At 72.0% G+C, this 56432-nt stretch carries 54 protein-coding genes (2 of these 54 only partly in view); 33 read left to right on the top strand and 21 right to left on the bottom strand.

Annotated elements, in window-relative coordinates:
- Both ACRYCC_RS36840 and ACRYCC_RS36835 read right to left on the bottom strand, forming a co-directional pair.
- Positions 1-1169: the 5' portion of a class I adenylate-forming enzyme family protein gene (locus ACRYCC_RS36840; protein WP_433818687.1), read on the bottom strand. It extends 403 nt beyond the left edge of the window; the window shows 1169 of its 1572 coding nt (coding positions 1-1169); it begins with the start codon at positions 1167-1169; the stop codon falls past the left edge of the window.
- Entirely contained in the window at positions 1166-2407 is a 1242-nt protein-coding gene (locus tag ACRYCC_RS36835; RefSeq protein ID WP_433818686.1) for an acetyl-CoA C-acetyltransferase, read from the bottom strand. The genes ACRYCC_RS36840 and ACRYCC_RS36835 overlap by 4 nt, the downstream gene beginning before the upstream one ends.
- A 232-nt stretch (positions 2408-2639) precedes the next feature.
- On the opposite strand from ACRYCC_RS36835, the gene ACRYCC_RS36830 reads away from it, so the two are divergent.
- The 4 genes from ACRYCC_RS36830 (at position 2640) to ACRYCC_RS36815 (ending at position 6833) form a co-directional block, all read left to right on the top strand.
- Positions 2640-4250: an AMP-binding protein gene (locus ACRYCC_RS36830; RefSeq protein ID WP_433818685.1), complete on the top strand. Its 1611-nt coding sequence runs from the start codon at positions 2640-2642 to the stop codon at positions 4248-4250.
- Between the two features lie 58 nt (positions 4251-4308).
- The gene (locus tag ACRYCC_RS36825) at positions 4309-5076 is read left to right on the top strand and encodes an SDR family NAD(P)-dependent oxidoreductase (RefSeq protein WP_433818684.1); all 768 of its coding nucleotides are present in this window, start codon (positions 4309-4311) and stop codon (positions 5074-5076) included.
- 72 nt (positions 5077-5148) lie between these two features.
- Positions 5149-6312: a thiolase family protein gene (locus tag ACRYCC_RS36820; RefSeq protein WP_433818683.1), complete on the top strand. Its 1164-nt coding sequence runs from the start codon at positions 5149-5151 to the stop codon at positions 6310-6312.
- Positions 6313-6368: 56 nt separating this feature from the next.
- Positions 6369-6833, top strand: a complete 465-nt coding sequence (locus tag ACRYCC_RS36815) for a nuclear transport factor 2 family protein (protein WP_433818682.1) — start codon at positions 6369-6371, stop codon at positions 6831-6833.
- Here the strand turns inward: ACRYCC_RS36815 and ACRYCC_RS36810 are convergent.
- Complete coding sequence (locus tag ACRYCC_RS36810) at positions 6824-7558, bottom strand: GntR family transcriptional regulator (RefSeq protein WP_433818681.1); 735 nt, start codon at positions 7556-7558, stop codon at positions 6824-6826. The two genes, ACRYCC_RS36815 and ACRYCC_RS36810, sit on opposite strands and share 10 nt — an antisense overlap.
- Before the next feature lie 72 nt (positions 7559-7630).
- Positions 7631-8503, bottom strand: coding sequence for an enoyl-CoA hydratase-related protein (locus ACRYCC_RS36805; protein ID WP_433818680.1), 873 nt, complete (start codon positions 8501-8503; stop codon positions 7631-7633).
- Between the two features lie 96 nt (positions 8504-8599).
- Between ACRYCC_RS36805 and ACRYCC_RS36800 the strand changes: the two genes are divergently transcribed.
- From ACRYCC_RS36800 to ACRYCC_RS36770, 7 genes are all read left to right on the top strand, one after another.
- Positions 8600-9808 carry a CaiB/BaiF CoA transferase family protein gene (locus ACRYCC_RS36800; protein WP_433818679.1) on the top strand — a complete coding sequence of 403 codons (1209 nt, stop codon included), beginning with the start codon at positions 8600-8602 and terminating at the stop codon, positions 9806-9808.
- Positions 9805-10365 (top strand): DoxX family protein, encoded by a 561-nt coding sequence (locus ACRYCC_RS36795; protein WP_433818678.1) that lies wholly within the window; start codon positions 9805-9807, stop codon positions 10363-10365. The genes ACRYCC_RS36800 and ACRYCC_RS36795 overlap by 4 nt, the downstream gene beginning before the upstream one ends.
- 58 nt (positions 10366-10423) lie before the next feature.
- Complete coding sequence (locus tag ACRYCC_RS36790; protein WP_433818677.1) at positions 10424-11254, top strand: FadR/GntR family transcriptional regulator; 831 nt, start codon at positions 10424-10426, stop codon at positions 11252-11254.
- A gap of 174 nt (positions 11255-11428) precedes the next feature.
- Positions 11429-12409 carry a Rieske 2Fe-2S domain-containing protein gene (locus ACRYCC_RS36785; RefSeq protein WP_433818676.1) on the top strand — a complete coding sequence of 327 codons (981 nt, stop codon included), beginning with the start codon at positions 11429-11431 and terminating at the stop codon, positions 12407-12409.
- Positions 12402-13097, top strand: a complete 696-nt coding sequence (locus ACRYCC_RS36780; protein WP_433818675.1) for a TetR/AcrR family transcriptional regulator — start codon at positions 12402-12404, stop codon at positions 13095-13097. The genes ACRYCC_RS36785 and ACRYCC_RS36780 overlap by 8 nt, the downstream gene beginning before the upstream one ends.
- 123 nt (positions 13098-13220) lie before the next feature.
- A complete protein-coding gene (locus ACRYCC_RS36775; RefSeq protein WP_433818674.1) occupies positions 13221-14459 on the top strand; it encodes an amidohydrolase family protein in 1239 nt (412 codons plus the stop codon).
- A 131-nt stretch (positions 14460-14590) separates the two neighbouring features.
- Entirely contained in the window at positions 14591-15337 is a 747-nt protein-coding gene (locus ACRYCC_RS36770) for a GntR family transcriptional regulator (protein WP_433818673.1), read from the top strand.
- A 110-nt stretch (positions 15338-15447) separates the two neighbouring features.
- On the opposite strand, the gene ACRYCC_RS36765 is transcribed toward ACRYCC_RS36770, so the two are convergent.
- Positions 15448-16728 carry an amidohydrolase family protein gene (locus tag ACRYCC_RS36765; protein ID WP_433818672.1) on the bottom strand — a complete coding sequence of 427 codons (1281 nt, stop codon included), beginning with the start codon at positions 16726-16728 and terminating at the stop codon, positions 15448-15450.
- Positions 16729-16973: 245 nt separating this feature from the next.
- On the opposite strand from ACRYCC_RS36765, the gene ACRYCC_RS36760 reads away from it, so the two are divergent.
- Positions 16974-18608, top strand: coding sequence for an AMP-binding protein (locus ACRYCC_RS36760; RefSeq protein ID WP_433818671.1), 1635 nt, complete (start codon positions 16974-16976; stop codon positions 18606-18608).
- Positions 18608-19423 (top strand): enoyl-CoA hydratase/isomerase family protein, encoded by an 816-nt coding sequence (locus ACRYCC_RS36755; protein WP_433818670.1) that lies wholly within the window; start codon positions 18608-18610, stop codon positions 19421-19423. Before ACRYCC_RS36760 ends, ACRYCC_RS36755 begins: the two co-directional genes overlap by 1 nt.
- Before the next feature lie 7 nt (positions 19424-19430).
- Here the strand turns inward: ACRYCC_RS36755 and ACRYCC_RS36750 are convergent, their stop codons facing one another.
- The gene (locus ACRYCC_RS36750) at positions 19431-20102 is read right to left on the bottom strand and encodes a TetR/AcrR family transcriptional regulator (RefSeq protein WP_433818669.1); all 672 of its coding nucleotides are present in this window, start codon (positions 20100-20102) and stop codon (positions 19431-19433) included.
- 151 nt (positions 20103-20253) lie between these two features.
- Between ACRYCC_RS36750 and ACRYCC_RS36745 the strand changes: the two genes are divergently transcribed.
- On the top strand, positions 20254-20979 hold the full coding sequence (locus tag ACRYCC_RS36745; protein ID WP_433818668.1) for a hotdog domain-containing protein: 726 nt from the start codon (positions 20254-20256) through the stop codon (positions 20977-20979).
- Between the two features lie 76 nt (positions 20980-21055).
- Here ACRYCC_RS36745 and ACRYCC_RS36740 read toward each other — a convergent pair whose 3' ends face one another.
- Entirely contained in the window at positions 21056-22336 is a 1281-nt protein-coding gene (locus ACRYCC_RS36740) for a CaiB/BaiF CoA transferase family protein (RefSeq protein ID WP_433818667.1), read from the bottom strand.
- A gap of 58 nt (positions 22337-22394) precedes the next feature.
- On the opposite strand from ACRYCC_RS36740, the gene ACRYCC_RS36735 reads away from it, so the two are divergent.
- Positions 22395-23831, top strand: a complete 1437-nt coding sequence (locus tag ACRYCC_RS36735; protein ID WP_433818666.1) for an OB-fold domain-containing protein — start codon at positions 22395-22397, stop codon at positions 23829-23831.
- A gap of 1 nt (position 23832) precedes the next feature.
- On the top strand, positions 23833-25023 hold the full coding sequence (locus tag ACRYCC_RS36730) for an acetyl-CoA acetyltransferase (RefSeq protein ID WP_433818665.1): 1191 nt from the start codon (positions 23833-23835) through the stop codon (positions 25021-25023).
- 21 nt (positions 25024-25044) lie between these two features.
- On the opposite strand, the gene ACRYCC_RS36725 is transcribed toward ACRYCC_RS36730, so the two are convergent.
- Entirely contained in the window at positions 25045-25812 is a 768-nt protein-coding gene (locus tag ACRYCC_RS36725; protein ID WP_433818664.1) for a hypothetical protein, read from the bottom strand.
- Between the two features lie 60 nt (positions 25813-25872).
- Here ACRYCC_RS36725 and ACRYCC_RS36720 point away from each other — a divergent pair, with 60 nt between their 5' ends.
- From ACRYCC_RS36720 to ACRYCC_RS36710, 3 genes are all read left to right on the top strand, one after another.
- Positions 25873-26733: an enoyl-CoA hydratase/isomerase family protein gene (locus tag ACRYCC_RS36720; protein ID WP_433818663.1), complete on the top strand. Its 861-nt coding sequence runs from the start codon at positions 25873-25875 to the stop codon at positions 26731-26733.
- An 88-nt stretch (positions 26734-26821) separates the two neighbouring features.
- Positions 26822-28048 (top strand): acyl-CoA dehydrogenase family protein, encoded by a 1227-nt coding sequence (locus tag ACRYCC_RS36715; RefSeq protein WP_433818662.1) that lies wholly within the window; start codon positions 26822-26824, stop codon positions 28046-28048.
- Positions 28033-29031, top strand: coding sequence for an acyl-CoA dehydrogenase family protein (locus ACRYCC_RS36710; protein WP_433818661.1), 999 nt, complete (start codon positions 28033-28035; stop codon positions 29029-29031). Before ACRYCC_RS36715 ends, ACRYCC_RS36710 begins: the two co-directional genes overlap by 16 nt.
- Positions 29032-29043: 12 nt before the next feature.
- Here the strand turns inward: ACRYCC_RS36710 and ACRYCC_RS36705 are convergent, their stop codons facing one another.
- A complete protein-coding gene (locus tag ACRYCC_RS36705; protein WP_433818660.1) occupies positions 29044-29478 on the bottom strand; it encodes an ATP-binding protein in 435 nt (144 codons plus the stop codon).
- A 166-nt stretch (positions 29479-29644) separates the two neighbouring features.
- Between ACRYCC_RS36705 and ACRYCC_RS36700 the strand changes: the two genes are divergently transcribed.
- Complete coding sequence (locus ACRYCC_RS36700; protein WP_433818659.1) at positions 29645-30442, top strand: helix-turn-helix domain-containing protein; 798 nt, start codon at positions 29645-29647, stop codon at positions 30440-30442.
- Entirely contained in the window at positions 30433-30618 is a 186-nt protein-coding gene (locus ACRYCC_RS36695; protein WP_433818658.1) for a DUF397 domain-containing protein, read from the top strand. Before ACRYCC_RS36700 ends, ACRYCC_RS36695 begins: the two co-directional genes overlap by 10 nt.
- A 2-nt stretch (positions 30619-30620) precedes the next feature.
- On the opposite strand, the gene trxA is transcribed toward ACRYCC_RS36695, so the two are convergent.
- Both trxA and ACRYCC_RS36685 read right to left on the bottom strand, forming a co-directional pair.
- Complete coding sequence (gene trxA, locus ACRYCC_RS36690) at positions 30621-30935, bottom strand: thioredoxin (RefSeq protein ID WP_433818657.1); 315 nt, start codon at positions 30933-30935, stop codon at positions 30621-30623.
- Positions 30817-31311, bottom strand: a complete 495-nt coding sequence (locus ACRYCC_RS36685; protein WP_433818656.1) for a MerR family transcriptional regulator — start codon at positions 31309-31311, stop codon at positions 30817-30819. Before ACRYCC_RS36685 ends, trxA begins: the two co-directional genes overlap by 119 nt.
- An 849-nt stretch (positions 31312-32160) precedes the next feature.
- Here ACRYCC_RS36685 and ACRYCC_RS36680 point away from each other — a divergent pair.
- Together ACRYCC_RS36680 and ACRYCC_RS36675 are read left to right on the top strand one after the other, a co-directional pair.
- Positions 32161-34080, top strand: a complete 1920-nt coding sequence (locus ACRYCC_RS36680; RefSeq protein ID WP_433818655.1) for an N-acyl-D-amino-acid deacylase family protein — start codon at positions 32161-32163, stop codon at positions 34078-34080.
- A gap of 28 nt (positions 34081-34108) precedes the next feature.
- Positions 34109-35299 carry an acyl-CoA dehydrogenase family protein gene (locus ACRYCC_RS36675; protein WP_433818654.1) on the top strand — a complete coding sequence of 397 codons (1191 nt, stop codon included), beginning with the start codon at positions 34109-34111 and terminating at the stop codon, positions 35297-35299.
- Here ACRYCC_RS36675 and ACRYCC_RS36670 read toward each other — a convergent pair.
- From ACRYCC_RS36670 to ACRYCC_RS36645, 6 genes are all read right to left on the bottom strand, one after another.
- Complete coding sequence (locus ACRYCC_RS36670) at positions 35262-36932, bottom strand: class I adenylate-forming enzyme family protein (protein ID WP_433818653.1); 1671 nt, start codon at positions 36930-36932, stop codon at positions 35262-35264. The genes ACRYCC_RS36675 and ACRYCC_RS36670 overlap by 38 nt on opposite strands.
- Before the next feature lie 2 nt (positions 36933-36934).
- Positions 36935-37711: a TetR family transcriptional regulator gene (locus ACRYCC_RS36665; protein ID WP_433818652.1), complete on the bottom strand. Its 777-nt coding sequence runs from the start codon at positions 37709-37711 to the stop codon at positions 36935-36937.
- 84 nt (positions 37712-37795) lie between these two features.
- Complete coding sequence (locus tag ACRYCC_RS36660) at positions 37796-38695, bottom strand: SDR family NAD(P)-dependent oxidoreductase (RefSeq protein ID WP_433818651.1); 900 nt, start codon at positions 38693-38695, stop codon at positions 37796-37798.
- Positions 38692-39915, bottom strand: a complete 1224-nt coding sequence (locus tag ACRYCC_RS36655) for an amidohydrolase family protein (RefSeq protein ID WP_433818650.1) — start codon at positions 39913-39915, stop codon at positions 38692-38694. Before ACRYCC_RS36655 ends, ACRYCC_RS36660 begins: the two co-directional genes overlap by 4 nt.
- A 60-nt stretch (positions 39916-39975) precedes the next feature.
- A complete protein-coding gene (locus tag ACRYCC_RS36650) occupies positions 39976-40725 on the bottom strand; it encodes an acetoacetate decarboxylase family protein (protein WP_433818649.1) in 750 nt (249 codons plus the stop codon).
- Positions 40722-41909, bottom strand: a complete 1188-nt coding sequence (locus ACRYCC_RS36645; protein WP_433818648.1) for a Rieske 2Fe-2S domain-containing protein — start codon at positions 41907-41909, stop codon at positions 40722-40724. The genes ACRYCC_RS36650 and ACRYCC_RS36645 overlap by 4 nt, the downstream gene beginning before the upstream one ends.
- A gap of 756 nt (positions 41910-42665) precedes the next feature.
- On the opposite strand from ACRYCC_RS36645, the gene ACRYCC_RS36640 reads away from it, so the two are divergent.
- From ACRYCC_RS36640 to ACRYCC_RS36620, 5 genes are all read left to right on the top strand, one after another.
- Positions 42666-43892, top strand: a complete 1227-nt coding sequence (locus tag ACRYCC_RS36640) for an ROK family transcriptional regulator (protein WP_433818647.1) — start codon at positions 42666-42668, stop codon at positions 43890-43892.
- 174 nt (positions 43893-44066) lie between these two features.
- The gene (locus ACRYCC_RS36635; protein WP_433818646.1) at positions 44067-45383 is read left to right on the top strand and encodes an ABC transporter substrate-binding protein; all 1317 of its coding nucleotides are present in this window, start codon (positions 44067-44069) and stop codon (positions 45381-45383) included.
- A 10-nt stretch (positions 45384-45393) separates the two neighbouring features.
- Positions 45394-46389 (top strand): carbohydrate ABC transporter permease, encoded by a 996-nt coding sequence (locus ACRYCC_RS36630; RefSeq protein WP_433818645.1) that lies wholly within the window; start codon positions 45394-45396, stop codon positions 46387-46389.
- Positions 46382-47245, top strand: a complete 864-nt coding sequence (locus ACRYCC_RS36625; protein ID WP_433818644.1) for a carbohydrate ABC transporter permease — start codon at positions 46382-46384, stop codon at positions 47243-47245. Before ACRYCC_RS36630 ends, ACRYCC_RS36625 begins: the two co-directional genes overlap by 8 nt.
- Before the next feature lie 101 nt (positions 47246-47346).
- On the top strand, positions 47347-48702 hold the full coding sequence (locus ACRYCC_RS36620; RefSeq protein ID WP_433818643.1) for a GH1 family beta-glucosidase: 1356 nt from the start codon (positions 47347-47349) through the stop codon (positions 48700-48702).
- 44 nt (positions 48703-48746) lie between these two features.
- On the opposite strand, the gene ACRYCC_RS36615 is transcribed toward ACRYCC_RS36620, so the two are convergent.
- Together ACRYCC_RS36615 and ACRYCC_RS36610 are read right to left on the bottom strand one after the other, a co-directional pair.
- Positions 48747-49235 carry a DUF3515 domain-containing protein gene (locus ACRYCC_RS36615; RefSeq protein WP_433818642.1) on the bottom strand — a complete coding sequence of 163 codons (489 nt, stop codon included), beginning with the start codon at positions 49233-49235 and terminating at the stop codon, positions 48747-48749.
- A gap of 7 nt (positions 49236-49242) precedes the next feature.
- On the bottom strand, positions 49243-49476 hold the full coding sequence (locus ACRYCC_RS36610; RefSeq protein ID WP_433818641.1) for an Lrp/AsnC family transcriptional regulator: 234 nt from the start codon (positions 49474-49476) through the stop codon (positions 49243-49245).
- A 142-nt stretch (positions 49477-49618) separates the two neighbouring features.
- On the opposite strand from ACRYCC_RS36610, the gene ACRYCC_RS36605 reads away from it, so the two are divergent.
- The 3 genes from ACRYCC_RS36605 to thiD all read left to right on the top strand — a co-directional run bounded on the left by ACRYCC_RS36605 (position 49619) and on the right by thiD (position 52159).
- Positions 49619-50518: a thiamine-phosphate kinase gene (locus ACRYCC_RS36605; protein ID WP_433818865.1), complete on the top strand. Its 900-nt coding sequence runs from the start codon at positions 49619-49621 to the stop codon at positions 50516-50518.
- A gap of 92 nt (positions 50519-50610) precedes the next feature.
- Complete coding sequence (locus ACRYCC_RS36600) at positions 50611-51207, top strand: cellulose binding domain-containing protein (RefSeq protein ID WP_433818640.1); 597 nt, start codon at positions 50611-50613, stop codon at positions 51205-51207.
- 67 nt (positions 51208-51274) lie between these two features.
- Positions 51275-52159 (top strand): bifunctional hydroxymethylpyrimidine kinase/phosphomethylpyrimidine kinase, encoded by an 885-nt coding sequence (gene thiD / locus ACRYCC_RS36595; RefSeq protein WP_433818639.1) that lies wholly within the window; start codon positions 51275-51277, stop codon positions 52157-52159.
- Between the two features lie 143 nt (positions 52160-52302).
- Here thiD and rpmB read toward each other — a convergent pair whose 3' ends face one another.
- The gene (rpmB, locus tag ACRYCC_RS36590; protein WP_433818638.1) at positions 52303-52497 is read right to left on the bottom strand and encodes a 50S ribosomal protein L28; all 195 of its coding nucleotides are present in this window, start codon (positions 52495-52497) and stop codon (positions 52303-52305) included.
- A gap of 203 nt (positions 52498-52700) precedes the next feature.
- On the opposite strand from rpmB, the gene ACRYCC_RS36585 reads away from it, so the two are divergent.
- The gene (locus ACRYCC_RS36585) at positions 52701-54299 is read left to right on the top strand and encodes a DAK2 domain-containing protein (protein WP_433818637.1); all 1599 of its coding nucleotides are present in this window, start codon (positions 52701-52703) and stop codon (positions 54297-54299) included.
- Between the two features lie 24 nt (positions 54300-54323).
- On the opposite strand, the gene ACRYCC_RS36580 is transcribed toward ACRYCC_RS36585, so the two are convergent.
- The gene (locus ACRYCC_RS36580; RefSeq protein ID WP_433818635.1) at positions 54324-54626 is read right to left on the bottom strand and encodes a hypothetical protein; all 303 of its coding nucleotides are present in this window, start codon (positions 54624-54626) and stop codon (positions 54324-54326) included.
- A gap of 169 nt (positions 54627-54795) precedes the next feature.
- On the opposite strand from ACRYCC_RS36580, the gene recG reads away from it, so the two are divergent.
- Positions 54796-56432: the 5' portion of an ATP-dependent DNA helicase RecG gene (gene recG, locus ACRYCC_RS36575; RefSeq protein ID WP_433818633.1), read on the top strand. The gene runs 565 nt beyond the window's last position; the window shows 1637 of its 2202 coding nt (coding positions 1-1637); its start codon is at positions 54796-54798; its stop codon lies off the right edge, out of view.

Raw genomic sequence — 56432 nt, 5'->3', positions numbered from 1 at the left:
GCGTCGAAGGCGTCCGCGTCGAGCGCCGCGTCGACGTACCCGCGCATCACCTGCGGACCCCTGGCCCGCAGTTCGCCCTCCTCGCCGGGGCCGAGCTCCCTCCCGCCGGGACCGACCACCCGCAGGTGGACGCCTTCGGTGGCCCTGCCCTCGGTACGGGCCAGCGCCTCGTCGGGATCGCCGGGCGCGCTCATCGTGAGGATCGGGGCCTCGGTCATCCCGTAGCCCGACAGCACCCCGACCCCGCCGAGCTCGCGTTTCACCTCGCCGTGCAGGGTCGCCGGCTTGGGCGCGGCGCCACTGGTCAGCGCGCGCACCCGGGGGAAGAGCCGCTCGTGCGGGCGGCGCCGCTGGGCCGCCAGGTAGATCTGGGTGAAGACGGTGCCCGAACCGGCCAGGGTGACCCCTTCGCGCCGTTGCAGCTCCGTCGTGCGGTCGGGATCGAAGACGGCGTCGAGGATCAGCGTGCAGCCGTACATCAGGCAGGCGCCCAGCCAGGTGCCGCAGCCGCCGATGTGCGCGACGGGGAAGACCATGCCGACCCGGTCGGCCGGCGTGCACGCCAGCCGCTCGCCCATCCCCCGGGAGGAGGCCAGCACGGAGCCGTCGGTGTGCCGGGCGCCCTTGGGCTCGGCCGTCGTGCCGGAGGTGTAGAAGATCCAGCGCACCGGATCGTCCGCGGGCCCGGACGCGGGCTCGGACCTGGGGGGTTCGGACGCGGGGGGTTCGGATGTGGGGGGCTCGGGCCGCGACTCCGGCAGGTCGCCGCCGGCCACCAGCAGGTCGAGCCCCGGCATGCCGGCCGCGAGCTCACGCGCGGGCGTGCCGAGATCGCGGCCGTTCCACTCGGGCGCGACCACGAGCAGCCGGGCGCCGGTCTGCCGGACGACGAAGGCCAGATCCCGGGCACCGTAGACCGGCATGACCGGGTTCTGCACCGCGCCCAGCCGGGCCAGCGCGGCCGTGAGCACCAGCGCCTCCACGGTGGTGGGCAGCTGCCAGGTGACCGGCGTGCCCGCTGCCACCCCGCGCCCGGCGAGGCCCGCCGCCACCCGCCCGGCGTGCTCGCGGAACTCCCGGAAGGTCACGCGGCGGCCGTGCTCGTCCACCAGCATCTCGGCGTCCGGGGTCCGCGCCGCCCGCCACTCGACCAGCGACCAGAGGCTCACGAGGCGAAGCGCTCGAAGACGGCGGTCAGCCCCTGGCCGCCGCCGATGCACATCGTCTCCAGGCCGTACCTGCCGCCGCGGCGGTCGAGCTCGCGCAGCAGCGTGGTCAGGATCCGGCAGCCGGTGGCGCCGACCGGATGCCCGAGCGAGATGCCGGAGCCGTTGACGTTGGTCCGCTCCCAGTCGGCGGCGCCGAACCCCCACTCACGGGTGCAGGCCAGCACCTGCGCGGCGAACGCCTCGTTGAGCTCGATGAGGTCGATGTCGCTGAGCTTGAGGCCGGCCCGGTCCAGCGCCCGGGCGGTCGACGGCACCGGACCGATGCCCATGGTGCGGGGCGGCACGCCCGCCACCGCCCAGGACACCAGCCGGCCGAGCGGCCGCAGGCCCAGCCGTTCCGCGTTGCCGGGATGGGTGACCACGCACACCGAGGCCCCGTCGTTCTGCCCGCTGGCGTTGCCCGCGGTGACCGTCGCCTCCGGATCGTCCGCGCCGAGCACGGCACGCAGGCGGCCCAGGGTGTCGAGCGAGGTGTCGGGACGCGGGTGCTCGTCGGTGTCCACGGTGACCGGGCCCTTCCGGGCCGGCACGGTCACCGGGCCCTTCCGGGCCGGCACGGTCACCGGGATGATCTCCTCGGCGAAGTCCCCGGAGCGCTGTGCGGCGACGGCCCGCCGGTGGGAGCGGACGGCGAGCTCGTCCTGTTCGAGCCTGGGGATGCCGTACTCCCTGCGCAGGTTCTCGGCGGTCTCCAGCATGCCTCCCGGCACCGGATGCAGCCGGCCCCCGGCGGTGACACGGCCGCGGGCGAGCCCGTCGTGCAGCATCACGCCCTGGCCCTTGGCGCCCCACCGCATGCCCGTGGAGTAGAAGGGTGCCCCGCTCATGCTCTCGGCGCCTCCCGCGACGACCAGCTCGCTCACCCCGGTCTGCACCTGCATGGCGGCGTTCAGGACGGCCTGCAGGCCCGAGCCGCAGCGGCGGTCCAGCTGCATTCCCGTCACCGAGACCTCCAGCCCCGCGTCCAGCGCGGCGACCCGCCCGATCGCCGGTGCGTCGGGGGTCGGGTAGCACTGGCCGAGCAGCACGTCGTCGATGTCGGAGGAGGTCAGGCCGGTCCGTTCGACGAGCCCGCGCAGTGCCGTCGCCGCGAGCTCGTGCGCGGGCACGTCGCGCAGGGCCCCGCCGTATCGGCCCACCGCGGTCCTTACCGGTTCACAGATGACGGCTTCACGCATGGTCGGTCCTCCACTCGCGGGTACGGCCGGGGGATGACCTGGACACCGCCCGGGTATGTCCTCGACGTCCCCGAGTGTGGCACCGACGCCGGAACCTCGGATCGACCGGCACCGGCGCGGGGGAGCCGGATCCCATTGCCAGGCGGACGGGCCGCTCATTAAATATCAAAGTGAAGATATCAAATACTCGCATCCCTGTGATGCCGGAACCCTCCGCGGATAGGGTGCCGGCGTGGCCGCGAACCCGATCGCGCACCGGTCGACCCTGCCCGGAGTGCTGGAGCATGCCGCGACGCGTGATCCGGAGGCGCCGGCGATCATCGAGGCCGCGGGCACGCTGAGCCACCGGGAGATGTACGCGGCCGCACGCGACACCGCGGCCGGGCTGGTGGAGCTCGGCGTGGCCCCCGGAGACCGGGTGGGGATCTGGCTGCCGAACGGCGCGGAGTGGGCGATCGCGGCGTACGGAGTCTCCTGCGCGGGTGCGGTGGCCGTACCGCTCAACACCCGTTACACCGTGCCGGAGGCCGCCGACATCATCGCCCGGTCCGGCTGTGCCGTCGTCGTGGCGGACGGCGCGCCCCCGTACGGCTCCTCCCGGGACGGCATCGCCCCGTACGGGCCGGCTCCGGGCCCCGGTCCAGGTGACGCGGCCGCCGCGGCGGGGGCGCGGACGGTGGTGGGCGTGCGCGGGCTCGCGGGCGGCGGCACGGCCGCTTCGGCCGCCGAGGTCGGCCGCCGGATGCGGGCGCTCACCCCGGACGACCTCAGCCACGTCCAGTACACCTCCGGTACGACCGGCCGGCCCAAGGGCGCGCTGCTCCGGCACGGCGCCATGGTGGCGACCACCCGGACCTGGGTGGAGATCACCGGCCTGCGGGCCGGGGACCGTTATCCGGTGGTGGCGCCCTTCTCGCACATCGGCGGGCACAAGACCGGGCTGCTGGCCTGCGCGGTGGCGGGAGCCGCCGCGCTGCCCCAGGTCGCCCTCGACGTGCCCGTCCTGGTCCGGGCGATCTCCGAGCACGGCGTCACGGTGCTGCAGGGCCCGCCGACGATGTACCAGGCGCTGCTGGCCCGCGTGGCGGAGGGAGCCGCGGCTCTGCCGCGTTCGGTCCGGGTGGCGGTGACCGGGGCGGCCTCGGTGCCGCCCGGCCTGATCCGCGACCTCCGGACGGTGCTCGGTGTGCGCTCGGTCTTCACCGCGTACGGGCTGACGGAGGCGAGCGGGGTCTGCACGATGACGCGGGCGGACGACGAGGTCACGGCGGTGGCGGAGACGGCGGGGCGCGCGATCCCCGGCGTGCGGGTACGGATCGACGGCCCGGAGGGGCCGGGGGAGATCCTCGTGCGCGGCGCGGGCCTGATGGCGGGCTATCTCGACGATCCCGAGGCCACCGCGGAGGCCCTGCGGGACGGCTGGCTGCGCACCGGGGACGTGGGGGTGCTGGACGAGCACGGCCGGCTCCGGGTGGTGGACCGGCTCAAGGACCTGGTCATCGTCGGCGGCCTCAACGTCTATCCGGCTGAGGTCGAGCGGGTGCTGCTCGACCATCCGGCGATCGCGGCGGCCGCGGTGGTCGGCGTCCCGCACGAGCGGCTCGGCGAGGTGCCCGCCGCCTTCGTGGTCGGCGCCCAGCGGTCCCCGGGCGTGCCCGGACCGTCGGCGGCCGAGGTGACCGCGTTCTGCCGGGCCCGGCTCGCCGGGTTCAAGGCGCCCCGGACGATCTGGTGGGTGGGCGAACTGCCGCTCAACGCCGCCGGCAAGGTCGCCAAGGCCGAGCTGCGGATCGAGGCGGCCCGCAGGATGCGCGCTCTCCCCGCTGGTCCCGCCCACCCTTGATCCCTCTGCCGATCAACTGTCTATTATATTAATCATAAACTGCTTGAGGAGGCTGGTCGTGGACGCAGCGAAGAAGGTCGCCGTGGTCGTCGGCGGAGGGTCGGGCATGGGCCGGGCGACGGCCGAGCTGCTGGCCGGGCAGGGTGCGACGGTGGCCGTTCTCGACCTGCCGGACGGCAAGGGCGCGGAGGTCGCCACCGCGCTCGGTGGCGCCACGACCTTCCACCCGTGCGACATCACGGACGAGACCGGCACCGAGGAGGCGCTCAACGCGGTGCTGGAGGCGCACGGGGCGCTGCACATCGCGGTCAACACCGCGGGCGGCGGTTACAGCAAGCGGACCATCAGCAAGAGCGGGCCGCTCCCGATGGCCGACTTCCGGAAGATCGTCGAGCTGAACCTGATCGGCACCTTCAACCTCAACAGGTTGCAGGCCTGGCACATGAGCAAGAACGAGCCGGACGAGCAGGGCGAGCGCGGGGTCATCATCAACACCTCCTCGATCGCCGCGTTCGAGGGACAGATCGGCCAGGTGGCCTACACCGCGGCCAAGGCCGGCATCGCGGGGATGAGCCTGACGATGGCCCGGGACCTCGGCGGCATGGGCATCCGGGTGCTCGCCATCGCCCCCAGCCTGTTCGCCACCGGCCTGCTCGAGGGCGCCCCCGAGCACCTCATCGCCGACCTCACCAAGGACGCCGCCTTCCCCAAGCGCGCCGGGCTTCCGCACGAGTACGCGTGGCTGGCCGAGGCGATCGTCAAGAACCCGATGCTCAACGGGCAGACGATCCGCCTCGACGGCGGTCAGCGTTTCGCCCCGCGCTGAGGCACGCGCCGGGCCCCGGCGGGGAGCCGAGGCCGTGACCGACCAGGAACCGAAGCCGCAAGGGAGCCCCCGATGACGGAAGCAGTGATCGTCGCCGCAGCCCGGACGCCGATCGGGCGGGCCCGCAAGGGTTCGCTGGCCGACCTCGACGCCTTCCGGCTGGCCCGGGTCGCGCTCGCGGCCGCGATCGAACGGTCCGGAGTGGCCGCCGCGGACATCGACGACCTGGTGCTCGCCGAGTCGCTCCAGGGCGGTGGCGTGATAGGCCGGTACCTCGCCGTGGAGATGGGGCTGGCCCACGTACCGGGGCTGGCCGACAACCGGCACTGCGCGGCGGGCCTGAGCGCGATCCAGATCGCCGCGGGGTCCATCCGGGCCGGGATGGACCGCGTGGTCGTGGCCGGTGGGACCGAGAGCCTGAGCTCGATGCCGCAGGTGCTGAAGTCGACGCCGGCCTCCGCGAAGGACTACCGGCCGTGGGCCTCGCCGACCCATCCGGAGACCCCGCGGGCGCCGGCCTGGGACATGGCGGTCACCGTGGGCGAGAACACCGCCCGGCTGGCGGGCGTCACCCGGGCTGAGGCCGACGAGTGGGCGCTCCACTCCCACCTGCGGGCCGCCGCCTCGGTGGCCGAGGGCCGGTTCGCCGAGGAGATCACCCCGGTGGAGCTGCCCGACGGCCGGCGGTTCGACACCGACGAGCATCCGCGGGCCGACACCACGGCGGAACGGCTGGCCGGGCTGCCCGTACTCCACCCGGAGCTGGACGGCGCGGTCGTCACCGCGGGCAACTCCGCCGGGCTCAACGACGCCGCCGCGGCGGTCGTGGTCGTCAGCGACGGCTACGCGCGGGCCGCCGGCCTGACCCCGCTCGCCCGCGTGGTCTCCTGGGCCTCGGTCGGAGTGGAGCCGGAACGGACCGGGCTGGCCCCGACCCTGGCGGTGCCCAAGGCCCTCGACCGGGCGCGGCTCAAGGTCGCCGACATCGACCTCTTCGAGATCAACGAGGCGTTCTGCACGGTGGCCGTGGCGTCCAGCCGGATCCTCGGCATCGAGCACGACATCGTCAACGTGAACGGCAGCGGCTGCGGGCTCGGCCATCCCATCGCGGCGACCGGCACCCGCATGGTCGTCACCATGCTGGGCGAGCTGCGCCGGCGCGGGGGGACGCTGGGCTGCGTCTCGATGTGCGCCGGCGGCGGCATGGGCTCCGCCCTCGTCCTCGAACTGCTCTGAACGCCGGACCCCCACCGCTCCCGCCCCTGCCCGACCACGACCGAAGAGGGACCGCGATGACCACCTCGATCACCTCCAAAGATCCCAAGACCCTGGTCGCCGCGTTCTGGGACGCGCTGTACGCCCGGGACTGGCCGAGGCTGCGCACGTTCTTCGGGCCCGAGTCGATCTACTACGACGTGCCGACCGGTCCCGGGGCGGCGGCCCGCGGCCCGGCCGGTATCGAGGCGAGGCTGCGGCTCGGGCTGGAGCGTCTCTCCGGCTACGACCACGGGGAGTCGGTGATCATCGCTGAGGGCGGGACGGTGGTCACCGAGCACAACGAGCTGTGGCGCTGGCCCACGGGGGAGCAGGTCAGCCTGCCGTTCGTGTCCGTGCAGCACGTCACCGACGGCGTGATCACCCTGTGGCGGGACTACTGGGACCTCGGCACGCTGATGGCGGGTGCGCCGGCCGGCTGGCAGGACGAACTGGCCGGCGGCGACCTCTCCTGGGTCGTCGACGTCAGCGATCAGGTCTGAGCCGCGGCACCGGCGTCCGCCGGGGGAGCGGAGAACAGGCCGCGGGCCTTGAGCAGCCCGGCCACCAGATCGCCCTGCCGCTTCAGCATCGTGACGTACTCCTCGGCGGCCCGGTCGGCGTCCCGCTCCCGGACCGCCCGCAGGATCGCCCTGCTGCCGGTCCGCTCCACCTCGATCGCGCCCGGCACGAGCGCGAAGAAGTTGCCCGGCACGAGGCCGACCATGGCGCGCAGCACCGCCCGCAGCCGGGGTGAGCTGGCGGTCTCCAGGATGAGGCGGTCGAACTCGCGGTTCAGCCGGGCCACGATCGCCGGGTCGTCCTGCCCGTCGAGCCTCTCGCAGATCGCCGCCAGCCGCTCGAAGAGCTCGGGCGTGCCGCGTTCGGTGGCACGCCTGGCCGCGAAGCCGTAGACCAGGCCGTACAGCGTGTAGTGGTCGCGTACCGCCGCCTCGTCCAGAGCGCCGATGAACGTGCCGCGGTGGGGTTTGATGGTCACCCAGCCCTCACGTTCGAGCGACAGCAGGGCCTCGCGCACCGGGATGCGGCTGACGCCGAGCGCGCGTGCGATCTCGTCCTGCGGGACGCGGTCCCCCTGCCGCAGGAGCCCGTCGAAGATGAGCCGGCGGATGTAGAGCGCGGCCTGCTCGCCGCTGCTCCGCCGGACCATCGCCTCACCGGGGGGTGGCAGCGAGGCACCGGGGAGGGGCGCCGTCTCTGCGGTCACTGGAGATCCCCCTCGATTGTTTACTTTGTCAAATGTCAAGTATGCACCACTCTTCGGAGTCGGCCGTGCCGCTCATGTCGCGGTGTCCTCGCGGGTCCCGGCGCGTTCCGACACCGCCCGCTGGATCCGGCGTACGGCCTCGGCGAACTCCGGCTGTTCCACCGACCACTGCTGCGCTCGCAGTTCGACGTCGGCGGCCTGCGCGGGATCGGACGTCATGGTGCTCCGGCGGAGCGAGTCCTTGGTACGGCGCACCAGCGCGGCCGGGCGGTCCGCCGCGCGCCGGGCCAGCCGGAGGGCGGTGGCGTCGAGGTCCGCGTCCTCCACGCAGCGCCAGGCCAGACCGGCGGCGGCGGCCTCCGCTCCGGTGAGGGTGTCGCCGCACAGGACCAGGGCGGCGGCGCCCTGCGAGCCGATCCGCCGCGACAGCCGCCACAGGTGGCCGCCGCCCGGATGGATCCCGGCGTCGAGGAAGCGCGGATCGAAGCGGGCGCTCGTCCCGGCGATGACGATGTCACAGGCCAGGGGCAGGTTGACGCCGGCGCCGATCGCCGGGCCGCCCACCGCGGCGATGGTGGGCACCGGCGCCTCCGCCAGCCGCGTCATGCCCGCGTACATCTCCGCCAGCGGGACCCGGCGGTCGAGCAGGCCGTCCAGCGAGCCGCCGGCGCAGAAGACCGGGGGCTCGGCGGTCAGCACGATCGCGCGGGCGCCGCCGGCCAGGGCGCGGTCGACGGCGTCGGCCAGGTCGTCGCTCAGCCGCTTGGACAGCGCGTTCCGGTGCCGCGGGTCGGCCAGGCGGAGCCGTGCCACGCCGGCGTCCAGCGAGAGCCCGACCAGTGACCGGACGGGCCCGGCCCCGCTCCGGCCGTCCGTGGCCCCCGTCCCGTCCCCGCTGGCAGTGCCCGTATCACCGCCCGTATCACCGCCCGCTTCGTCGCTCACCGTCGTCCTCGCCTCCCGCTGGTGCGTCCAGGTACCCCTAGACTGCTATTTTATATACAGAATCAAAGTTGCGGGGCCGAACACCGGAGTGCCGTCATGCTGCCGTTGGAAGGAACCGTCGTCGTCGCGGTCGAGCAGGCCGTGGCCGCTCCCATCTGCACCCGTCACCTCGGCGATCTCGGTGCCAGGGTCATCAAGGTGGAGAACCGCTCCGGTGGCGACTTCGCCCGGGACTACGACGACGTGGTCCGCGGCATGGCCGCCCACTTCGTCTGGGCCAACCGCAACAAGGAGTCGGTCGCCCTCGATCTGAAGCACCCGCTGGGGCGCGAGGCGCTGGCCCGGCTGGTGGAGCGCGCGGACGTGCTGGTGCAGAATCTGGCGCCGGGCGCCGCGGGCCGCCTGGGGCTCGACCCCGCCGAGCTGCGCGAGCGGCATCCCCGGCTCATCACCGTGGACATCTCCGGTTACGGCCAGGGCGGCCCCTACGCCCAGGCCCGCGCCTACGACCTGCTGGTCCAGGCGGAGGCCGGTTCATGCGCCATCACGGGTACCCCGGAGGATCCGGCGAAACCGGGCATCCCGCTCGCCGACATCGGCGCCGGGATGTACGCGCTGTCCAGCGTGCTCGCGGCCCTGTTCGTCCGCGAGCGTACGGGCACGGGCACCGCGATCTCGGTGGGCCTGTTCGACGCGGTGACGGAGTGGATGGGCTTCGCGCTGAACCAGGCCCGTTACGGCGGCTTCGACGTGCGGCCCAACGGGCTCAGCTCGCCGATGGTCGCACCGTACGGCGCCTACCGCACGGCCGACGGCCAGACGCTGGTCCTGGGCACGACCAACGACCGGGAGTGGCGGCGGCTGGCGCTGGAGGTGCTGGGCCGGCCCGACCTCGCGGAGGACCCCCGCTACGCGACCAACAGCGACCGGGTGGCGCACCGCGAGGAACTCGACGCCGTGATCGGGGAGTGGGCGGCCCGGCACCCGCTGGACCGGTGCCGGAAGGCGGCGGGCGTGGCCGGGCTCGGGCACGCCCGGCTCAACACCCCGACCGAGGTGCTCGGCCATCCGCAGCTCGTCGAACGCGGCAGGTGGCGGGAGGTCGGCTCGCCGGTGGGCCCGGTCCAGTGCCTGCTGCCACCGCCGCAGGTGACCGGCTGGGACTGGCGGCTCGACCCGGTGCCGGCCCTCGGCGAGCACACCGAGCCGGTCCTGCGCGAGTTGGGGTTCGGCGCCGGTGAACTGACGGCGATGCGCGCCGAGGGCGTCATCGGGGCACCCGCGGAGAGAGGCGGAACAACGTGATCGAGGCGGATATCGCGGCCGTGGTGCTGCGGGCGGCCATCGGCGGCACCATGATCGCCCATGGCTGGAACCACGCGTTCGGCGGCGGCAGGCTGCCCGGCACCGCGCGGTGGTTCGAGTCGATCGGCGTCCGCCCGGGCCGGGTGCACGCGGTGGTCGCCACGCTCACCGAGCTGGGCGCCGGGTCGTTGCTCGTGCTGGGGCTGCTCAACGCGCTCGCCGCGGCCGCCGTCGTGGGGACCATGGTGGTGGCGCTGGTCACCAACCACCTCAGGAACGGCTTCTTCATCTTCCGCCCGGGGGAGGGCTACGAGTACGTACTGATGATCATCCTGGTCTCCTGCGCGCTGGCCGCGCTCGGCCCGGGCCGGCTGTCGCTGGACCACGCGGCGGGCCTGGGCATGACCGGCTGGGCCGGGCTGCTCATCGCGGTCGCGGCGGGCGGGGGCGGTGCGGCGCTGTTGCTGGTCACCTCCTGGCGGCCCGGACCGGCCAGGCCCGGACCGGCCCGGACCGGTGCGGCGGGGGCGGATCCTGACGGTTCGCCCGATACGTAACATATGAATCATTGCTCTGATCATCGGTAACGCCACAGTTGCCGAGTAGAGTGCTGCCGTGCCCGAACAGATGCGCCAGCCCAGGCTCGCCGAGCTGGTCGCCTCGCGGCTGCGGGAGGAGATCCTCAGCGGCCGGCTCAAGGAGGGCGACAGCCTGCCGCGGCAGGAGGACCTGCTCGCCGACTTCAGGGTGAGCCTGCCCTCGGTCCGGGAGGCCATGCGCATCCTGGAGACCGAAGGCCTGATCTCCGTGCGCCGCGGCAACGTGGGCGGCGCGCAGGTCCACCTGCCGACCGTGCGCCGCACGGCGTACATGCTCAGCCTGGTGCTGCAGGCCAGGCAGGTGGCGCTGACCGACACCGGCACCGCGCTGGGCCGTCTCGAGCCGATCTGTGCCGGGATGTGCGCCGCCCGCCCGGACCGGGAGACGGCCGTCCTGCCGGTGCTGCGGGCGATGCTCGACGAGCAGCAGCAGGCCATCGGCGACGCCGCGGCCTTCAACCGCTCCTCCCGCGAGTTCCACGAGCGCCTCGTCGAGCTGTGCGGCAACGAGACGATGATCCTCGTGGTGGGCGCCATGGAGAGCATCTGGTCGGCCCACGAGGCGGAGACCTTCCAGCATGTCCGGCCCGGCACGGCGCCGGACGCCGACACGATGCGGGCCGCCTTCCGCGACCACCGGGCCCTGCTGCGCGCGATCGAGTCCGGCAACGAGCCCCGGGCGGCCTCCCTCGCGCGAGCCCACCTGGAGGCGACGCAGGCCTACACGCTGGGGCACGACCAGGGCCTCACCGCGGTGGTGGCGGAGCTGGTCAAGGGCGGCGGCCCCGCGAGCCCGCCGCTGCGCGGCACCGCCGGTGCCCGCCCGCCCGCCGACGCCACGCGCTGAAACCCGCGTTCACCCGTCCCCGCAAACGCCTCGTCCCGGATCGGCCCTGCCCGCTGTACGCGCCTGGGATCGAGTGTTATCTTCCGATTGAAGAGACTTCTTGAAGAGATCTCTTTACTACTCGACTCACTGCAGACGACCCCCGGACGGACACCCCAGACGATGGAGGACGCCATGCCGCGTTTCCCGTTCCCGATCCCGAACGGCTGGTTCGCCGTGGCCCGCAGCGACGAGCTCCAGACCGGCCAGGTCGCCTCGGCCCATTACTTCGGGCGGGACCTCGCGCTGTTCCGCACGGCCTCGGGCGAGGCCCGGGTGCTCGACGCCTACTGCGTGCACCTGGGGGCCAACCTGGCCAAGGGCGGGAAGGTCACCGGAGAGCTGCTGGAGTGCCCCTTCCACGCCTGGCGTTACGACGGCGTCTCCGGCCGGTGCCTGGACGTGCCGTACACCGACGCCGAGCCCTCGCCCAAGGCCAGGGTGCGTTCCTACCCGGTCGTGGAGAGGTTCGGGCTGATCTTCGCCTGGCACCATCTCGGTGAGGCCGAGCCGTACATCGAGATGCCGGTCATGGAGGAGTTCGACGACGCCGAGTGGAGCGAGCCCGTCTTCCACGAGTTCAGGTTCGCCACCTGCTGCCAGGAGATGGCCGAGAACAACGCCGACTACGTGCACTTCAAGTACGTCCACGGCATGGAGACGGTCCCGGGCGGCGAGGTGGAGTACGACGGCTTCGTCAAGACCGTGACCGAGCGGCAGGAGTTCAAGAGCAAGAGCGGCAAGGTCCACGCGGTCGACTTCGAGCGCAAGTCCTACGGCATGGGCCTGGGCGCGCTGCGGCTGAAGGGCGTGATGTCCTTCGTCTCGTCGGTCACCCCGATCGACGAGGAGAACGTGCACATCCGCTGGGTCTTCACGATGCCCGAGGCGATGAAGGGGTTCTCCGAGAAGATGATCCAGACCTTCGTCGACGCGGTGGCGGAGGACGTGCCGATCTGGGAGAACAAGATCTACATCGAGAAGCCGCTGCTGATCAAGGGCGATGGCCCGATCATCGAGTTCCGGCACTGGGCCAAGCAGTTCTACGGCGCCGAGGTGCCCCAGGAGGCCTGGGTGCCGTCCCGGGTGAAGCGGCTGGAAGGCACCGGTGTCTGAACGGGCCGCCGGCACGCGCGGCGTCGGGACCCGGGAGCGGATCCTCGACGCCGCCGAGCGTCTGATGGCCGACCGCGGCATCGCGGGGGTCTCCCTCAACGAGATCAACACCGCCGCCGGGCAGCGCAACACCGCCGCCCTGCACTACCACTTCGGCGGGCGGGACGGGTTGCTGCGCGCGATCTTGCAGCGGCATGGGGGCTGGCTGCGGGCCCGGCACGACGAGCTGTACGCGGAGGTCGTCGGCGGCGGCCGTGAGCGGGACGTACGCGGGCTGGTCGAGGTGATCGTGCTGCCGGTCGCGGAGTACATCGGCATGGGGGCGAGCCAGCGCGCGGCCATCCGGATCTGGACCGCCACCCTGGCGCATCCGGCGCTCGCCATCGAGGACGTCCACACGATGGTGGACCCCGCGCTCACCCGGGCCGCCCGGACGCTGGTGGAGATCATGGCCGAGAGCATGCCGCGCGAGCTGGCCGTCGAGCGGCTGGTCGTGGCCTCGCAGTCGGTCATGCACGTACTGGCCGACCGGGCGATCCTGGAGGACACCGCCGGCAGCAGGCGCCGGCCGCTGCCGCTGCCGCTGATGGCGCGCAACCTGGTCGACATGACGGCCGCCGCGCTCACCGCCCCGGTCGCCGAGGCCACGCGAGAGGCCGCCGGGAAGGCCGGGAGCTCGGCCGTGTGATCGTCGGGAACGCCCGGGACGGGCTCGCGGGAGCCGGACTTTCCAGGTAACATGTATAAAGTATATGGAGCTGCCGAAGAGTGGACGGCGGCGAGGCACCCGGCGGCGAACAGGTGGTGGACCATGACGGACCAGACGATCCGTCCGGACGTACTCGGCGAGCGGCTGGCGAAGATCCCCCCGCTGATCGACGTGGACGCGCACGTGGTCGAGCCCCCGGACCTGTGGAGCAGCCGGCTCCCCGCCCGCCATCGCGACGTCGGCCCGCGGATCGTGCGCGCCCCGGCCGGAGAGGTGCGCCTGGTCAACGGCAGGTACGTGGAGAGCCCGGGCACCGAGGGCCCGGACGTGGCGTGGTGGTTCTACGAGAACACCAAGAACCAGATCAAGCGCTACATCGCGTCGGCCGGCGTCCCCGCCGACGAGGTCACCAACGAGGGCATCGACTACGACGACATGCGGCCCGGCTGCTGGATCCCCTCCGAGCGCCTCGCCGACATGGACCTCAACGGCGTCCAGGCCCAGATGTGCTTCCCCAACTACCCGCGGTTCTGCGGGCAGATCTTCCTGTGGGGCAAGGACCGCGAGCTGGCCAGGCTCTGCGTCGAGGCCTACAACGACTGGATGGTCGAGGAGTGGTGCGGCTCCAGCGGCGGCCGGCTCATCCCGCTGTGCATCGTCCCGCTGTGGGACGTCGACCTGGCCGTCGCCGAGGTACGGCGCAACGCGGCCCGCGGCGTCCGGGCGGTCGCCTTCAGCGAGCTGCCCGCCTATCTCGACCTGGCCAGCCTGCACTCGGGCTACTGGGACCCGTTCTTCGCGGCCTGCCAGGAGACCGGGACGGTGCTGTCCATGCACATCGGCTCGGGGACCAGGACACCGCAGACCTCCGCGGACGCGCCCGGCGCGGTCGGCGCCACCATCATCTTCGGCAACAGCGTCGCCAGCATGACCGACTTCCTGTTCTCCGGCGTGCTGCACCGCTATCCGAACCTCAAGCTGCTGTACGCGGAGGCGCAGATCGGCTGGATCCCGTACCTGCTCGAGCGGGTCGACGACGTGTGGGAGACCCACCGGGGGTGGTCGCACGGCCAGGACAACTGCCCGGAGCCGCCGTCCACCTACTACCGCAGGCAGATCACGAGCTGCTTCTTCAAGGACGCCGCGGGCGTCGAGATGCTGGACCGGATCGGCCTGGACAACGTGACGTTCGAGACCGACTACCCGCACCAGGACGGCACCTGGCCGCACTCGCGGGAGGCCGCCGCGATGCAGTTCGGCCATCTCGACCAGGATGCGATCAACAAGATCGCCAGAGGTAACGCGATCAAGCTCCTGGGTCTCGATCTTCCGGAGCCGTGACGGTCCCCGCGGGGGCCGGTCCCGGTGAAGGTCCGGGCCGGCGGGGTGACGCGGGAGGCCGGGTCGACCCCGCCGGGCTGCTAGTTTTGGGCTGAAGCGGGTGGTGGTGGACCGCCCGCCGCACGGAGGAAGTGAGAGCGATCGCGCGCCGTCAGCAACCCAGCGTGCACATGCCCGAGTCGGGGGAGGCCGGTCTGAGCCTGCCGGGCCAGGGCCTGTCGCGGATCAGCAGCGGCGAGCAGGTGCGGCTGTACGTACGCCGGTTGATCTTCGACGGAGTGCTGCGCCAGGGCCAGCGCGTGCCGCAGGACGCGATCGCCCAGACCCTCGGCGTCTCGCGGATCCCGGTCAGGGAGGCCCTCATCGCGCTGGAGCGCGAGGGCTGGATGACGATCATTCCGCACCGCGGCGTCTTCGTGAACGCCCTGGACGAGTCCTCGGTACGCGACCACTACGAGCTGTACGGGCTGTTCTACGGCTTCGCCGTCCGGCGGGCCGTCGAGCGGCAGGGGCCGGAGCTGGCCGAGCGGCTGGCCCCGATCCAGCGCCAGATCGCCGAGTGCGAGGACGTCACCCGGCTGCACGAGCTGACCCTCGACTTCCACCGGCTGGTCGTGGAGGCCGCGAACTCACCGCGGCTGCGCAGCATGCTCCGGCAGATGACGGGCATCGTCCCGGGCAACTTCTTCGAGCTGGTGCCCGGCGCCGCCGAGGTCGAGCGGGTGGGCACGGCCGCCATCGTGCGGGCCATCGAGCGCGGTGACGCGGCGCGGGCCGACGGCGAGTACACCACGATGCTGCGCAACCAGGGAGACCTCGTGCTCGACCTGTTCCGCGGCCGCGGCATGTTCGAGGAGACCTCGCCCGCCCCCTCCTGACCGGCCCCCGATCTGCTGACCCCTTCCGTGATCATGCAATCAATCGACGATGGATTGCATGATCACGGAAGTTACGGGAGACGGCCCCGGCTCGGGGGCGCCGGGGCGGGTCAGGCGGTGGCCGATTCGGCGAGCTTGCCCATCTCGATGCCGACCGACTTCTCGAAACGCCCCTTGTCGTAGGACTTGATGCTCACGTCGTGGTCCCCGGCCTCGGCGCGCAGCGCGCCCACGGTGGACTGCTCCCTGGTGCGGTGCACGAACGGGTCGAAGGAGTACCACCGCATCGCGTTCTCATACGTGATCTTGTTGATCTCGTCGTCGGGCACGCCCGCCGCGACCGCCGCGAGCTCCTCCGGCGCGTTCGGCCAGGACGAGTCCGAGTGCGGGTAGTCGCACTCCCACGCGATGTTGTCGATGCCGATGAGGTTGCGGAGCTGCACGCCGACGGGGTCGGAGATGAAGCAGGTCAGGAAGTGCTCGCGGAAGACGTCGCTGGGCAGCTTGCCGCCGAAGTCCTGGCCGGTCCACAGGTGGTGCATGTCGTAGGTGCGGTCGATCCGGTCGAGGAAGTACGGGATCCAGCCGGTGCCGCCCTCGGACAGCGCGAACTTGATGTCCGGGAACTTCTTGATCACCCGGGACCAGACCAGGTCGGCCGCGGCCTGGCAGATGTTCATCGGCTGCAGGGTGATCATGACGTCGATCGGCGCGTTCGGTGCCGTGACCGAGAGCTGGCCGGAGGAGCCGAGGTGGATGGAGACGACGACGTTCTCGTCGCAGACCGCCTTCCACAGCGGGTCCCAGTGCTCGTCGTGGAAGCTCGGGTAGCCCAGGGTCGCCGGGTTCTCGGTGAAGGTGATCGAGTGGCAGCCCTTCGCGGCCACCCGGCGCACCTCCGCGGCGCACAGCTCCGCGTCCCACAGCACCGGCAGGGCCATCGGGATGATCCGGCCGGGGTAGGTGCCGGCCCAGTCGTCGATGTGCCAGTCGTTGTAGGCGCGCAGCACCGCCAGCGCCAGGTCCTTGTCCTCGGCCGCGGCGAAGAGCCGTCCGCTGAAGCCCGGGAAGGACGGGAAGTTCATCGACGCGAGGATGCCGCCCGCGTTCATGTCCTTGATGCGCTCGTGGATGTCGTGGGTCCCGGGCCGGATCTCGTCGAAGGCGGTCGGCTCGATGCCGTACTCCTCCTTGGGGCGGCCGGCGACGGCGTTCAGCCCGATGTTGGGGATGATCGAGCCGTTGAAGGTCCAGACGTCCGACCCGTCCTTCCGCCGGATGATCTTAGGGGCCTGGTCGCGGTACTTCTCCGGAATGTGGTTCTCGAACATGTCCGGAGGTTCCACGACGTGGTCGTCGACGCTGATCATGATGAGTTCTTCAGCGTTCATGGGGCTCCTCGGGGGGTGGTCCGCACGACGCCAGGCCGTGCCTCGGCAGCAGATCGAACCGTGATGTCAATTTAGTGAACACCAGTTCAGATGGTGGCGCAAGAGCTCCTTCGGCCCGTGTGGAGGGCCCCGCGTCAGGGGTGTGTCGCAGATCAGAACTGGATTGGATAATATATGCACGTCCTGGACCAGGGCGTGGGGCGCACTTGCCCGCCCGGTCCGAGCCGGACCGAAGGAGAGCACGGATGCCCGACTGGGTGGACGCCGAGCAGCAGACCCTGCTCGATCTGCTGGACCGCCGTCTCTCGCGGGACCCGGATGGTCCCTTCCTGGACTGCTGCGGCACGCCCTTCACCGCGGCCGAGATCGACCGCGAGTCCAACCGGGTGGCGGGCGCCCTGGCCGAGCTGGGGGTACGGCACGGTTCGACCGTCGCCACGATCCTGGAGAACGGCCCCGCCGCGGTGCTGTCGTGGTTCGCGATCCACAAGCTCGGGGCCATCTCGGTGCCGGTCAACACCGCACTGAAGGGCCCGCTGCTGCGGCACCAGCTGACCGACGCCGACACCGCCGTCGTCATCGCGCAGGAGGACCTGGCCGAACGCCCGGTGGAGATCCTGGACTCCATCGAGTCCGTACGGCACCTGGTGGTCGTGGGCGACCCCGCGCAGGCCGCGAGCAGCGGGATCACGGCGAAGGTGCACGCCTGGTCGGACCTGGAGGGCGCCGACGACGCCCGGCCGGGCGTGCTGGTGCGGCCCGCGGACCTGGGCACGATCGTCTACACCGGAGGCACCACCGGTGCGTCCAAGGGGTGCGCGCTCAGCCACAACTACCATCTGACGATCGCCCGCCAGATCATCTCCTCCTGGGGGCGGACCCCCGAGGACGTGGTGTGGAGCCCGCTGCCGCTCTTCCACTTCAACGCCATCTCCTGCATGCTCACCGGCACGCTGATCAGCGGCGGCAGGGCCGCGCTGTCCCGCCGCTTCTCGGTCTCCGGCTTCTGGCCGGAGATCAACCGCACCGGCGCGACGATCGCGTCGCTGCTCGGCTCGCTCGCCGTGATGGTGGCCCGGTCCGACGACCACCCGCAGGGCAAGGGGTCCGGCACGCCGGAGGCCAACACCACCCTGCGGCTGCTGACGGGCGCGCCGATCCCGCCGGAGGTCGACGAGCTCTTCCGCAGGCGCTTCGGCATCGGCACGTTCAGCAACGCCTACGGCACCACCGAGGCGTCGCTCATCTCGTGGCTGCCGCCGGGCCGCCCGGGCCGTCCGGGTTCGGCGGGCATCGTGAACTCCGAGACCTTCAGCGTCAAGATCTTCGACGACGACGACCGGGAGGTGGCGCCCGGCGAGGACGGCGAGATCGTCTGCCGCCCGCGGATGCCGTACGCCATGTTCGAGGGTTACTGGCAGCGGCCCGAGGCGACGGTGGCGGCCTGGCGCAACCTGTGGTTCCACACCGGCGACATCGGGCGCATCGACGAGGACGGATACCTCTTCTTCGTCGACCGGAAGGCCGACTACATGCGGCGCCGGGGCGAGAACATCTCGAGCTGGGAGCTGGAGAAGGTGTTCCACGAGCACCCCGACGTGAAGGACGTGTGCGTGCACGCGGTGGCGAGTGAGGTCAGCGAGGACGACGTCAAGGCGACGGTCATCCTGCGGGAGGGCGCGGCGCTCACCGAGGAGGGGCTGTGCCGCTGGGCGATCGAGCAGCTGCCCTACTACGCGGTGCCGCGCTACTTCGAGTTCCGTGCCGAGCTGCCGCTCAGCCAGACCGGCCGTACCACCAAGAACCTCCTGAAGGAGGCGGGCGTCACGCCCGCGACCTGGGACCGTGAGGCCGCCGGCGTGACCTTCGAGCGCCGCTGATGGGCGCCGAGACGGTCGGGCTCGAGGGCGACGACCTAGGCACGCCCTACCTGCGCTTCGAACGGCGCGGCCCGCTGGCCTGGTGCGTCATCGACCGGCCCGACTCGCGCAACGCGCTGACCAGCGCGATGTACTTCGGGGTGCGGCGGGCCGTCGACCTGGTCAACCGCGACCCCGGCCTGGGCGCCCTGATCATCACCGGCACCGGGGACGTGTTCGTGCCCGGCGGTGAGCTGCGCGGCCGGGAACCCGACCGCTGGCTGGACTTCCCCGATCTGCTCGGCAACGACTGCACGCCGTTCGAGGCGATCAGACGTTCCCCGAAGCCGGTGGTCTCGGCGGTCAACGGTCTCGCGCAGGGCGGCGGGCTGCTCATCGCGATGCTCTCGGACGTCGCCGTCGCCGGGCGGAGCGTCACGGTCCGGGCCCCCGAGCTGCTGCGCGGCATCGCCGACACCGGCTACGCCGCCTACCTGCCCGCGCAGATCGGGATCGCCAGGGCCCGGGACATGCTGCTCACCGGACGGGTGGTGACGGCGGAGGAGGCCGAGCGCTGGGGGATGTTCACCCGGGTCGTCCCGGACGAGGAGGTCCTCGCCCAGGCGGAGGAGATCGCGATCCAGATCTGCCGCACCGCGCCGCAGGCGAGGCTGCACATCAAGCGGATCATCAATGACAACTACGACCGGGTCGACCGGATGACCTTCGACGCCCTGCTGTTCGGTGACGAGATGGTCGAGGGCACCCGCGCGTTCGCCGAGAAACGCGAGCCGTCGTGGGTGCCGCCGGAGTTCCGTACCGGCGGCAGGCTGTGACGTGAGATCACTCGCGCGGCAGCACGAACGCCGCCTCCAGCACCTCGTGCAGCTGCTCCAGCGGCAGCCGCCCGGTGCCCGCGCCGGTGGCGTCCCCGCCGGCCATGGTGGTCGCGGCGTCCTCGCCGGTGGCGAGCTCCGCGGCCTGGAACGCGCTGACCAGGCCGGACAGCATCCGGGCCAGCAGGACCGGATCGCCGGACCGCAGCTCGCCCGCCTGCTGGCCGCGCCGGAACAGATCCGCCTGCATCCGCTGGGCGGTCCGGAAGTTCTCCAGGATCTGGCTGTCGTCGGGCGGCTCGGACAGCGGCGGTGCGATCGAGCCGCCGCGCAGCACGAGCCGGCCGAACTGCGGGAAACGGCGGAAGAAGCCGACCTGCCAGTCCGCGAGCTCGATGAGCTGCCGGCGTGGCGGCCGGTCGGCGGACAGCACCTCGCGCATGCCCGGCAGGAACTCCGCCGCCCGCCGCAGGAAGATCTCCCGGTAGATGTCGTCCTTGCCGGAGAAGAGGGCGTAGACCGTGCCGACGGAGAACTCCGCGAGCTCGGCGATCTCCCGCAGGGACGCCTCGTGAAAGCCCTCGCGGGCGAAGACCTGCTCGGCCGCGTCGAGGACCTGGTCCCTGCTGAGCGCCCGGCGGTGCTCTCGGCGCTGCTCTCGCAGACTGCGCTCGGTCATCGACTGCGTGCTCTCCCCATGGACGGCCGTGTGCATCGTAACCGGTCGGCCCGATGAGCCTTACGCGCGGGCCGCGCGGTGGTCGAGCGCTCCGGTACGGGCGGTGACCGGCGATCGGCATCCGGCCCACATCTACCCGACAGAGGTCCCAATGACAGACACGTCCGCAGACACCCCGGCAGGCGACCCCGCAGGCCCTCCACCCGGCGCACCGGCGGCGGAGCACCCGGCCCTGGCCGGCCGTGCGCTGGAGGCCGGGGCGCTCACCGACGCCGTACGCCGCCTGATCGGGCTGTGCGTCACCACGACCGCGCCGGCGGTGGCGACGATGGCCGCCGCGCGGGCACTGGACGTCATCGCGGACGCGCTGGAGCGGCATGTGCCCGACCCGCTGTTCCCCAAGACCCTGATGACCGACCCCGGCGACGGCGAGACCGACCTGGCGGCCCGGATGCCGTTCGACTTCGTCATCGGGCGGCACAACCCGCTCGCGCTGCCGCTGGACCTGACCTTCGAACCGCCTGTGGCGCTCCTCCGCGGGGCGTTCACCAGGCCGTACGAGGGGCCGCCGGACTGCGTGCACGGGGCGGTGCTGGCCGCGTCCTTCGACATCGTGTTCGCGGCGGCGAACTTCATCGCCGGCCTGCCGGGACCGACGGCGAAGCTGGAGATCACCTATCGCCGTCCGACGGCCCTGTACGAGCCGTGCCTGTTCGAGGGCCGGGTGGAGGCCCGGGAGGGCAGGCGGGTACGGACGGTCGGGCGGCTGATCCAGCGCGACCGGGTCACGGTGGAGGCGGCCGGTGACTTCGTGCTGCTGGACCGGGCCGACATCGCCCGGATGGCCGAGCGGGCCCGTACCGGCCACGGCGGCTGACCGGCCGGCGGCACGGTCCGGAGGCCGGCGCGCCCGTCGCGGGCCGTACCGGCCGGCGGGCCCTACCGGCCGGCGGTCAGGCGATCACGCCGTCGGCGCGCAGCGCCTCGAGCTCGGCGGGCGCCAGGCCGAGCTCGGCGGACAGCACCGCGTCGGTGTGCTCGCCGAGCCAGGGTGGCCTGGTCTCGGTGCCCGCGGCGACGGCGCTCATCTTGACCGGGTTGCCCGGCACCAGGATCGGCTGCTCGACGCCGTCGGTGCGCGGCACCTGGACGAGCATGTTGCGGGCGGCGACGTGCGGATCCGCCACCACCTCCGCGTCGGTGAGGCACGGCCCGGCGGCGATGCCCGCGGCCCCGAGCGCCTGGCAGGCCTGGAGCTTGGTCAGCCCGGCGGCCCAGCCCTCCACCGCCGGGCGGAGCACGCCTTCGAGGTGGTCGACCCAGCCCTGCCGGGTGGCGAACCTCGGGTCGGCGGCCCACTCCGGATGGCCGATCAGCTCCACCAGCTTGACGAAGTGCGGCTCGCGGCCCACCTGCAGGACGAACCAGCCGTCCTTGGCGCGGAAGCCGTGCATGATGAGCGGCCCGAGGTCGCCGCCGCGCAGCCCCATCGACCAGAAGTTGGTCACGATGTCGGTCATGGCGATCATCGCGTCGAACATCGCGACGTCGACGTACTGCCCGGTGCCGGTGGCCTCGCGGTGCCGCAGCGCGGCGAGGATGCCGATGGTGGCGAACAGCGCGGCGCCGATGTCGCCCAGCGCGCCGACCGGTGCGACGGCCGGCGGGGAGTCACCGGTCCGCTTCATCTCGTAGATGCCCGACATCGCCTCGACGATGGGGGCGAAGGCGGGCCAGTCGCGGTACGGGGTCGGCGCGGTGTTGCCGAATCCCGACACCGAGACGTAGATCCCGGCCGGATGCGCCGCGGCGAAGTCGTCGTGGCCGAGGCCGAGCCGGGCCATCGCGCCCGCCTTGGAGTTCTCCGCGATCACGTCGAAGCCGCGGGCGAGGCGGAGCACCAGGTCGCGCCCGCGCGGGTCCTTGAGGTTGACGCAGATGCTGCGTTTGCCCAGGTTGTTGCGGAGGAACGTGGCGCCCACCCGGCGGCCCTGCGGGTCGGTCATGGCCGGCAGTGAACCGCGCCCCGAGTCGCCGCCCTTCGGGGACTCCACCTTCACCACGTCGGCCCCGAGCCGGGCGAGCAGCTGGGTGGCGAAGGGGAGGGCCTGCATCTGCTCGAGCGCCAGGATGCGCACCCCGTCGAGGGGGAGGCCGCCCGCCGGCCGGGGGGAGGCGTGCTGCTCGGAGGCGGGCTGCGCGGAGGCGGGCTGCGCGGAGGCGTCTGGTCCCATGGCCGTGAGTGTAATTGCAGATTAGATGTTTTATGAAATCTACACTTAGACTGCTCCCATGCGCGGAATCCTGGGATGGGGCGGATATCTGCCCTACCGGCGGCTGGACCGTACGACGATCCCGGCGGTGGCCGGCGCCGGTGGCGGCCGGGGGACCCGGACGGTGGCCTGCTACGACGAGGACACCACGACGATGGGCGTGGCGGCGGCCCGCGAGGCGCTGCGCGGCGCGGGCACCGGGCCGCGGGCGCTCTGGTTCGCCACCACCGAGCCCGCCTACCTGGACAAGACCAACGCGACCGCCGTGCACGCCGCGCTCCGGCTGGACCGCACGGTGGCGGCCTACGACGCCGTCGGCTCGGTGCGCTCGGCGATGGGCGCGCTGCGGGCCGGGCTCGACGGTGCCGGTGCGGCGCTGGTGGTGGCCGCCGACCTGCGCACCGGCCTGCCGGGCGGGCCGGACGAGGCGGCGGGCGGAGACGGTGCGGCCGCCCTGCTGGTCGGCTCGGACGCGGACGGCCCGGTGCTCGCGGAGCCGGCCGGCTGGGCGTCGCTCACTGAGGAGTTCCTGGACCGGTGGCGCGCCCCCGGTGCCCCGGCGTCCCGGCTGTGGGACGAGCGGTTCGGCGAGACCCGCTACACCGCGCTGGGCGCCGAGGCGCTCAAGCTCGCCCTGGAATCGGCGGGCGCCGAAGCGGGCGAGGTGTCGACGCTGATCGTGGCGGGCCCGCACGGCCGGGCGGCCAAGGCGTTCGCGGCGGCGTCCGGCGTGCCTGCCGAGCGAGTGGCCGACCGGCTGGACGCGCGGGTCGGCAACCCCGGCGCGGCCCAGCCCGCCCTGCTGCTGGCCGCCGCACTGGAGACCGCCGCGTCCGGGCACGCCGAGCCGGGCCGGGTGATCGTGCTGGCCACGCTGTCGGACGGCGCGGACGTCGCGGTGTTCCGCACGACCGCGGCGCTGGCCGGTCACCCGGTGGCGCGGCCCATCGCCGCCCAGGTGGCGGCCGGTGCGCCGGTGAGCTACGGCACCTACCTGGCCTGGCGCGGCATGCTGCCGGTGGAACCGCCCCGGCGGCCCGAGCCGGCCCGCCCGTCGGCGTCGGCGGCGGGGCGCAACAGCGAGTGGAAGTTCGGCTTCGTCGGCTCGGTGGGGGAGGACGGCACGGTGCGGCTGCCCCCCTCGCCGCTCGACGACGCCCGCCGCCCGATGGCCGACGCGGTCGGGACGATCGTGACCTTCACCGTGGACCGGCTGGCGTACTCGCCCAGCCCGCCGGTGGTGTTCGCGGTGGTCGACTTCGACGGCGGCGGGCGGCTGCCGGTCGAGCTGACCGACGTGGACGAGCGGGAGGTCGAGATCGGCGGCCGGGTCGAGATGACCTTCCGGCGGCTGTTCACCGCAGACGGCGTCCACAACTACTTCTGGAAGGGCCGGCCGGTCCGCGACACGGGCCCGGCCGTACGGGACGCGGCGGACGTGGGAGGGGAGGGCTGACGTGGGCTCGCATGGGATCAAGGACCGGGTCGCCATCATCGGCATGGGCTGCACCCGGTTCACCGAGCACTGGGACAAGGGCGTCGACGAGCTGCTGCTCGCGGCGACCTCCGAGGCGTTCGGCTCGGCCGGGGTGACCAAGGAGCAGGTCGACGCGTTCTGGCTCGGCACGGCGCAGTCGGGGATGAGCGGGCTGACGCTCTCCCGCCCGCTCCGCCTGCGAGGCAAGCCGGTCACCCGGGTGGAGAACTACTGCGCCACCGGATCGGAGGCGCTGCGCCAGGCCGCCTACGCCGTCGCGAGCGGGGCGTACGACATGGCGATGGCGGTCGGCGTGGAGAAGGTGAAGGACTCCGGCTACCAGGGGCTCAACGCGTTCCCGATCCCCAACGACGGGACACAGCGGACGCTGACGGCGGCGGCGATGTTCTCCATGGTCGCCCCCGCCTACGCCCGGCGGTACGGGGTGGGCGACGAGGAGATGCGCACCGTCCTGGCCAGGATCGCCGCCAAGAACCACGCCAACGGCGCCCGCAACCCCCGCGCGCAGTTCCGCAAGGAGATGTCGGTCGAGAGGCTGTGCGCCATGCCCGCCGTGGCCGGCGGGCTGTCGGTGTTCGACTGCGCGGGGGTCGCCGACGGGGCCGCGGCGGCGATCGTCGTACGGGCCGAGGACGCCCACCGCCACACCGACCGGCCGCTGCTGATCAAGGCGCTCTCGCTCATCGCCGGGGACGGCTCCGGGGTGACCGACCCGGGCTACGACTACACCACCTTCCCCGAGGTCGCCGCCTCCGCCGCCGACGCGTACGCCCAGGCGGGCATCGCCTCGCCGCGCGACGAGCTGGCCATGGCCGAGGTGCACGACTGCTTCACCCCGACCGAGCTGGTGCTGATGGAGGACCTGGGCCTGGCCGACCGGGGGACCGCCTGGAAGCAGGTGCTGGCGGGCGGGTTCGACCTGGACGGAGACCTGCCGGTCAACCCCGACGGCGGGTTGAAGTCCTTCGGCCACCCGGTGGGCGCGTCCGGGCTGCGGATGATGTTCGAGGCCTGGCTGCAGCTGCGCGGCGAGGCGCCCCCGGAGCGCCGCATCTCGACGTACGGGTCGCGCTCGCTGGCGCTCACCCACAACCTGGGCGGCTACCCCGGCGAGATGGTCAGTTTCGTCTCCGTCGTCGGCACGGCCTGACGGGTGCGCACCGGCCCGGGATCAGTCCTCCCAGTCGGTGCGGTCGTCACGGGAGGGCTGACGGCCGGTGCGCAACGGTGACAATGGCGAGTCGACCAGCAGGATCCGCTCGCGGTCGCGGACGAGGTCGGAGCCGCGCGACAGCACGTCGCCCCGGCCGCCGCGCGAGAGATCCTGCTCGACCGCGGCCCAGGACTCCCAGCTCGGGATGCTCCACAGCAGCACGCACTCCTGGTCGCTGCGCATCGCCGTCCACCAGGCCCCGGCGAGCCGCCAGCCGGTGCGTTCGCGGACGGCCGCGGCCCCCTCCTGCACCGTGTCGAGGAACCGCCGGGCGGACCCGGAGCCGACCGTGATCAACTCATGGGCGTAGACCTCGCCGCCCGCCTCCTCCTTGCACAGCTCCTCGATGGTCAGGGTGTCGGGGTGCGGCACCAGCAGCCGGTCGAACCCCCCGGAGCGCAGGTCGGCGGCGGCGGCCCACCACTTCGCCAGGGCCGGATCCTGCAGAGTGGTGTTGCCGAACTCGAGCCGGAACGACGAGGCCAGGCCGTCGAAGCCGTCCTCCTCCCAGAGGTTCACCACCTGCGGCCAGTGCCCGGTGGAGCCGACCACGCCCCAGACGCCGTAGCAGAGCTGGTGGCGCTGTTCCTGGGCGATCGGGCTCCAGTTGGCGGTCATGTGGTGCATGTACCGCGCCCGGTTCTGCTTGGTGATGGTGATGAACTCGTGGATGTAGACCTTCTCGTTCACCGCGTACTCGCCTCTCGCCGTCCGGGCCAGGTTCACCGATGATAATGTTTTATACAATTTACACCGCTGCGGCCGTCTGCCCGTTGCCCGGCGGCGGTGACCGGACGGAAGGCGGTGCGGCACGTGCCCGAGCAGGCTCCCACTGACGACCTCCTGTGGGAGGTCACCCCGGAAGGCGTCGGGTGGCTGACGCTGAATCGGCCGCAGGCCGGCAACTCCCTCACCGGCGGCCAGCGGGAACGTATCATCGCCCGGCTCACCGAGGCCGGTGGCGACCAGCGCGTGCGGGCGATCGTGCTGACGGGCGCGGGGGAGCGGCACTTCTGCACCGGGGCCGACCTGGGCGGCTCCCCGGCCCCGGCGGTGCCCCTGCCGGAGGGCGCGCCCGAGCGCCCGGCGGGCACGGTGGCCCGCGCCATCGCCGGCGGCGCGCAGCGGCTCGTCGCCGCCGTGCTGGACTGCGAGAAGCCGGTCATCGCCGCGGTCAACGGCACCGCGGCGGGCATCGGCTGCCATCTCGCGTACGCCTGCGACCTGGTGCTGGCGGCGGACTCGGCGAAGTTCATCGAGGTCTTCGTCCGGCGCGGCCTGGTCGTCGACGGCGGCGGGGCGTACCTGCTCACCCGCCTGATCGGGCCGCAGCGGGCCAAGGAGCTGATCTTCTTCGGCGACGACCTGCCCGCGGCCGAGGCGTACCGGATGGGACTGGTGAACCGGGTCGTGCCCGCCGGGGAACTGCGCGCCACCGCGGTGGACTGGGCGGCGCGGCTGGCCGCCGGGCCCACCGTCGCGCTCGGCCTGGGCAAGCGGCTGGTCAACCGGGCGCTGGACGGCGACCGGGCCACGTCGCTGGCCGAGGAGGCCCTGGCCGCGGAGGTCAACATGACGAGCGCCGACGGCCAGGAGGGCCTCCGCGCCTTCGTCGAGCGGCGCAAGCCGGCGTTCCGCGGCTGGTGAGGACGGACCGCGTCACCGACCTGCTCATCTGTAGAGTCACGGCACATTGACGGTGCGCTCGCGTGCCGCTCGACGCCCAGGAGCCACTGTGGACCTGCGCCTTACCGACCAAGAGCTCGCCTTCCGGGACCGGCTGCGGTCCTGGCTGGCCGGCGTCCTGCCCACCCTGCCGGCCAAGCCGGACCGCGACGACTGGCCCGCTCGGCGGCGTTACGACACGGCCTGGCAGCGCCTGCTGTACGACGCCGGATACGCCGGTGTGGACTGGCCCGCCGAGCACGGCGGGCTCGGGGCCTCACCGACCGAGCAGCTCATCTTCCTGGAGGAGACGGCCCGGGCCCGCGCGCCGTACGTCGGGGCCAACTTCGTCGGGCTGCTGCACGCCGGGCCGACGCTCGTCGTCGAGGGCACCGGCGAGCAGCGCGCCCGCCACCTGCCCCGGATCCTGCGCGGCGAGGAGGTGTGGTGCCAGGGCTTCTCCGAGCCGGACGCCGGCTCCGACCTGGCCGCCCTCCGCACGACCGCGGTACGCGACGGCGACGAGTACGTGGTCAACGGCCGCAAGGTGTGGACCTCGCACGCCGAGGTCGCCGACTACTGTGAGCTGCTCGTCCGCACCGACCCGGACGCTCCCAAGCACAAGGGGATCACCTGGCTGATCCTGCCGATGGGCACGCCCGGGGTACACGTCCGGCCGCTGCGCACCGCCGTCGGCAGCAGCGAGTTCAGCGAGCTGGTCCTCGACGACGTACGGGTGCCGGTGTCGGCCCGGGTGGGAGCCGAGAACGACGGCTGGCGGGTGGCCATGGTGACGTTCTCGTTCGAGCGGGGCACCGCCTTCATCGGCGATGTCATCGAGTCGCGCAACCTCCTCGCGGAGACCGCCGTCCTCGCCCGCTCCGTCGAACTGCCGGGCGGCGGAACGCTCTGGGACCACGACGCAGCGCTGCGCCGGGACGTGGGCCGGCTCAGCGCCGAGGTCAGCGGCCTGTGGTCGCTCATCCGCAAGAACGTGTCGGAGGCGTCGGCCGGTGTGATCCCGGTGCAGGGCGCGTCGGTGTTCAAGCTGCGCTTCACCGAGAGCCGCCAGCGCATCGCCGACCTGGCGTCGCACGTGCTCGGCCGTGCGTCGCTGTCGATGAGCGATCTGCCCGGTCCGGGCGGTGCGGGCGGTCTGGGCAACGGGCGGGTCGTGGAGGACCGGGTCAACACGCTGTCGTTCACGATCGCCGCGGGCACCTCGCAGATCCAGAAGAACATCCTCGCCGAACGCGCCCTCGGCCTGCCCAAGGAGCCCAGGTGGACCTCACGCTGAACGCTGACCAGCGCGACCTGCGGTCCGGTCTGCGCGGTTACCTCACCGACGTCTGGACGCCCGACCGGCTGCGGTCGGCCGCCGACGATCCCGCCCTCGACCGCAAGGCCTGGCGGGGCCTCGCCGAGATGGGGGTCTTCGGCCTGACGGTGCCCGAGTCCGGCGGCGGGATGGGCCTCGGCCTGGCCGACGCCGCCATCGTCTTCGAGGAGCTGGGCCGGGCCCTGGTGCCGGGCCCGCTGGTGGCCACCTTCCTGGCCGCCGGGCTGGTCCCCGATGCCGAGGACGGCGGTGCCGTCGTCACCATGCTGGACGCCGGGGAGCCGATCGCGATCGTCGAGCACCTGCCGTCGGCGACCCAGGTCGTGGTGGTCGCCGACGACGGCCTGTTCCTGCTGCCCGCGGACGGGCTCGCCGCCACCCCGACCGCGATCCCGCTCGACCCGCTGACCCCGGTGTCCCAGGTCATGGCCGCGCCGGAGGCGTACGCCGGAGCGGAGCGCGTCGGCTCGGCCGGCGACGCCGTCCGCTGGCGGCTGTGCGGTGCCGCGCTCACCGCGGCCCTCCAGGTGGGAGTGGCCCAGGGTGGTCTCGACCTGGCCGTCCGGTACGCGAAGGAGCGCACGCAGTTCGACCGGCCGATCGGGTCGTTCCAGGCGGTCAAGCACCTGCTGGCCGAGTCGCTGGTACGCGTCGATCTCGCACGGGCTGCGGTGCTGGTGGCGGCGCTGACGATCGACGACCCACGGGCCGGGGACCCGGAGGAGGCGGTCTCGGCGGCGAAGATCCTGGCCGACGACGCGGCGACCGCGGGCGGCCGTACCTGCGTGCAGGTGCACGGCGGGATGGGCTTCACCTGGGAGGTCCTGGCCCATCTGTACCTGAAGCGGGCCTGGCTGCTGGAGACCTGCTTCGGCCGGTCCGACGAGCACGCCATGCGCCTGGCCACGATTCTGGCCCGCGACACCGGGGAACCGGGCTGAGGAACAGTCCTTTCACCTCGTCATGTCCAGCGGCCAGTCGCTCTTGAGCGTGAACCACACCGCCTTTCCGAACGGCGTGAGGTAATGCCCGCAGGCATCGGTGACCTCTGACACCAGAATCAGTCCCCGACCGGACTCGGCCGTCTCCGGGGGGTACCTGAGCCGGGGTTCCTCGCGCGAGGCATCGTGCACTTCCACGGCGAGCATGCCGTCAGAACGGGCGACGATGACGGTGACCGTGCTGCCCGGCATTCCCGCGGCATGGACCAGGGCGTTGGTCACCAGTTCAGAGACCGCCAGCCGGGCCGCGTAGACGGTCTCGCTGGAAAGACCCCAGCTGCGGCCGACCGTCTCCACAAGATCACGAGCGGCCTTCGGGGAAGTGCCCAGAAGAGGCAGGCGTGCCATCCCGAGCCGTACGCCGTTCCGGCGCTCCTGATCCGTCACTGGAATCACCTCTCACCGCTTTTCTTTCTGGTCCGGCCTCCATTCAAGAGCGCGAAAACTACGCTCAGCGACAAGTCCACTACGTTCGTGGAAACGCATCCGAGCCGTTCGGCGGGCACTTGTTCGTGCGTGCCGGGGCTTGGGAACTGCTTGCGAAGGATGCGACATGGCACGCAAGCCCTATCGGACGGCCGAGCCCGCCAGCCCGACGCTCCTGGCGTTCGGCAATCAGGTGCGCCATTACCGGGACAAGATCGGTCTCAGCCAGGATCGGCTCGGCGAACGGTTCCCTGTCAGCGGCTCGTACATCGGGCTGGTTGAGACCGGCAAGACCCGGTGCACCGAGGAGTTCGGGGCGAGGCTGGACGAGGAGCTCGGGGCGCAGGGCGCGCTCTGCCGGCTGTGGGGTGACCTCGTGCAGCACGTGGCCTACCCGATCTGGTTCGACTGGCCGGCGGTCGAGCGCGAGGCTGTGCACCTGGAGTCATTCCATCTCTCCGTGGTGGACGGGCTGGCCCAGACCAGGGAGTACGCCGCCGCGCTGCTCGACGGCGAGGCCGTGGAGGCGAGGATGGCCCGGCAGGCCATCCTGACCAGGGAGGACCGGACGCCTCCGGTCCTCAACATCCTGCTCGACGAGAGCGTGCTGCACCGGCGGGTGGGCGATGCCAAGACGATGCGGGAGCAACTGGAGCATCTCATCGCCCTGGCGTCGCGGCGGCTGACGGTCCAGATCGTCCCGTCCGAGGTGCACGACGGGCTGTCGGGCTCGTTCATCCTCGCGACGATGGAGGACCGCAGCGAGGTAGCGTATGTGGAGACGGCCCTGCGCGGCATGACCATGGGCGGCCGGGCCGATGTCACCAGGCTCTCCCAATCGCTGGCCTCCCTCCGGGCCAACGCCCTCTCCGTACGGCACTCCCACGACCTGATCCGCAGAACGGTGGACGAGAGATGGACCTGAGCGGCGCGCTGTGGCGCAAGGCGACTCGCAGCACCAACAACGGCGGTGCTTGTGTGGAGGTCGCGGGCCTCCCGGGCGGCGTCGCCGTACGGGACTCGAAGAACCCGTACGGCCCCGTGCTGCTCTTCCGCCGCGACGCCTTCCGCGCGTTCGCCGACCGGGTGAAGCGGCCCTGACCTCAGAAGTGGCCGTCCAGGTCGGCCAGGAGCAGGCGCTTGGGCTTGGCTCCCCTGATCTGCTGAACGACCTCGCCGTTCCGGAAGAGGTTGAGGGTCGGGAAGCCCATCACGCCGTACCGCCGTACGATCTCCGGGTGCTCGTCGCCGTTGATCGTGGCGATCGTGAGGCGGTCGCCGTACTCCTGCTCGATCTGCTCAAGCACCGGTGCGATCATCTTGCACGGCGGGCACCACTCCGCCCAGAAGTCGACCAGTACCGGCTTGTCGCCGCGGAGTACCTGCTCGTCGAAGTTCTCGGTGGTCAGCGTGATCATTTCTTCTCTCCAGGGACAGGACGCAGCCGGGACAGGCCCGCGCCAGCTGATCGGCCACTTCGGCTCTTCGCCTGATCAGGGTGCGGATCTCGGTGTCGATCTCGGCGAGCCTGCGCTGGTAGACGGCGACCGACTCCGGGCAGGAGTCTCCCGCCTCGTTGCCCGCCCGCAGGCAGTCCACGAACGGCCGGGCGTCCTCCAGCGTGAAGCCCGCCGCAAGCAGCGAACGGATCTGCGCGACCAGCGGGAGATCGGACTCCTCGTACTGCCGGTAGCCGTTGGCCGCACGCCGCGCCGGCAGCAACCCCTGCTGTTCGTAGTAGCGCAACGTGCGCGTGCTCACCCCGGCGCGCTCGGCCAGCTCCCCGATCCGCATCCGCCCTCCCTGATCTGCAGCCGTCAGCGACCGTACGCCTTGACACCGGCGTCAATGTCAAGCGGCCGACCGCCCGCTTTCATCCCGTACGGCTCCGATTCAGCCCACACGGCTCGGAGTCTTCGCCGCAGCTATCTGAGGGGCGCCAGGGGCCAGGCCTCGGCAACGGTGACATGCATCTGTTCTCCTGCCGGGACGGAGCGGGGCACGGCGGGGCGGGGCGGGGCGGGCATGCACGTTCATCAAACGCTTTGCCGTGACCACTGCTACGCGGCCAGGGGGTCTGGGGCGGGCAGGCCTTTGCCGTGACCACTGCTACGCGGCCAGGGGGTCTATGGCGGCCAGGCCATTTGCCGTGACCACTGATACGCGGCCACGGGGTCTGTGGCGGGCAGACCTTTTGCCGTGACCACCGCTACGCGGCTTAGGGGCGGAGCGGCTGGGCGGGCTGGTTGCCGTGAACACGGATGCGCGGCTTTGGGGTTTCTGGCTGGGCAGGTTGCTTGCCGTGACCACCGCTACGCGGCCTCTGGTCGGCAGGCCGCGTGGGGATGGTCAGGGCAAAGCAACGCGCAGAGCTCTCCTCCGCCGGACCACTCCTGCGCCGAAACCGGGTACGAGGCGTCCGTCCCGACTTCGCCGTGGCCCCTGCCCTCCAAGCCCATGCCGCCCGGGTCCATGTCGCCCAGACCCATGCTGCCCAGGCCCGTGGCGCTCAGGCCCATGCTGCTCAGGCTTGTGTCGCTCAGGCCCGTGTCGCTCAGGCTCGGAGCCGAAGCGGAGGAGCCGGCCACTGGCACGCATGGTTTGTATAAAGTATTCTCTTGGTCAAGGGCTGCGGTGACATCTATGACCGCGGTCGAGGAGGGTTGTTCGGGACCCGCCGTCGGTACGGCGCCGACCGGGATGGTGATCCGGTGCGACGCGCTCCGGCGCGAAGGAACCCCGGGCAGGCCGGACGGCTCCTGCGAGGCATGGATGTACGACCTGAAGATCGTCGGCGGCACCGTGGTGGACGGGACGGGCGCGGCCCCGTACCGGGCGGACATCGGGATCAGGGACGGCGTCATCGCGGCGGTCCGCCGGCAGGAGGGCCCTGGCACCGAGAACCCCGGCTCCGCGGGTTCCGGGAGCGCCGACGGCGTCGAGGCGGCGGAGACGATCGATGCCACGGGGCTGCTGGTCACCCCGGGCTTCGTGGACATCCACTCGCACTACGACGGCCAGGTCACCTGGGACACCGCGCTCGACCCGTCGGCCTCGCACGGCGTGACCACCGTCGTGGCCGGCAACTGCGGGGTCGGTTTCGCCCCCGTACGGCCCGGCCGGGAGGACTGGCTGATCGGCCTGATGGAGGGCGTCGAGGACATCCCGGGCTCGGCGCTCGCCGAGGGGATCGACTGGAGCTGGGAGTCCTTCCCGCAGTACCTCGACGCAGTGGACGGCCGCGGCCTGGCCGTCGACTTCGGCGTCCAGATCGCGCACGGCCCGGTCCGGGCGTACGTGATGGGCGACCGCGGGGCCCGCAACGAGCCGGCCACTCCCGAGGACATCGAGGCCATGGCGCGGATCGTCAAGGAGGGGGTCCAGGCCGGAGCGCTCGGGTTCTCCACCTCGCGCACCATCGTGCACCGGGCGATCGACGGCGAACCCGTCCCGGGCACCTACGCCACCGAAGAGGAGCTGTTCGCCCTCGGCAGGGCCGCCGCCTCGGCCGGGCGGGCGGTGTTCGAGCTCTCCCCCATGGGCACCGCCGGAGAGGACATCCTCGCTCCGCACAAGGAGATCGCCTGGATGCGGCGGCTCGCCGCCGAGACCGGCATGCCGGTCTCGTTCTCGCTGCTGCAGGTCGACGCGGCGCCCACCCTGTGGCAGGAGATGCTCGCCGAGTCGCTGCGCGCCCACGAGGACGGTGCTCCGATCTATCCGCAGGTGGCGGCCCGGCCGTTCGGCATGATCGTCGGATTCACCGGCCGGCACGCCTTCACGATGCGGCCGACCTACGAGGCGCTGGCCGCCCGGCTGAGCCGCGAGGAACTGCTCGCCGAGCTCGCCGACCCGGGCGTACGGGCCGCGATCCTCGCCGAGCAGGACCGGCCGGCCCGGCCCGGTGTGCTCGACGACGACATCGCGGTCGGCCAGCAGTTCCTGCTCGACCGGACCTACCCCCTCGACGACCCGCCCGACTACGAGCCGACGCCGGACCGGTCGGTGGCCGCGCTGGCCGCGGCCGAGGGCGCCGACCCGATGCACAAGCTCTACGACCTGATGCTGGAGAACGACGGGCGCCGGATGCTGATGGTGCCCATCTTCGGCTTCAGCGACCACGACCACGACGCGCTGTACGAGATGCTCCGGCACCCCGCCGCGGTCATCGGGCTGGCCGACGGCGGCGCGCACGTCGCGATGGTGTGCGACGCGTCGATGCCCACCTACCTGCTGACACACTGGGCGCGGGACCGCAGCCGGGGCGCCACGCTGCCGCTGGAGTACGTGGTCCGGAAGCAGACCATGGACACCGCGAACCTGTACGGCCTGACCGACCGGGGCGTCGTCGCGACGGGCAAGAAGGCCGATCTCAACGTCATCGACTTCGACGCCCTGCGCCTGCGGGTGCCGCGGATGGCGCACGACCTGCCCGCGGGCGGCAGCCGCCTGCTGCAGGACGCCGACGGCTACGTGGCTACGATCGTGAGTGGCGCCGTCACCCGACGCGACGGAAAGGACACCGGGGCCCGGCCTGGCCGGCTGCTCCGCGGTGCCCGTTAGCGGTCCAGACCGTACGAGGGAGGATCAGATGAGTCGCCTGGCACGGACCGAGGGCCTGACCGAGACGCAGCGGGAGATCCTCAGTGCCGTTCGCGATTTCGTCGACCGGGAGATCCTGCCCGTCGCCACGGAACTGGAGCACACCGACACCTATCCGCAGGAGATCGTCGAAGGGCTCAGGAAGCTGGGCGTCTTCGGGCTGATGATCCCCGAAGAGCACGGTGGGCTCGGCGAGTCGCTGCTGACGTACGCCCTGGTCGTGGAGGAGCTGTCCCGGGGCTGGATGAGCGTCTCGGGCATCATCAACACCCACTTCATCGTGGCGTACCTGGTGCGCCGGCACGGCACGGACGAGCAGCGGGCACGCCTGTTGCCCCGGCTGGCCACCGGCGAGCTGCGCGGTGCCTTCTCCATGTCCGAACCGGGCTGCGGCTCGGACGTCGCCGCCATCCGGACCCGCGCCCGGCGCGACGGGGACTCCTACGTCATCGACGGTCAGAAGATGTGGCTGACCAACGGCGGCTCGGCGAACCTGGTCGCGGTGCTCTGCCGTACCGACGAGGGCGCCGACTCGGTCTACCGCAACATGACGACGTTCCTGGTCGAGAAGGAGCCCGGCTTCGGCGAGGTCGCCCCCGGCCTCACCGTGCCCGGCAAGATCGACAAGATGGGGTACAAGGGCGTCGACACCACCGAGCTGCTCTTCGACTCCTACCGGCTGCCGGCCGACCGGGTCCTCGGCGGCGAGCCCGGCAAGGGCTTCTACCAGATGATGGACGGCATCGAGGTCGGCCGGGTCAACGTCGCCGCCCGTGGCAGCGGGGTGGCGCGGCGGGCGTTCGAGCTGGCCATCGCGTACGCCCAGCAGCGTGAGACCTTCGGCAAGCCCATCGCCGAGCACCAGGCCGTGCAGTTCCGGCTGGCCGACATGGCCACGAAGGTCGAGGCTGCACACCAGATGGTGGTGATGGCCGCCCGGCGCAAGGACTCCGGGGAGCGCAACGACCTCGAGGCCGGGATGGCCAAGTACCTCGCCAGCGAGTACTGCAAGGAGGTCGTCGAGGACTCCTTCCGTATCCACGGCGGGTACGGCTACTCCAAGGAGTATGAGATCGAGCGGCTCTACCGGGAGGCCCCGATGCTGCTGATCGGTGAGGGCACCGCCGACATCCAAAAGATGATCATTGGGCGCCGGCTGCTGGAGGAGTACCGGCTCTGAGCCGCGGTCCGGGCGGCTGCGAGCGGGGCCGGTCCGCTCGCGGGCCACGGGCGGCGGTCTCCGCGGCGATCGCGCGCAGCCGCGCCACGTCGACCTTGTAGGTGGCGTTGACCGGCAGGTCGTCCAGGAACACCACGAGGTCGGGCACCTTGTAGTCGGCGATCCGCTCCCGGCACCAGGCCCGCAGGTCCTCGGCCGTGACGGCGGCGCCGCCCACGGGATCCGTGCCGGGCGCCGCCGGCACCCCGGCCCGTACGTCGGCCGACGCGTCGGTAAGTACGTCGGCCGGTGCGTCGGCAGGTACGACGAAGGCGACCCCGATCTCGCCGATCACCGGTGCGGGCGTGCCCACCACGGTGGCCCGGCTCACCCGCGGATGGGCCAGCAGCGCGGCCTCCACCTCCGACGGGTGGACGTTGTAGCCGCCCCGGATGTAGGCGTCGTCGGCCCGGCCCACGATGGTGAGGTTGCCCGCGGCGTCGAGCGAGCCGAGGTCGCTGGTCACCAGCCAGCCGTCCGGCCGCAGGGTCTGGGCCGTACGCTCCGGGTCCCGCCAGTAGCCGCGCATCACGCCCCGCGAGCGCAGGAAGAGGCGCCCGGTCTCGCCGGCCTCCAGCCGGTCGCCCGCCGCGGAGCGGATCTCGGCCTGGACGTCGCCCAGCGGGCGGCCCACCGTCGTCGCGACCGTCTCGGCCGGGTCGGCGATGCCGGTGCCGAAGGCCAGCGGCAGCTCGGTGCTGGCATAGCGGACCACGACGGGGCAGCCGAGCCGCTCGCGCATCGCGGTCACGAGGGAGGCCGGCACCCGGCTCGCCCCGGTGGCGACCAGCCGCAGGCACGACAGGTCGGCGTCGGCGAGCCCGTCGAGCGCGATGAGCTTCTCCCACTGGGTCGGCACGCCCTGGCCGACCGTCACGCGCTCGCGGACCAGCACCTCCAGCATGCTCTCCGCGGACCAGACGGCGGGGGTGAGGACGAGCGCCGACCGGTGGATCAGCTGGTCGTAGACCCTGGTCAGGTAGCCCGCGTGCGCGAACGGCACCGGCATCAGCTTGCGGTCGTACGGTGCGCTGAGCGGGCCGAGGTTCTGCGCCATGAAGGCCAGCGACTCGTGGTCGAACCACGCGCCCTTGGGCAGGCCGGTGGTGCCGGTCGTCCAGACGATGACGGCCGGCGCACCGGGCGGCGGGGCGGCGAACCCGTCGACGGACGGGGTCGCGCCCGGCTCGCCGATGAGCCGCCCCGGCGTGCGGACCGGCACGTCCGTGCCCGGCGGCACCTGCCCGGGCGTGTCGGTGACGATCACGGCGGGCCGCGCGCGGGCGATGATGTGCCCGATCTCGGTGGGACCCAGCCGGGGGTTGACCCCCGACACCACCGCGCCGAGCCGGAGCGCGCCCAGGCAGCAGGTGGCGAAGCCGGTGCCGGAGGGCAGCAGCAGCGCGACGACGTCGCCGCTGCCGACCCCCAGGTCGGCCAGACCGCTCGCGGCCAGCGCGGAGGCGTGCCACCAGTCGCCGAAGGTCTGCACCTGCCCGTCCTCCACCAGGGCCGGGAGGCCGGGCTCGGTGTCGAGGACGGCGGCGAACAGCTCCGCGGGCGTCCCGGGTCCGTACGCGGGACGGCTCGGCACGCTCACTCACCGCCCTCGGCGGCGGGTCGCTCACCGCTGACCGCGCGCAGGAGCCCGGCGAGGTGCTCCCAGGAGTCACCCCGCCGTACGGCGATGCCGGCGAGCACCGTGCAGATCCGGTCGGCGAACGGCGGCGAGGTCAGCGAGCCGGAGCCGCCGAGCAGCCTGCCCAGATGGGGGAGCTCGTCGCCGCGCCGGGCCAGCAGCCGCCGCAGCTCGACGTCCAGGGGCCGGTCGTCCTGGTGGGCCTTCCGCTCCCGGATCTCGGCGATCGCGGCTCCCAGTGCGCACTCCGAGACCAGGTCGTAGGCCTCCAGCGCGGCCTGCTCGGTGAACCCCTGCCGGACGCACAGGGCGATCGCCGCCTCGACGTGGTCGGCCAGGACCTCGGCGCCGAAAGCCCCGTCGATGTACTGCTTGAGGAGTTCCGGGTCGCCCGCGAACGCCCTGCGGGTGTAGTCGGCCCACTCGTAGAACCACACCGCCCAGTGCTGGCCGTGGTCGATCGGCAGCGTCATGCGCAGCGCCGACTGCTCCGCGGCGAGGCGGAGCAGGTCGTCCCGCCCGCTGACGTAGTGGTAGAGACCGGGCACGCTGACCCCGAGCCGTTCCGCCACGGACCGCATCGTGAGGTCCTCGAACGGTATCTCCCCGGCCGCCCGGGCGATCGCCCCCCGGTCGATGCGAGGGGGCCGGCCGAGCCTGCGGCCCCGCCCCTCGGCGGGGCCGCCCGGACGGCCGGGCGTGGCGCGGGGCTGCGCACTTCGGCCTTCGGTCACGGCTCTCCTCGCCGGTGCCGCTCGCTCGGTACCGGCTCGCTCGCTCGGGTCAGGTCAGATCGGGTCACGTCAGGTCAGGTCAGGTCAGGTCAGGATGCCATGGGTGTCGGACACGGTCGGGTACCGGCCCTTCGCGAGCCGGTCGGCCCGCTCGTGCAGGGTGGCGACGGCCTCCTCCAGGCCCAGGGAGATGCAGTACGTCCCCGCGCGGATGCCGTCGAGCACGGTCCGGGCCAGCTCGTCCAGCGGCTGCACCGGCAGTTCCCGGCCCTGCTCGGCCGCCATCGTGACGAGCTGGGCGACCGTGATGGCGGGCGTCGTGCGGGGCCGCTCCCGGGCGAGCCCCGCCGGGCGGTTGCGCTCGGCGGTCCACAGGCCGGTGTCGAGCAGCCCGCCGCCCGGCAGGAACAGCGAGACCCCGAGCGGGGCGCCGTCCTGCGCGAGCTGGGCGGCGAGGCACTCGGTGAGGGTGGAGACGGCCGCCTTGCTGGCGGCGTAGACCGACGCGCCCGGCATCGGGTTGATCGCGCCGTCGCCGGAGGAGGTGTTCACCACATGACCAGGCTCGCCGCCCGCGAGCATGCGCGGCACGAAGGCCTGCACGCCGTGCGCCACCCCGAGCACGTTCACGCCGTGCACCCAGCGCCAGTCGTTGGGCGTGGTCTCCCATACCTTGGCGGCGGGCGCTCCCACCCCGGCGTTGTTGACCAGCACGTGCACGGCGCCGAACCGCTCGTACACGGTGGCGGCGAGCGCCTCGACCGAGGCGGGGTCGGTGACGTCGGTGACGACCCCGCAGACCTCGGCGCCGGTGGCCTCGGCCAGTTCCCCGGCCGTGCGGGCCAGCCGCTCCCGCTCGATGTCGGCGAGCACGACGCGGGAGCCCTCCCGGGCGAACTCGGCGCCGAGGGCGCGGCCGATGCCCGACGCGCCCCCGGTGACGACGACGACGCGGCCGGCGAAGTCGGTGATCGGCCCGCTCATGAGGCGCCGTCCGCCGCGGTGCCGTGGATGTCGGCCGGCGTCGGCCCGACCCGCTCCACATGCGGGGCCAGGGCCGTGAGGTCGAAGCCGTAGACCTGCGCCGCCGTGAGGCCGAGGATGCGCCGGACGTCCTCCTGCGGCACGTCGCGGAAGCGGTCGGTCAGCCAGGTGCGAGTATGCGGCCAGGTGCCCTCGGGATGCGGGTAGTCACTGCCCCACATGAGGTTGCCCACGCCGATCTGGTGCCGCCGCTCGACCTCGACGTCGCCCATGACCGAGGCGGCCATCCAGCAGTTGCGGTCGAAGTACTCGCTGGGCCGCATCGTCAGGCCGGACCGGAAGACGGCCGGGCCAAACTTGCGGGTGGCGTGGTCGCCCTCCCACTTGGAGTCCATCCGGCTGATGATGTCCGGAGTCCACCAGGCGCCGTTCTCGGCGATGACGTACTTCAGCGCCGGATGCCGCTCGAACACCCCGCCCAGGATGAGCGCCCACAGCGGGCGGGCCGCCCACCAGTACGCCTCCGTGGCGTAGATGGCGATGAGGCCCGGAGTGTAGCCGTAGTCGTCCTCGTCCGGGCCGACCCCCGAATGGGTGTGCACCGGCAGGCCGGTCGCGGCGGCGGCCGCCCACACCGGGTCGTACACCGGGTCGTTGTAGGAGGGCAGCCGGCCCCACTTGGTGGGGATCATGATGCCGCCGCGCAGCTCGTGGTCCGCGGCCCATTCGATCATCGCCACCGCGGCGGTCACGTCGTGCATCGGCACCAGCGCCACCCCGGCCCGCCGCTCGGGGCTGTCCTGGCAGAACTCGGTGAGCCAGCGGTTGTGCGCCCAGGCCCCGGCCAAAGTCATCTCGGGATCGTCGTCGCCGGTGGAGCCGAGACCGGCGGAGAACGGGGTCTTGGCCACCCCGCCGACGCCGGCGGAGTCGGCGTCCGGGAAGACCACCTCCGCGGCCACGCCGTCGTGGTCCATCTCCTTGTTGCGCACGACCGGGTCCCAGGCACCGCGCATGCCGCCGTGCTCGCCGATCTCGGAGTCCCACTCCGCGAGGAACTTCAGGTGCTCGTCGTTCTCGGCGAGCTGCCGCATCGCCTCGGCCTCGGCCTGTGCCTGGTCGAACGCCTCGTGGTACTTGGCCTCGATGTACTCGCGGTACCGCTCGGCGGGCAGCCCCGCGTGGCTGTCGGTGGAGATCAGCGTGTATCTGTCGCTCATATGAGCCTCCCGGTGTGGATCGGACGCAGGGGTGATGGCGGGTGGGTACGAGAACCGGGATCAGCGGTAGCGCGCGCCGGCGTACGGGGCGAAGGCCACCGGGTCGACCGGCCCGACCACCTGGGGGGAGTTCTCGCTGGACCGCCGCACCCACTGGACGGACACCGTCTCCCGCACGGGCAGATCGACGACGGGGCAGCCGGGCAGGTCGCGCAGCACGAGCTTGCCCTCGATCCGCTCGACCGACTCGGGCTTGCGGATCTGTTCCAGCCGTACGAGCAGCGGATCCCCGTCGAAGCCGCTGCCGTCGACGGAGGGCAGGAACTTGTACCAGAACTGCCGGGCGGGGTACGGCTCCGGGGTCGGCAGGGTCCCGGTGACGTAACCGGAGATCTCGATGAAGGTCACCCCCTGCCGGGTGATGCGGCCCTCCACCCGGTCACCGGTACGGGAGAGTTCGATGTCGGCGAGCTTCTTCGGCTCGCCGAACCGCTCCCGGCTGATGGCGATGGCCGATTCCAGGTCGATGGGGATGAGCAACGGGTACTCGCCGGGCTCGCCGTCGAGCATCGCGTCGACCGCGAAGTAGCCGACGAGTTCCTTGTGGCGGTACTCGCCGAAGGTCAGGTCGATGTCGGTGATGCGCACGTGCACCTTCGGCTCGGCCGGCGGTGCGAGCGGCGGCGGCAGCACCTCGGCCAGCGCCTCGGGGTCGGTCAGGTAGACCACCTCGAGTGCGGGCAGCACCGGTACGGAGGTGGTCAGCCCGGCTTCGGCCGTCGGTTCCTGGACCCAGCGGGTTCTGCTCATGAGTCTCTCCTCGGGGTCGTGCCTGCGCCGGGGCCGGACCCGGACCTGGACCTGGACCCGGACCCGGGCTCGGGGGCGGGCTTTCCGGGCAGGGAGTAGAACTGGCGGGACCAGCGGCGGTGCTCGCCGATGTCCTTCTCCATCGCGCGCAGCAGGGGCCGGTCGCGGTAGATCTTGTTCTCCCAGATGGGGATGTCCTGGCTGACGCCGGCGCAGAAGGCCTCCGCCGCGTTCTCGGTGGCGTCCTCGCCCAGCGAGCGGGGTGAGGTGAAGATCCACCGGACGTGGACGTTGCCGGTGTCGATCGGCGTCGTGCTGGACACGAAGGTCGTCCAGCCCTTCAGCCGCAGGACCCCCAGCCCCAGCCCGAACCCCTCGCGGACGAAGTCGCCGCCGGCCCCGACGGCCTTCTTGTAGGGGCCGTCGACGAAGAACTCCTCCTCCGGGATGGCGTCGGTGCCGTGGACGTACTTGAAGTGGGCCCGGTCGACGTTGTTCTCGGCCATCTCCTGGCAGCACGTGGCGATCTGGAAGTCCTTCACCACGATCGGCGACCAGTCCGGGTCGTGGAACTCGGGGACCTCCGGGACGTCGTAGAAGGGCGGCTCGCCCTCCAGGTGGTGCCAGGCCCAGACCATGTGGTTGCGCTCGATCGTGGGGTACGAGCGGACCGCCGCGCGCTGCGGAAGGTACTCGTGCTCGTCGTAGGGGACGTCCACGCACCGGCCGCTGCCGCCGTCGAAGCTCCAGCCGTGGAAGGGACAGCGCAGGCACGCGTCCTCGACCTGGCCGCCGACGGCGAGGTGCGCGCCGAGGTGCGGGCAGTAGGCGTCGAGCACGAAGGGCCGGCCGTCGCTGCTGCGGAACAGCACCAGGTCCCGGTCGAAGTAGAACAGCGGCCGGACCTCGCCCGGTCGCAGGTCCGCCGCCGCCGCGACGATGAACCAGCCATTGGGGATCGGGAACGGGAAGCGGCCTTCGGGGTGACGGGCGACCCGGGGCCGCCGGGACGGGTCGAAGAGCAGCGCGGGGTCCCGCGGCATCGGCAGTCCCGGCAGGGTCCGCCCGGCCCCCGTGACCTGACCGCCCGCCTGCCCGTATCCCTGCCCGTACTGCCGGCCGTCGTCCTGCCCGGCCTGGTCCGATGGCATGGCGCGCGGTTCGCCGAGCTCCGAGGTGGTCACCGCAACCTCCATTGTCATGCGTATTTTCAAAAGTCATTCCAAAATGACAGCCGTGAGCGGGGTGGTCAAGGGCCGGGGTACCGGGACGGATCGCGAGGGTCCTCAGCGCCACCCGGGCCGGAGGCCGGTGCTGAGGAGGCTCATGCGGCAGGCGCTCACCAATGGCGCTCACCAATGGCGCTCACCAATGCGCAAAGTGGCCGGCGTAGAACATCAACCCTTGTCAAAAGACGCGAGGACGCGGGCGCACTAGCCTGTCACCCCAGGCACCGAACCACTTTCACCTGACTCCGTGTCAACCGAACGCACGTTTCCTTCAGGTGCCGGTGAATCTGCCGACCATGGAGTCAGCCCGTCCGGCTAAGGAATGACCGTGGTGGATCGATCCTCGCGCGCTGTCGGCGGTCGCAAGCGACCACGGGCCGCCGGGAAGCGGAAGACGGTGCCCCGAGTCCCGGATCGCGCGCGTTCCCGGGATGCCGGAGACCTGCGCCTGCCCGGCTACGCCCGCTACACGTTCGCCAGCGAATCCGCGGTGAGGGCCGGATGACCGGACCCGGCGGCCCCGGGCGGGGACGGGGCCGCCGGGTGGCACGAGGGCGGCGCAGGCCCCGGAGCGGCGCCGGGCCATCGGCTTGGGACACGGCTTATTTCATGGCGTGATCTAATCCGTTCGCAGTGGTCACGTCAAGGGCCGGGGCCGGAACTTGCTGATCTACTTGTTATAAGATGTGAACCACGCGAAGGGTGGACGTGATGGAGCGCAAGCGGGGGACCGTCCGGGACCTGCGCCGGGACAACCGGTCCGTGCTGCTGTGGTCGCTCTACTTCGACCAACCGCGCAGCCGCCAGGATCTGAGCCAGGCCACCGGGCTGAGCCCGGCATCGGTCAGCAACGTCATCCGTGAGCTGATCGACGAGGGCATCGTCATCGAGGCGGGGTCGGTCGACTCCGACGGCGGGCGGCCGCGGGTCCTGCTGCGGATGAACTCCGCCTACGGGTACGTCGTCGGGGTCGATGTCGGTGAGACGCGCGTGCGCGTGGAGCTGTTCGACCTGACCATGACCGAGCTCGCCAAGGCCGACTACCCGCTGGACCCCAGGGAGCACGGCGTCGAGGTGGTCGTCGACCGGATCCTGGCCGGCCTCGCCGCGGTGCTGACCGGCGGCGGCGTCGATCCGTCGGCCATCCTCGGCGTCGGCATCGGGGTTCCCGGCGTGGTCGAGCAGGGGCCGGAGGTGCTCGTCCACGGGCAGACCTACGGCTGGGACGCGGTCCCGCTGGAACGGCTGCTGCGGGCCGGCACCGACCTGCCGCTGTACATCGACAACGGCGCCAAGACGATGGGCCAGGCGGAGCTGTGGTTCGGTGCGGGCCGGGGCGCCCAGCACGCGGTGGTCGGCCTGATCGGGTCCGGGGTGGGCGCGAGCATCATCAGTCACGGCTCGACCCACCGGGGCTCCACGTCCAGCGCGGGAGAGTGGGGGCACACCACCCTCGTGGTCGGCGGGCGTCCCTGCCGGTGCGGCTCGTCGGGCTGCCTCGAGGCGTACGTCGGCGCCGAGGGGATCCTGGAGCGCTACGGCCGGGAGCTGCCGGGCAACGACCAGGAGTCGGCGCTCGCCGCCCTGATCCAGGAGGCCGCCACCTCCGCGGTGGCCGCCGAGGTGCTGGACCAGACGATCCTCTACCTCGGCGCCGGCATCGCCGACCTGGTCAACCTGTTCAACCCGGAGCGGATCATCCTGGGCGGCTGGGCGGGGCTGCTGCTCGGTGAGGGAAGGCTTCCGGAGATCCGGGAGGCCGCCCGCAGGCAGTCGCTGCGGCATCCCTTCGCCGCGACCTCGATCGAGCTGTGCAGGCTCGGCCCCGACGCCGTCGCCCTCGGCGCGGCCACCCTCCCGGTCGAGCACTTCCTCAACGGCGGCACCGCGCCCGCCGCCGAGCGGCACCGCGCCGCCAGGAGCCGTACGGCGCGCTGAACGCGCCGAAGGCCGGCCATGCTTCCAGGGTTCCCGGCGACCCGGGAGCCCTAGGGCCATCGGCCGAACTGACCCCTCACCAGGCCTTGACGCGGACTTGTCCCATAGCTTAAACCATTACTTAAATTTAGTCGGGGGCCATGCTGTTCCACCCCCAGAGAGAGGCCACCGATCATGTTCTCGACCCGTACCACGGCCACTGCGGCCGTCGCCGCCACAGTCCTCGCCGTCCTCGCGGGCTGTGGCGGGGGCACCTCGACGGGCGGCGGAGGTGGCGACGGCCATCCCAAGACGCTCACGTACTGGGCGAGCAACCAGGGCACCAGCCTGGACGACGACAAGGCCAAGCTCACCCCGGAGCTGCAGAAGTTCGAGCAGCAGACCGGCATCAAGGTGAAGCTGGAAGTCGTCCCCTGGACCGACCTGCTCAACCGGATCCTCGCCGCCACCTCCACCGGCCAGGGCCCGGACGTGCTCAACATCGGCAACACCTGGTCGGCGTCGCTGCAGGCCACCGGGGCCCTGCTGCCCTTCGACGACAAGAACTTCACGCAGATCGGCGGCAAGGACCGGTTCGTGGAGTCCACGCTCGGCTCGACCGGGGCGCCGGGCAAGACGCCCACCGCCGTCCCGCTCTACTCGCTGGCGTACGGCCTCTACTACAACAAGAAGATGTTCAAGGACGCCGGCATCACCAAACCGCCGGCCACCTGGGACGAGCTGGTCCAGGTCGGTAAGAAGCTCACCACCGGCGGCAAGTACGGCCTGGCCATCGAGGGTGCCAACAACTCCGAGAACGCCCACCACGCGTTCGTCTTCGCCAAGCAGCACGGCGCCGACTTCTTCGACGCCGGCGGCAAGCCGACCTTCGACTCGCCGGAGGTCGTCGAGGCCATCAAGCAGTACGTCGGCTTCATGGCCAGCGACAAGATCGCCGCTCCCGGCAACGCGGAGTACGTGCAGAACGAGTCCGTCAGCGACCTGGCCAAGGGCAAGGCGGCCATGCTGCTCTGGCAGGCGGCCGGCGTCCAGCTCAAGGCACGTGGCATGAAGGCCGAGGACTACGGCGTCGCCCCGGTGCCCGTCCAGTCCGGCGTCCCCGGTCAGGGGCGCAACGTCAACTCGATGGTCGCCGGCATCAACATGGCGGTCTTCAAGAACTCCGGCAACCTCGACGGCGCCCTGAAGTTCGTGAAGTTCATGACCAGCGACGCCGAGCAGAAGACGCTGAACACCGCCTACGGCTCGATCCCCCCGATCAAGTCGGCGCTGCAGGACCCGGCGTTCGCCACCCCCGAGCTCACCGTGCTGCGCGACGCCCTGGCCAAGAGTGCCGCCCCGCTCCCGCAGGTGGCCAAGGAGTCGCAGTTCGAGGAGCTGGTCGGCACGGCGATGAAGGAGCTCTTCGCCGACGCGGCCGCCGGCCGCCCGGTGACCGCCGAGACCGTCCAGAAGCGACTCGCCAAGGCACAGCAGCAGATGCAGGCCTGAGGCGGCCCGTATGACCGCCACTCTCCGTCGTCACACGCCCCGGGCCGCGAAGGTGCCCGGCCCGGGGCGCGCCCCGAAGCGGCGCCTGCGCATCCCCGACCGCGTCCGCAAGGGCGGCCTGCCCTATCTGTTCCTGCTGCCCGCGCTGCTGCTGGAACTGCTCATCCATCTGGTGCCGATGCTCGTCGGCGTCGTGATGAGCTTCAAGGAGCTGACGCAGTTCTACATCCGCGACTGGGGCGCGGCCCCCTGGGTGGGCCTGCACAACTTCCGGGTCGCCGTCGACGTCAACACGCCGATCGGCCAGGCGCTGCTGCACTCGTTCCTGGTCACCTGCGCCTTCACCGTGCTGGCGGTCGCCCTGTCCTGGCTGCTGGGCACCGCGGCGGCGATCCTCATGCAGGACGCCTTCCGCGGCCGTGCCCTGCTGCGCGGCATCTTCCTGACGCCGTACGCGCTGCCTGTCTACGCCTCGGTGATCGTCTGGTCCTTCATGTTCCAGCACGACAACGGCATGGTGAACCACGTCCTGCACGACCAGCTGGGCGTCACCGGCAAGCCGTCCTTCTGGCTCATCGGCGACAACAGCTTCGTCACCATCGTGGTGGTCTCGGTCTGGCGCACCTGGCCGTTCGCGTTCCTGTGCGTCATGGCCGGGCTGCAGAACATCCCGCGCGAGATGTACGAGGCGTCGGCGATCGACGGAGCCGGCATCTGGCAGCAGATCCGCCGCATCACCCTGCCGTCGCTGCGCTCGATCAACCAAGTGCTGGTCCTGGTGCTGTTCCTGTGGACCTTCAACGACTTCAACGTGCCGTACGTGCTGTTCGGCAAGTCCGCGCCGGAGGCCGCGGACCTCATCTCCATCCACATCTACCAGTCGTCGTTCGTCACCTGGAACTTCGGCTCCGGCTCGGCCATGTCGGTGCTGCTGCTGCTCTTCCTGCTGCTGGTGACGGCCGGCTATCTGCTGGTGACCTCCCGCCGCAGGAGCAGCGATGTCTAAGCCCCGCCGGTCGCCGACCGCCCCGCCGCGGTCCTTCGTCTGGACCCGCCGGATCGTGCTGACCCTGCTGGCCCTCTTCGCGCTGCTGCCCGTCTACGTGATGGCCAGCAGCTCGCTCAAGCCGCTCGAGGACGTCTCGGGCACCTTCCGCTGGATCCCCGACCGGCTCACCCTCAGCCCGTACGTCGACATGTGGCGCACCGTCCCGCTCGGCCGCTACTTCGTCAACTCGGTGATCGTCGCCACGGCGGCGACGGGGCTGTCGGTGGCAGTGGCGATCTTCGCCGCGTACGCGGTCAGCCGCTACCGGTTCCGGGGCAGGCGGCTGTTCACCGTCACGGTGCTGTCCACCCAGATGTTCCCGGGGATCCTCTTCCTGCTGCCGCTGTTCCTGATCTTCGTCAACATCGGCAACGTGACCGGGATCGCCCTGTACGGATCGCGCGGCGGACTGATCCTCACCTACCTCACCTTCTCGCTGCCGTTCTCCATCTGGATGCTGGTGGGCTACTTCGACTCCATCCCCCAGGGGCTCGACGAGGCGGCGCTCGTGGACGGGTGCGGACCGATCGGCGCGCTGTTCCGCATCGTCGTGCCCGCCTCGCTGCCCGGCATCGTCGCGGTGGCCATCTACGCCTTCATGACCGCGTGGAGCGAGGTGCTGTTCGCCTCGGTGATGACCAACGACGCCACCCGCACCCTCGCCGTGGGGCTGCGGGGCTACTCCACCCAGTACGACGTCTACTGGAACCAGATCATGGCCGCCTCGCTGGTCGTCAGCGTGCCTGTGGTCGCCGGGTTCCTGCTCCTCCAGCGCTATCTCGTCGCCGGCCTCACCGCCGGGGCCGTCAAATGAGCGGCCGGACCCCCGCACCGGCCGCACCCTCACAAGCCGCACCCTCACAAGCCGCACCCTCACAAGCCTCTCCCTCACAAGCCTCACCAGAAAGGCAGCCCGTGAACGACTTCAGCTTCCTCCCCGACGACTTCGTATGGGGCGCGGCCACGTCCGCGTACCAGATCGAGGGCGCGGTCGCCGAAGACGGACGGTCGCCGTCCATCTGGGACACCTTCTCGCACACCCCGGGAAAGATCGACGATGGGGACCACGGCGACGTCGCCTGCGACCACTACCACCGCTGGCCGGAGGACATCGAGCTGCTGAAGCGCCTGGGCGTGGACGCCTACCGCTTCTCCGTCGCCTGGCCGCGCGTGGTCCCCGGTGGCGAGGGGCCCGTCAACCCGGCGGGCCTGGCCTTCTACGACCGGCTCGTCGACGCCCTTCTCGAGGCGGGGATCACCCCGTACCCGACCCTCTACCACTGGGACCTGCCGCAGGTGCTGCAGGACCGCGGCGGCTGGGCCGTCCGGGACACCGCCGAGCACTTCGCCGCGTACACCGCGCACGTGGCGGAGGCCCTCGGCGACCGGGTCACCCAGTGGACCACCCTCAACGAGCCGCTGTGCGCCGCCTGGATCGGGCACCTGGAGGGCCGGCACGCACCGGGCCTGACCGACATCGCGACGGCCGTGCCCGCCGGCTACCACCTGCTGCTCGGCCACGGCCTGGCGACGCAGGCACTCCGGGCGGCCGTGCCCGGCGCCTCGATCGGCATCGTCAACAACCTCACCGCGTGCGAACCGGCCAGCGACAGTCCCGCCGACGTCGCCGCGGCCCGGCGCATGGACGGTCACGGCGTCCGCTGGTGGCTCGACCCGATCCACGGCCGCGGCTTCCCCCAGGACATGATCGACGTCTACGGGGTGGACCTGCCGGAGCGCCCCGGCGACCTGGCCGTGATGGCCGCGCCGCTGGACTGGCAGGGCCTCAACTACTACTTCCCGACCGTCGTCGCCGACGACCCGGCCGCCCCGCCGCCCTTCGTGCGCGAGATCGAGCAGCCGGGAGTGCGGCGTACGGCGCTGGACTGGGAGGTGCGCCCGGAGGGCCTGGAACGGCTGCTGATGCGGCTGACCGAGGACTACGGCGCGCGGCGGATCCACGTCACCGAGAACGGCTCGGCCTGGCACGACGTCGTCGGCCCCGACGGGCAGATCGACGACCCGGACCGGACCCGTTACTTCCAGGAGCACCTGGCGGCCTGCGGCCGGGCGATCCGCCGGGGCGCCCCGGTGGCCGGGTACTTCGCCTGGTCGCTGCTCGACAACTTCGAGTGGGCCAACGGCTACGACAAGCGGTTCGGGCTCGTCTACGTCGACTACGCCACGCAGCGGCGGACCATCAAGGGCAGCGGCCACTACTACGCCGACACCATCGGCTCGCACCGGCGCCGCAGCCGCGGAGCGGCGTAGGCGGGCTCACCGGGTGAATCGCCGTGAGCCGCCGGGGGAAGGGGTCACAGCTCGCCGTCGGCCTTCTCCGGGAGGGCGGCCTTGATGGCGGCGGTCAGTTCGAGCAGGACGTCGCCGGGCGGGCTGTGCTCGGTGTACTTCGCCGGGATCGTCACCTCGACGTAGGCCTGCCGGCCGACGGCGGTGAAGGTGACGGGCCGGTCCGCGGGCTCCTCGAACCACGAGATCCCGTTCACCGTGACCAGCTGCGAGGCCGGCCGCAACGCCGCGGGCCGGCTCACCCCGCAGCGCAGCGCGATCGCGGGGGACCCCCAGGCCGCCACCAGCCGCGACCTGGGGCTGGTGGTGCGCTCCGTCTGCCCGTGCAGCCTGTGCGGCGGCCGCAGGCCCGCGCAGAGCCGGGCGGCCGCCGGGTCGGGGCTGGGCACCGGCACCTGGACCGTTCCGGCGGCGCAGCCCGTGAGCACGCCCGCCGAGAGCAGGCACCCCATGAGCAGCAGGACAGGCCGGAAGATCAGGGTGAGGCGGCGCAAGGCATCCTCAGATGTGCACGATCGGGCAGGTGAGCGTACGAGTGATCCCTTCGACGGCCTGGATCTGCGCGACGACGAGCTTGCCCAGCTCGTCCACGCTGCGCGCCTGGGCCCGGACGATGACGTCGTAGGGGCCCGTCACGTCCTCCGCCTGTGTCACGCCGGAGATGCCGTCGATCTCGCGGGCCACTTCGGCTGCCTTGCCGACCTCGGTCTGGATGAGGATGTAGGCCTGCACCATCACGTCCTCCCCGTCTGCTCTGTCAAGGTGGAGAAATGCGGTTGGACGGCCACCGTACCCTCTATCACGCAGCAGGGGGGAGTCAGGGGGCCTCTTTAATGATCTGTGATATTTCCGGAGGTCCACCATCAAAATCGAAGATCTGGGCGAGTTCGGCCTTATCGCCCGCATAACCAGGCGTCTTACGCAGGGTGCGGGGGTGGAGTTGGGGCCCGGCGACGACGCGGCGGTGGTGCGCGCCCCCGACGGCCGGGTCGTCGCGACCTCGGATCTTCTCGTCCAGGAGGAGCACTTCCGGCTGGACTGGTCCGCCGGGTACGACGTCGGGCGGAAGGCCGCCGCGCAGAACCTGGCGGACGTCGCGGCGATGGGAGCCCGGCCGACCGGGCTGCTGGTGGGCCTCGGCCTGCCCCCCGGGACCGAGGTCTCCTGGGTCGAGGAGCTCTACGACGGGCTGCGCGACGAGTGCGATGTGGCCGGCGCCTCCGTGGTCGGTGGCGACGTCGTCCGCGCGCCGGTGGTCGTCATCGCGGTCACCGCGCTGGGCGATCTGGCGGGGGAGCGGCCACTGACGCGGTCCGGCGCCCGCCCTGGGGACGTCGTGGCCGTCCGCGGCCGCCTCGGCTTCGCCGCCGCCGGGCTCGCCCTGCTGACGGCCGGCGCGGAGGGCCCGGCGGAGCTGATCGCGGCGCATCGCCGTCCGCGGCCGCCGTACGACGCCGGTCCGGAGGCCGTACGGCTCGGCGCCACGGCGTTGCTGGACGTGAGCGACGGCCTGGTGCAGGACCTGGGTCACATCGCGGAGGCCAGTGGCGTACGGATCGAACTGGACGCGGCGGCCCTTCCGGTGCCGGCGGTGCTGGGCCCGGACGGCCGCCACCACGTCCTGACCGGCGGAGAAGATCACGCAATCGCTGGAACGTTCCCCGCGGACGTGCCGCTTCCCGGCCGCTGGCGGGTGATCGGGTGGGTCGCCGAGGGGGAGGGCGTGACCGTCGACGGCGTTTTGTACGGCCGTGGTGGCTGGGATCATTTTGCATAGAAAACCTGGTGGTTCAGGGTCTTTGTGTTCTCTGTCCGGTAGGCATAACTGGTGTGGTTTTGGTAGAACTTCCTGGACCATGAGGAAACGGGATGGGACGACACACCAAGCTGATGGAAGATTTCATGGGCGCTGACGCCCCCGTCGAGCAGCCCCAGAAGACCCGCGGCGCGCGCTGGATCGGCAGGGTGCCCCTGCTGCCGGTGCTCGCCCTGGTGGTCGCCATCGCACTGGTGGGCTACGCGTGGACCACGAAGCAGATCTCGCTGAACTTCGCCGGTGCCGCGCCTCCTCAGGCCGGCAATTGTGAGACCGCCCCGTGTGCCGCCTCCGCGGAGCAGGGCCGCGCGACCGCGCGGGCCGGCCGGGGCACCGGCCGCCAGACCACGGTGGCCGTCAGCGTCCGGGTCACCGGCCGCACGGCGAGCGGGTTCACCGGCACCGCCACCCTGCTCAACCGGGGCGCCAAGCCGGTCAAGGGCTGGACGCTGGCCCTGCGCTTCGCGAACGCCAAGGTGATCGGCGCCTCGGGGGCCGTCCTGCTGCGGCCGATCGGCCCGGTGGCCACCCTCCGCGCCACCTCGGTGATCGCCCCCGGCCAGGCGGTGCATCTGGTGCTCACCGCCAGCGGCCGGTTCAGCACCCCCACGTCCTGCCGCCTCAGCGGAGCCCTCTGCCGCGTCGCCTGACCCCGGCCCCGGAAACCCCGGCTGGGGGTACGGGTGGGCGCGTCGGTGCGGCACTAGGCTGATCTCCATGGTCGCTCCCCCTCTCGTACTGACGATCGCGGGCTCCGACTCCGGCGGTGGCGCCGGGATCCAGGCGGACCTCAAGACGATGCTCGCCCTCGGCGTGCACGGCATGAGCGTGATCGCCGCTGTGACGGCCCAGAACTCGCTGGGGGTCCAGGGCTACTGGGAACTGCCTCCCGAGGCCGTACGGGCGCAACTGGACTCCGTACTGACCGATATCGGTACGCATGCCGTCAAGACCGGCATGCTCGCCTCCACCGTTCTGGTGGAGACCGTGGCCGAGGTGCTCGCCGGGGTGAACGTGCCCGTCGTCGTCGATCCCGTCGGGGTGTCCAAGCACGGCGACCCGCTGCTGGCCGCGGAGGCGGTGAGCGCGGTGCGCACCGCGCTGCTGCCCACCGCGACCGTCGTCACGCCGAACCTCTGGGAGGTCGAGCAGCTCACCGGGGTGAAGGTGGTCGAGGAGTCGGGGCTGCGCGAGGCGGCCGAGGCGGTCAAGGCGCTGGGCCCGGGCTGGGTGCTGGTCAAGGGCGGCCACCTGCCGGGCGAGCCGGTGGACCTGCTGTTCGACGGTACGACCGAGTATCGCTTCGCCGGGACCCGGCACGACAACCTGCACACCCACGGCACCGGATGCACCCTGGCCTCGGCGATCGCGTCGTACCTCGCCCTCGCGGCGGCCGAGCGCGGCGAGCAGGGTGAGCGGCGTGAGCAGGGCGAGCGTGGCGGGCCGGGTCAGCGCGGCGGGCCGGGGGAGACCTCAGCCGCGGACCTGGTGGACGCGGTGCGCAAGGCCAAGGAGTTCGTCAGCGGCGCGATCGAGCACGGCTTCGCGCTCGGCTCCGGCATCGGCCCGGTCGACCACGCCTGGCGGCTGCGGCGGTCCTGAGGGCGGTCGCCCGGAGGGTCCCAGGACACGGCCGGTCCGCCGGGCGGGCCGGAGACGAGGACGCGGGCCGCGAGCGGGCATGCGAAAGGCCAGTGCGCGCACAAGCGAGGCTTGCGAGCACACTGGCCCTGAGGACCACCGCGTCAGGCTACGGGGCGCTTGACCTTGCCGGCCTTGATGCAGGAGGTGCAGGCGTTGATCCGCTTGGTGGTGCGGCCGACGACCGCCCGAACACGCTGGATGTTCGGGTTCCAGCGGCGCGGGGTGCGGCGGTGCGAGTGGGAGACGCGCATGCCGAACCCGGGTCCCTTGCCGCACACGTCGCAAACGGAAGCCACGGGAAACTCCAAAGGTGTGTCGAAAATCGATGACCCTGAACGGGCGCTCGCTGAAGAGGTCCCGATCCGGGACGCTCACGTCAGGGTAGCCGAACCGGCGGCCGGACGGCGAATCGGCGGCCGATCCCTAGTCATACCGGGATGGTCCGTGCGATGAAGAATACTGAGGGCACATCACAACGTGGCGAGACCGGGAGGTTTGCGTGCGGGAGGTCCTCGACGTGGCGACCGTACGCACCTGGTGCAGGCTCGCGGCCGACGCACTCGGCCGTACCCGGGAGGAGATCGACGCCCTCAACGTGTTCCCGGTGCCCGACGGGGACACCGGGACCAACCTGCATCTGACCCTGCTGGCGGCGGCAGAGGCGGTGGAGGCGCTGCCGGACGGGGCGGACGTCGCGGAGACCTGGCAGGCGCTGACCCAGGGGGCGCTGCTGGGAGCCCGCGGCAACTCGGGAGTGATCGTCAGCCAGGTCTTCCGCGGGCTGACCGAGGTGCTCGGCGACCACGGCCCGGCCAAGGGCGGGGAGGTGCTCTTCCGGGCGCTCGCGCATTCGTCCGGGCTCGCCCGCACGGCCGTGGGCCATCCGGTGGAGGGCACCATCCTCAGCGTGCTGGACGCCGCGTCCGCGCGGGCGGGCGACCGGGTGTCCACCGACCGGACGCTGGCGGGCGTGGCCCGTGCCGCGGCCGAGGGGGCGCGTGCCGCCCTGCTGCGCACCACCGGGCAGCTGGACGTGCTGGCCAGGAACGGCGTGGTCGACGCCGGGGCGGCCGGGCTGTGCGTCGTGTTCGACGCTCTCGCCGCGGTGATCTGCGAGGAGTTCCCCGACCACTACGACGTGCCGGTCCGCGCGGCGGTGGCCGAACGCGAGGCGCCGCCGGAGGAGCCCGGCCCGGCCTACGAGGTCATGTACCTGCTGGACGCCACCGACGAGGTGATCCCGCCGCTGCGCCGGGAACTCGACGGGCTCGGCGACTCGCTCGTCGTGGTCGGCGGTGACGGCCTGTGGAACGTCCATGTGCACGTCGACGACGCCGGGGCCGCCATCGAGGCCGGGCTGGCGGCGGGACGGGCGCACCGCATCCGGGTGACGTATCTGCGGGCCTCCGGTGAGCACGGGCTGCGGCAGGCCCCGTGCACCGGCCGCGGGGTCGTCGCGGTGACCGCGGCCGACGGGCTGGCCGAGCTGTTCGAGAGCGGCGGGGCGCGGGTCGTCCGGCGCGAGTCGGGCACGGTGCCGGCGCTGGCGGTGCTGCTGGAGGCGATCCTGAGCGCCGGCGACGAGGTGGCGGTGCTGCCCAACGAGCCGGAGGTGCTCGCGATCGCGCACGCCGCCGCGGACGGTGCCCGCGACAGCGGGGTCCGGATCGCGGTGGTGCCGACCAAGGCCTCGGTCCAGGGACTGGCGGCGCTGGCCGTGCACGATCCGCTGCGGCGCTTCCACGACGACGTGATCGCGATGACCAGGGCGGCGGGCGCCACCAGGTTCGGCCACCTGCAGATCGCCGTCCACGAGGCCTTCACGAGTGTCGGCATCTGCCAGCCGGGCGACGTCCTCGGCCTGATCGACGGCGACGTACGGGTGATCGGCACGGATCTCACCGAGGTCGCGACGGAGATCCTCGACCGGATGCTCTCCGGCGGCGGCGAGCTGGTCACCCTCATCCCCGGCCTCGCTGCCTCCGCCGAGCTGCCGGAGACCCTGGAGCGGTACCTGCACACCACCCGCCCCGACGTCGAGGCCGCCGTCTACGAGGGCCGCCAGGAGCTCTACCCGCTGCTCATCGGCGTGGAGTGAAGGCGGAGTGAAAGGTGGAGTAGGTCAGGCGCTCACGCCCAGCACCCGGCGGATGGTGTCGACCGCACGGTCCAGCTCGCCGGCCGGCGCGATCTCCTCGGCCCAGCTCCACCGCAACCACCACTCGCCCCGGTCACGGCGCTCGATGACCACGTGCTCCTCCAGCCCCGGCGCGGCGGGATTGACCACGTGCAGGCTCGGCGGGCGGCCGATCGGCAGGTTGACCCTGGCGTACAGTCCCGCCGCGCACAGCAGCCCGGCCAGTTCCTCCAGGCGGGCGCTGGCGAAGCGCTGCTCGGCGACGGTCTCTTCCAGGTGGGCGACCACGACTATCTCCACTCCTTTGTGGCGATTTGGTGTTACTTGAAGGCTGTGTCGGCTTTACCCAACAACGCAAGCTGTAGTCCGATTCTTTACCAGGGCGCGCTCTCCCGGTGACCGGATCGAAGCCGACGGCCGCCCGCGATGGCGACCCGTGTCCGCGGGATGGGCTGTAATGGGGACCGTGGCGAAACCCGACGAGCCGCTGCGCAAGGTGCTCGGTGACAAGACGGCCAAAGTGATGAGCAGCGGCCTCGGCCTCGACACGGTCGGGGACCTGCTGCACCACTACCCGCGGCGGTACGCGCACCGCGGGGAGCTCACCGAGCTGGCCGGGCTGCAGGACGGCGAGCACGTCACCGTGATGGCCGAGGTGGTGAAGGTCCAGGGGCGCACGCTGAACCGCCGGCCGGACTACGTGCTCGAGATCACCGTCACCGACGGGACCGGTGAGCTCAAGCTGAGCTTCTTCGGCCGCAAGGGCTCCTACCGGCCCGAGAAGGAGCTCTCGCCCGGCACCCGTGGCCTGTTCGCCGGAAAGATCTCGACGTACTTCCCGCGAACCGGCCGGCCGCAGCGGCAGCTCGCCCATCCGGAGTACCGCGTCGTGGCGGCCAGGGGGGCGGCCGAGGCGGCCCAGGAGTGGGCCGAGGAGATGATCCCGGTCTATCCGGCCACCAAGGGCCTGGACACCTGGACGATCCAGGAGTGCGTGAAGCTGGTCCTCGACACCCTGGACCTCGGCCCGGACCCGATGCCGGGCCCCAGCCTGAAGCGGCACGGCTTCGTCGGCCTGCGGCAGGCCTACGAGGGCATCCACCGCCCGCGCGACCAGGATGAGCTCAGGCAGGCCCGCAGGCGGCTGAAGTGGGACGAGGCGTTCGTGCTCCAGGTCGCGCTGGCCCAGCGCCGGCGGGCCGCGAGCGCACTGCCCGCCAAGCCCCGTGGCCGCACGGAGGACGGCCTGCTGGCGGACTTCGACCGTCGGCTGCCGTTCACGCTCACCGAGGGGCAGGTGACGGTCGGCGAGGAGATCGCCGCCGACCTGGGCCGCGAGCACCCCATGCACCGGCTGCTCCAGGGCGACGTCGGCAGTGGGAAGACCGTGATCGCCCTGCGGGCGATGCTGCAGACCGTCGACTCCGGCGGCCAGGCCGCGCTGCTGGCGCCCACCGAGGTGCTCGCCCAGCAGCACTACCGCTCGATGATGACCATGCTCGGGCCGCTCGCGCAGGCCGGCCAGCTCGGCGGGGCCGACCACGCCACCCGGCTGGCGCTGCTCACCGGCTCGCAGGGCGCCAAGGCGCGGCGGCAGGCGCTGCTGGACGCCGCCTCGGGCGCCGCCGGCATCGTCGTCGGCACCCATGCCCTGCTGGAGGAGCACGTGCAGTTCGCCGACCTCGGCCTGGTCGTGGTGGACGAGCAGCACCGTTTCGGCGTGGAGCAGCGGGACGCGCTCCGCGAGAAGGTGGCCGGCGGACGCCCGCACGTGCTGGTGATGACCGCGACGCCCATCCCCCGTACGGTCGCGATGACGGTGTTCGGGGACCTCGACACCTCGACGCTGGCGCAACTGCCCGCCGGCCGGGCCGCGATCCAGACCCACGTGGTGCCGCCGGAGCGACCCGCCTTCCTCGCCCGGGCGTGGGAGCGGATCCGTGAGGAGGCCGCGAAGGGGCACCAGGTCTACGTCGTCTGTCCCCGGATCGGCGAGCAGGAGGGCGACGAGGGGGACGTCCCCGCCGGCGAGGGCGAGGAGAGCAGGCCGATGCGGGCCGTCCTGGAGGTCGCGCCCAGGCTGGAGCACGAGTG

Origin of the sequence: Actinomadura scrupuli (assembly GCF_050971785.1) — a bacterium.
In the GTDB taxonomy this organism is placed as follows: Bacteria; Actinomycetota; Actinomycetes; order Streptosporangiales; family Streptosporangiaceae; genus Actinomadura_E; species Actinomadura_E scrupuli.
Note: the sequence above shows the minus strand (reverse complement) of the source record. Positions and strands in the feature narration are given on the sequence as shown.

What these genes read in the sequence shown, in the direction of transcription:
- ACRYCC_RS36765 (WP_433818672.1), bottom strand. Translation starts at nt 16,728, where the DNA reads ATGAACGCTGAAGAACTCATCATGATCAGCGTCGACGACCACGTCGTG.
- ACRYCC_RS36600 (WP_433818640.1), top strand. Translation starts at nt 50,611, where the DNA reads ATGGGACGACACACCAAGCTGATGGAAGATTTCATGGGCGCTGACGCC.
- ACRYCC_RS36640 (WP_433818647.1), top strand. Translation starts at nt 42,666, where the DNA reads ATGGAGCGCAAGCGGGGGACCGTCCGGGACCTGCGCCGGGACAACCGG.
- ACRYCC_RS36750 (WP_433818669.1), bottom strand. Translation starts at nt 20,102, where the DNA reads ATGACCGAGCGCAGTCTGCGAGAGCAGCGCCGAGAGCACCGCCGGGCG.
- ACRYCC_RS36680 (WP_433818655.1), top strand. Translation starts at nt 32,161, where the DNA reads ATGACCGCGGTCGAGGAGGGTTGTTCGGGACCCGCCGTCGGTACGGCG.
- ACRYCC_RS36740 (WP_433818667.1), bottom strand. Translation starts at nt 22,336, where the DNA reads ATGGGACCAGACGCCTCCGCGCAGCCCGCCTCCGCGCAGCCCGCCTCC.
- ACRYCC_RS36735 (WP_433818666.1), top strand. Translation starts at nt 22,395, where the DNA reads ATGCGCGGAATCCTGGGATGGGGCGGATATCTGCCCTACCGGCGGCTG.
- ACRYCC_RS36660 (WP_433818651.1), bottom strand. Translation starts at nt 38,695, where the DNA reads ATGAGCGGGCCGATCACCGACTTCGCCGGCCGCGTCGTCGTCGTCACC.
- ACRYCC_RS36675 (WP_433818654.1), top strand. Translation starts at nt 34,109, where the DNA reads ATGAGTCGCCTGGCACGGACCGAGGGCCTGACCGAGACGCAGCGGGAG.
- ACRYCC_RS36785 (WP_433818676.1), top strand. Translation starts at nt 11,429, where the DNA reads ATGCCGCGTTTCCCGTTCCCGATCCCGAACGGCTGGTTCGCCGTGGCC.
- ACRYCC_RS36635 (WP_433818646.1), top strand. Translation starts at nt 44,067, where the DNA reads ATGTTCTCGACCCGTACCACGGCCACTGCGGCCGTCGCCGCCACAGTC.
- ACRYCC_RS36625 (WP_433818644.1), top strand. Translation starts at nt 46,382, where the DNA reads ATGTCTAAGCCCCGCCGGTCGCCGACCGCCCCGCCGCGGTCCTTCGTC.
- trxA (WP_433818657.1), bottom strand. Translation starts at nt 30,935, where the DNA reads ATGATCACGCTGACCACCGAGAACTTCGACGAGCAGGTACTCCGCGGC.
- ACRYCC_RS36695 (WP_433818658.1), top strand. Translation starts at nt 30,433, where the DNA reads ATGGACCTGAGCGGCGCGCTGTGGCGCAAGGCGACTCGCAGCACCAAC.
- ACRYCC_RS36610 (WP_433818641.1), bottom strand. Translation starts at nt 49,476, where the DNA reads ATGGTGCAGGCCTACATCCTCATCCAGACCGAGGTCGGCAAGGCAGCC.
- ACRYCC_RS36775 (WP_433818674.1), top strand. Translation starts at nt 13,221, where the DNA reads ATGACGGACCAGACGATCCGTCCGGACGTACTCGGCGAGCGGCTGGCG.
- ACRYCC_RS36700 (WP_433818659.1), top strand. Translation starts at nt 29,645, where the DNA reads ATGGCACGCAAGCCCTATCGGACGGCCGAGCCCGCCAGCCCGACGCTC.
- ACRYCC_RS36800 (WP_433818679.1), top strand. Translation starts at nt 8,600, where the DNA reads ATGCTGCCGTTGGAAGGAACCGTCGTCGTCGCGGTCGAGCAGGCCGTG.
- ACRYCC_RS36760 (WP_433818671.1), top strand. Translation starts at nt 16,974, where the DNA reads ATGCCCGACTGGGTGGACGCCGAGCAGCAGACCCTGCTCGATCTGCTG.
- ACRYCC_RS36650 (WP_433818649.1), bottom strand. Translation starts at nt 40,725, where the DNA reads ATGAGCAGAACCCGCTGGGTCCAGGAACCGACGGCCGAAGCCGGGCTG.
- ACRYCC_RS36820 (WP_433818683.1), top strand. Translation starts at nt 5,149, where the DNA reads ATGACGGAAGCAGTGATCGTCGCCGCAGCCCGGACGCCGATCGGGCGG.
- ACRYCC_RS36745 (WP_433818668.1), top strand. Translation starts at nt 20,254, where the DNA reads ATGACAGACACGTCCGCAGACACCCCGGCAGGCGACCCCGCAGGCCCT.
- ACRYCC_RS36835 (WP_433818686.1), bottom strand. Translation starts at nt 2,407, where the DNA reads ATGCGTGAAGCCGTCATCTGTGAACCGGTAAGGACCGCGGTGGGCCGA.
- ACRYCC_RS36655 (WP_433818650.1), bottom strand. Translation starts at nt 39,915, where the DNA reads ATGAGCGACAGATACACGCTGATCTCCACCGACAGCCACGCGGGGCTG.
- ACRYCC_RS36755 (WP_433818670.1), top strand. Translation starts at nt 18,608, where the DNA reads ATGGGCGCCGAGACGGTCGGGCTCGAGGGCGACGACCTAGGCACGCCC.
- ACRYCC_RS36685 (WP_433818656.1), bottom strand. Translation starts at nt 31,311, where the DNA reads ATGCGGATCGGGGAGCTGGCCGAGCGCGCCGGGGTGAGCACGCGCACG.
- ACRYCC_RS36815 (WP_433818682.1), top strand. Translation starts at nt 6,369, where the DNA reads ATGACCACCTCGATCACCTCCAAAGATCCCAAGACCCTGGTCGCCGCG.
- ACRYCC_RS36630 (WP_433818645.1), top strand. Translation starts at nt 45,394, where the DNA reads ATGACCGCCACTCTCCGTCGTCACACGCCCCGGGCCGCGAAGGTGCCC.
- thiD (WP_433818639.1), top strand. Translation starts at nt 51,275, where the DNA reads ATGGTCGCTCCCCCTCTCGTACTGACGATCGCGGGCTCCGACTCCGGC.